Here is a 56654-nt window from a genome sequence, read left to right on the forward strand (position 1 = left end):
CCCGCGCGCCGGGCAGCACCCCCGAACAGGGGCATGGCGTCTCGGTCAAGCTGTCCGCTTTGTGCCCGCGCTACGAGGCGGTGCGCGAGGACGACGTGTTCGCCGACCTCTATCCGCGCATGAAGCGCCTCGCGCTGATCGGCGCGCGCCACAACCTCAATCTTGCGATCGACGCGGAGGAAGCGGATCGGCTCGCCCTGTCGCTGAAGCTGATCGACCGGCTGGCGCGCGAGGGCGAACTAGGCGACTGGACCGGCCTCGGCGTCGTCGTACAGGCCTATGGCAAGCGCGCGCGCGGGGTGATCGACGGGCTGGAGCGTCTGGCGCGCGATACCGGGCGACGGATCATGGTCCGGCTGGTCAAGGGCGCCTATTGGGACAGCGAGGTCAAGCGCGCGCAGATCGCCGGCCATCCGGGCTATCCGGTGTTCACGTCGAAGGCGGCGACCGACCTGTCCTATCTGGTCTGCGCGCATAAGTTGATCGCGGCCGCGCCGGCGCTCTATCCGCAATTCGCGACGCACAACGCGCACAGCCTGATGGCGGTGCGCCACATGGCGGTGCGTGCCGGCGTCACGATCGAGCACCAGCGCCTGCACGGCATGGGCGAGGGACTCTACCGCGCCGCGTCAGGAACCGGCGATAACAAGCTGATCTTGCGTGCTTATGCTCCGGTCGGCGGCCATGAGGAACTGCTGCCCTATCTGGTCCGCCGCCTGCTGGAGAACGGTGCGAACAGCAGCTTCGTCAACGCGCTTCTCGACGAGGAAGTCCCGGCCGCCCAACTGGTCGCCGACCCCGTCGCAGCGCTCGCGGCAACCCCGCGTCAACATCCGCGCCTGCCGTCCCCATCCGACATCTATCCCGGCCGCGCCAACCCCCTCGGTCGCGACTATTCCATCGCCTCGGTCCGGTCCCACGCGGCATCGTTCCGTGACACCTTCGCCAACATCCACGCCACCCCCCTGATCGGCGGCAAATCGACCCCCGGCGCTGGCGCCGCACCGATAGTAAGCCCGGTCGATCACAGCCGCACCATCGGCTCGGTAACCCCCGCTACGCCAACGGAAATCGACAATGCGGCAACCCTCGCCCGCGCTGCCCAACCCCGCTGGAACGCGCTCGGCGGGGTGGCGCGCGGCAAGGTGCTGCGCGCCATGGCCGACGCCCTCGATGCGCAGATGGATCGCTTCATCGCCATCCTGTCCGCCGAAGCGGGCAAGACGCTGAACGACGCCGTCGCCGAAGTCCGCGAGGCGATCGATTTCTGCCGCTATTACGCGCTCTTGGCCGAAACCCGCTTCGCCGGCCCGACCGTGCTGCCGGGCCCGGTGGGCGAGGTGAACCAGATCGAGCTCCACGGCCGCGGCGTCTTCGTCTGCATCTCCCCCTGGAATTTCCCGCTCGCGATCTTCACCGGACAGGTCGCCGCCGCGCTTGCCGCCGGCAACGCCGTCCTCGCCAAGCCCGCCGAGCAAACCCCTCTGATCGCGTACGAAGCCGTCCGCCTGTTCCACGCCGCCGGCCTCGATCCCGACCTGCTGGCGCTGCTGCCGGGCGAAGGAGCCGAGGTCGGCGCGGCGCTGGTCGCCCATCCGTCGATCGCCGGCGTCGCCTTCACCGGCGGCACCGACACCGCGTGGGCGATCAACCGCACGCTCGCCAACCGCAACGGCCCGATCCTGCCGTTCATCGCCGAAACCGGCGGTCTTAATGGCCTGTTCGTCGACACCAGCGCGCTGCGCGAACAGGTCGTCGACGACGTGCTCCTGTCGGCTTTCGGCTCGGCCGGACAGCGCTGCTCGGCATTGCGGCTGCTATACCTGCCGAAGGAGACCGCCGATGCAGTGATAGAGACGCTGGTCGGGGCGGCCGGCTGCATGGTGCTGGGCGACCCGTCCGATCCGGCGACCGATATCGGCCCGGTCATCGACGCCGATGCTCGCGATGCGCTGAACGCCCATATCGAACGCCTAGAGCGCGAAGCGAAGATCCTGTTCCGTGCCGATGCCCGCGGCTGGGACGCCCGCGGCACCTATTTCGCGCCGGTCATCGCCGAGGTGCCGAGCCCCGACTTCCTCGAACGCGAGGTGTTCGGTCCGGTTCTGCACATCTATCGCTACGACCCCGCGGATCTGCCCAATGTCGCAGGGAAGCTGGCGGCGCGAGGCTATGGCCTGACGCTCGGCATCCACAGCCGCATCGATCGGTTCGCTGAAGAGGTCGCGGCGCTGGTTCCGGCGGGCAATGTCTATGTCAACCGCTCGATCATCGGCGCCGTCGTCGGCGTCCAGCCCTTCGGTGGCGAGGGGCTGTCGGGTACCGGTCCGAAGGCGGGCGGCCCCGATGCGCTGCTGCGCTATGCCGCCGAACGATCGACGTCGATCAACATCATGGCGAAGGGCGGCGACCCGGCGCTACTCAACCTGTAACGGCGCGCACTTCGCCGCGATCCACGCCGCTGTCTCCATATCGAGCAGCGGCGTCAGCAGCTCGGCGACGCGGGCGTGATAGGCATCGACCCACGCCCGCTCGGTCTCGGTCAACAGCGCCGGCACGATCAGCGTCCGCTCGATCGGAACGAAGGTCAGCGTCTCGAACCCCAGCATCGGCAGGTCGCCGCCGGCGATGTCGCGTTCGACGACCAGCAGCAGATTCTCGATGCGGATGCCGTATTCGCCGGCCTTGTAATATCCCGGCTCGTTCGACAGCATCATGCCTGCACGCAGCGGCTCCATCGGCCCGCCGCCCGGATAATTGGGTGCACCGATCCGCTGCGGCCCTTCATGCACCGACAGATAGGCACCGATGCCATGCCCGGTGCCATGCGCGTAATCTAGCCCCGCCTCCCAGAGCGGCCGTCGCGCGAAGCCATCGATATGGCCGCCGAGCGTCCCGTCGGGAAAGATCGCGGTGTCGATCGCGATATGCCCTTTAAGCACGCGGGTGAAACGGTCGCGCATCTCTTCCGACACCGCCCCCACCGGCATGACACGGGTGATGTCGGTGGTGCCATCGGCGTACTGCCCGCCTGAATCGATCAGATAGAGCTGTCCGGGCAGGATCGCGGCGTCGCTTTCCACGGTCGCCTTGTAATGCGGGCTGGCGGCATGAGCGCCGGTCGCGCTGATCGTGTCGAACGACAGGTCCCGCAGCAGCCCGGTTTCGGCGCGGATCGCCGCCAGCCGGTCGGATGCAGACAATTCGGTCAGCGTGCCCGAGGGTGCGGTTTCCTCGAACCATTTCAGGAAGCGGACCATCGCCGCGCCGTCGCGCGCCTGTGCGGCGGCGTGGCCGGCGATCTCGACCGGGTTCTTGATCGCCTTGGCCAGCACGGTCGGGTCGCGTTCGGCGACGATCGTCGCGCCGCGCTGACGCAGCGTGTCGTGGATTGCTGCGACGGCACGGTCGGGATCGGCGGCGACGCGCTTACCCGCGAACTGGCCGAGCGTATCCTTGAACGCGTCCATCGGTCGCACGGTCACCGCGTTGCCGAGATGGCGGACGACGTCGTCGCCGACCTTGCCCGGTGCGGCGAACAGGTCGGCGGTGCCATCGGCATGAACGATCGCGTAGCTGAGCGCGACCGGCGTATGCGCGACATCGGTGCCGCGCACGTTGAAGGTCCACGCGATCGAATCGAGCGCCGACAGGATCACCGCGTCCGCCCGCCGCTCGGCCAGCCATTCGCCGATCGCCGCACGCTTTTCGGCGGACGTGCGGCCCGTCAGTGCGGCGTCCTGCACGCAGAAGGGCGCGGGCGAGGGGGCGGGCCGGTCAAGCCACAATGCATCGATCGGGTTGGCATCGACCGCGACCAGCTCGGCACCGGCATCGGCCAGTGCCGAACGGGTCGATACAACCCAGTCGACCGTCGCCAGCCACGGATCATAGCCGATCCGGTCGCCGGCCTGCACCGCCCCGCGCAGCCAGTTGGTCATCGACTTCGCGGGGACCTGTACGAACTGCCAGTCGGCGGCATCGACCTGTTCGCGGACCTGCAGCGTATAGCGGCCGTCAGTGAACATCGCTGCCGTGTCGCGCAGCACCACCGCGCTGCCCGCCGACCCCTTGAACCCGGTCAACCAAGCAAGGCGCTGGGCATAATCGCCGACATATTCGCTCATATGTTCGTCGGTCAGCGGCACGACGAACCCGGTGAGGTCCAGCGTGGCGAGATGGGCGCGCAGGGCGGAGAGGCGATCTTTATGGTCCGTCATGGTTGCGTCGTTACCAGCCACGACGGCGCGGCAAAAGGACAACTGAACTCGACTTCCGCTTCGGCTCGCCCCACATGGGCGTCCTATGACCAAGCCCATTCCGCCGATCGCCGAACAACGTCCCCACAGCTTCGAACGCCACGGAATCGTCGTCGACGATCCGTGGGCATGGTTGCGCGACCCGAACTATCCGAAGGTCGAGGATGAAGAGGTGCTCGCCTATCTGAAGGCAGAGAACGACTATTTCGACGCGGTGATGAAGCCGCATGCCCCACTGATCGATACGCTGTTCACCGAGATGCGGGCGCGAATTAAGGAAGACGACGCCACCGTGCCGCAGCGCGACGGCGACTGGTGGTATTGGTCGGATTTCGAAACCGGCGGGGAGTATCGCCGCTGGTGGCGCAAGCCCGTTGCGGGCGGTGCCGACGAACTGATCCTCAACGAACCGGCGCTGGCCAAGGGCAAGGAATATTTCCGGCTGGGCGCGCTGTCGGTCAGTCCCAACGGACGGCTGCTCGCCTACGCGATCGACGATGATGGCGGCGAGCGGTTCGAGGCGCGGGTCAAGGACCTGACGACCGGCGAGCTGCTGCCCGACACGATCCCCGGCACGCTGTCTGAACTGGTGTGGACGGCGGATTCGAGCGGGTTCCTCTACGGCCTCGCCAACGAGCAGTGGCGGACTGACAATGCCCGGCTACACCGCATCGGTACGCCCACCGAGCAGGATATCGAGCTCTATCACGAGGCCGATGAGGGCTGGCGCGTGTCGGTCGGCGAGACCCAGTCGCGGCGCTTCCTCGTCATCTCGGCGGGCGATCATGTCACGAGCGAGGTGCGTCTGGTCCCGGCGGACGATCCGACCGCCGAACCGATCCTTGTGCGGGCGCGGGAGGAGCATGTCGAATATGACGTGGAGGAGCATGACGGCACGCTGTTCATCCACACCAACGACACCCATCCGAACTTCCGCCTTGCGACCGCGCCACTGGAGCGGCCCGACGACTGGCAGGAATTGATTGCGGCCGACCCGCATTTCTACATGACCGGGGTCACGACCTTCGCGAAGCTGTTCGTGGTCGAGGGGCGGCTTGACGGGCTCGATCAGATCCGGCTGCACGATTATGCGGGCGGCGCGGCGCGGCCAATTGCGTTCCCCGAGGCAAGCTTCGTCGTCGGGCTGGGCGACAATCCCGAATATGACGTCGACACGCTGCGGCTCGGCTATGAATCGATGGTCACGCCGGGCACCGTCTACGACTATGACGTGGCGAGCGGCGAATTGACCGTGCGCAAGGTGCAGACGATCCCGTCAGGCTATGATCCCGCCAAATATGCGACCGAACGGCTGCACATCACCGCGCGCGACGGGACGGCGATCCCGTGTTCGGTTGTGTATCCGAAGGACTTTCCGCGCGACGGGACGGGCAAGCTCTATCTCTACAGCTACGGCGCCTATGGCTATGCGATCCCGCCGGGGTTCTCGACCAGCCGCATGTCGTTCCTCGACCGCGGCATGGCGTTCGCGATCGCGCATATCCGGGGCGGCGACGATCTGGGCCAGCAATGGTATCTGGATGGGAAGCTGGAGAAGCGGACCAATACTTTCAACGACTTCGTCGATGTGGCGAAGGGGCTGATCGAACTTGGCTTCACCGACAAGGGCAAGATCGCGATCGCCGGCGGATCGGCGGGCGGCGAGTTGATGGGGGCGGTGATGAACTCCGATCCCGAGCTATGGGGTGCGGTCGTCGCGAGCGTGCCGTTCGTCGACGTGCTCAACACGATGCTCGACGACAGCCTGCCGCTGACGCCCGGCGAATGGCCCGAATGGGGCAATCCGATCGAGGACAAGGCGGCGTTCGAGCTGATCGCCTCGTACAGCCCGTACGATAATGTCCGACCGCAGGCGTACCCGCCGGTGTTCATCTCGGGCGGGCTGAACGACCCGCGCGTGACCTATTGGGAGCCGGCGAAGTGGGCGGCGCGGCTGCGCGCGACCAAGACCGACGACAATGTGCTGCTGCTCAAGACCAATATGGGTGCGGGCCATGGCGGAAAGTCGGGGCGCTGGGAAAGCCTGCGCGAGGCGGCCGAGGAGATGGCGTTCGTCCTGTGGCAATTGGGGGTGGCCAGCTGAATTATCCTCCCCGCATCGGGGAGGGGGACCAGCGAAGCTGGTGGAGGGGGTGTCCACATACGGTCCGGTTGCTTTGCGCGGCGATCCCCCTCCACCACCGCTTCGCGGCGGCAGTCCCCCTCCCCGTGCCGGGGAGGATGTTATCGTTCCACCCGCGTCACATGGCCCATCTTTCGACCCGGGCGGGCTTCGTTCTTGCCGTAGAGGTGGAGGTGCGCGCAGGGTTCGGTCAGCAGCGCCTGCCATTGATCGACATCGTCGCCGATCAGGTTGGTCATCTCGACCCGCGCGGCGGTCAGGTCGGTACCGCCCAGCGGCAGGCCGAGCACGGCGCGGACATGGTTTTCGAACTGCGAGGTCTCCGCGCCCTCGATCGTCCAATGGCCCGAATTGTGGACGCGCGGGGCCATTTCGTTGAACACCGCGCCGTCGCGGCCGCAGAAGAATTCGAGCGTCAGCACGCCGACATGATCGAGCGCCTCGGCGACCTTGCGCGCCAGCGCCTCCGCCTCGGCGCGCCATGGCTCGATCGACGGGGCGGGGACGGTCGAGGTGTCGAGAATGCCGTCCTTGTGGACGTTCGCCGGCGACGGATAAAGCGCGACAGCGCCGTCAATACCGCGGGCGAGGACGACCGAGAATTCCTGGTCGAAATCGACGAACGCTTCGAGGATCGCCGGGCCGCCGCCGATCGCCAGCCATGCCGCGCTGGCATCGTCCGCCGACATCAGCCGCGCCTGCCCCTTGCCATCATAGCCGAAGCGGGTGGTCTTGAGCACCGCCGGACAGCCGACGGCGCGGATCGCGTCGTCGAGCGCGGCGCGATCGGGCACCTCAGCCCAGCGCGCCGGGCGTCCGCCCAGTGCCTCGACGAAGCGCTTCTCGCGGACCCGGTCCTGCGCGACGGCGAGCGAGCGAGCGGAGGGACGGACCTTGTCGCCCAGCGCCTCGATCGGGGCGGCAGCGATGTTTTCGAACTCATAGGTCACGACGTCGACCTCGCGCGCGAAGGCACGCAGCGCGTCGACATCGTCATAGGCGCCGCGGCTGTGCGCGAAGGCGATGTCGTTGGCCGGGCCGCTGTCGGGGGCGTAGACATGGATGCGGTAGCCGAGTTGCGCGGCGGCGACGCCGATCATCCGGCCGAGCTGGCCCGATCCGATGATGCCGATCGTCGATCCGGGGGGCAGCGGGCTCATTGCGGGTCGATCGCCACGCCGTCGGTCTGCGCGGTGCGCCATGCGTCGAGCCGCTCGGCCAGCGCGTCGTCGGCAGTGGCGAGGATCGACGCGGCGAGCAGGCCGGCGTTGATCGCCCCGGCTTTCCCGATCGCCAGCGTGCCGACCGGCACACCACCCGGCATCTGCACGATCGAGAGCAGGCTATCCATGCCCTTCAGCGCGTGCGATTCGACCGGCACGCCCAGCACCGGCAGGCGGGTCATCGACGCGACCATGCCGGGCAGATGGGCGGCACCGCCGGCACCGGCGATCACGACCTTCAGCCCACGTCCGACGGCATTGGTGGCATAGTCGACGAGGCGGGCGGGGGTGCGGTGCGCCGACACCACCTTCGTCTCGTGCGGTACGCCGAGTCGCGTCAGGGTTTCGGCGGCGTGGCGCATCGTCTCCCAATCGGAAGTGCTGCCCATGATGATGCCGACCAATGGTGCGTCGTTCATTGTCTGCCCGTACCGCTTTGGGGAGGGCGCTGCTTAGGGAAGGGGTGAAAACAGGGCAAGCGGAAGGATGCCGTACGGGCATATTCAGTGGGCAAAGTTCACGAAGTTCACACTAGTGGCGCGTTTGCGCGGTGGCGTTTTCGCGGCCAAAGTTCACAAAGTTCACACTAGTGGCGCTGTTTGCGTGCAGGACGGGGTGGCAGTGTCAAAGAGCGCGGGCCGGACGAGGGGCCGGCGGGGAGTTTGGCGGGGGTGGGGCGTGTAGGAAAGGGGTTTGTTCTCGGCCTCCTACGCCACACCTCACATGCTGACCCAGCCTCTTCCCGTTCGCTTGGAGCGTAGGTTCGAGCTTGTCGAGAACCGAAGTCGAGAAGTCGGTGCCCCAAACGGGGCGTTCTCGACGGACGCTTCTCGACTTCGCTCGAAGCTGCTCGAACCGAACAGATTTGCAAGTTTCCGAGAGCTTACCGCTCGCTGAGATAATAGCGGTCGGTCGGGGTCAGGTCGTCGGCCAGTTCGTAGACGATCGGTTGGCCGGTCGGGATTTCCAACCCGGTGATCTCGTCATCGGGAATGCCCGACAGATGCTTGACCAGCGCACGCAGCGAGTTGCCGTGGGCGGAGATAAGCACGCGCTTGCCGGCCTTCAGTTCGGGGGCGATGCGGCTTTCCCAATAGGGGAGGACACGGTCGATCGTGTCCTTCAGGCTCTCGGTCTGGGGAATGGCGATGCCGGCATAGCGGCGATCGGTCGACAGGTCCCACGGGCTGTCGGCTTCGGGCAGGGGCGGCGGTACGTCGAAGCTGCGGCGCCAGATCTTCACCTGTTCGTCGCCATGCTTGGCCGCCGTCTCCGCCTTGTCGAGGCCGGTCAGGCCGCCATAATGCCGCTCGTTCAGGCGCCAGTCCTTTTCGACCGGCAGCCACAACCGGCCCATCGCCTCCAGCGCGAGGTTCAGCGTCTTGATCGCGCGCGTCTGATAGCTGGTGAAGCAGAGGTCGAAATCATGCCCCTTTTCGGTGAGCAACTCGCCCGCGGCCTTGGCCTCGCTCTCGCCCTTTTCGGTCAGGTTGACGTCCCACCAGCCGGTAAAGCGGTTTTCGAGGTTCCAGGCGGACTGGCCGTGGCGGATCAGGACGAGCGTGGGCATGAAACCTCCGTTGCTGTTGGTGCGGTGCACCTAGCTCAAACCGGGCGGCAGAGGAACCGGTTGAACTCCGTCGCGACATAGTCGCCGAACGCCGGGCAGGGCACGAAGCCGTTGCGGGCATAGAGACGATGCGCGGCGTCGAACATCGTGCCGGTCCCGGTTTCGAGCACCAGCCGCGTCATGCCGGCGGCGCGAGCTGTGGCAATGATGTGGTCGAGAATCGCCTGCGCCACGCCGCGCCCGCGTACGGTCGCATCGGTGCGCATCGATTTGATCTCGCCATCGCCGTCCTTCAGCGTCCGCAGTGCGCCGCAGCCGAGCAGCGTGTCGCCATCCCATGCGGTGAAGAAGGCGATGTCGGGGGCGGCAAGACCGGACAGGTCGAGCGCGTAGACGCTGCCCGGCGGCGACGATGCGTGCATGTCGGCGAGGTGCGCCGTCAACAGTGCCGCCGTTGCCGGGTGGTCGAGCCCGCCTTCGCGAACGATCACCGGGTGAAGTCCGCCAATACCTCCAGCCAGCTATGCGCCAGCCGCTTCGATCGTTCGGGCGACCAGCCGAATTCGGGATCGGGATGGGGGTCGTGATCCTTGAACGGCATTTCCAGCGTCATGCTGAGCGCGCCGAAGCGGTTGGCGAGCTGATTGGTCGACATCGACAGGTTCGCCTGTCCCGCCGCCGACACAGGATAGCCGAGCTTGGTCTGGAATTCGGGCGTCGCCGCCGCCCATGCCGCGCCGAACGCGGTGAAGCGCGCGCCGTGTGCGTCGGTCCAGTTGGGGATGCCTTCGTAGCCGGCGATGAAGTTGGCGGGGATGGCTTCGTCGCCATGGACGTCGATGGCAATATTGACGCCAGTTTCGTCCATGCGGTCGCGCACGCACAGCACTTCGGGGCTGCGTTCCAACGACGGGGCGTGCCATTCGCGGTTGAGGTTCACGCCAGCGGCATTGGTGCGCAGATGGCCGCGACAGGAGCCGTCTGGGTTCATGTTGGGGACGCAGTGAAAGGTCATGCGTTGGCGCAGGTCGGCGGCGACCGCGTCGGACGGATCGGTCAGCCGTTCGAGCAGCCCCTCCATGAACCATTCGCACATCGATTCGCCGGGGTGCTGGCGGGCATAGGCCCAGATTTGCAGCGGGCCGTCGCCGAGCGTGAGGTAGTCGATCGCGCGTCCGTCGAGACTTTGGCCGAGTTCGTGGTGGACGACGCCGGGACGGGCGGCGATGCGTGCGACCAGATCGTCGTGGCGCTCCAGCGTGTACGGCGCGAAATAGGCGAACCACGCAAGTTCGGTGTCGATCGTCGTGGTGAAGGTGAGGACGCCGTCGTCATAGCCGGTGTCGACCTGTCGCCATGCGTGGCGATCGGTGCTCATGCGGGTGCGATAGCCCGGCCACCCGAACGCATAGGCCGACCCGCCGGCATTGACGATGCGGAAGGTGAGCGTGCGACCGCGCGCGCCGGCGACGCGGAAATGGAACCATTGGTAGAAGTCGGACAGATGGTCGGCGACGATCTCGAGGTCGATCACGTCGCCCTGCACGGCGACCACGCGGATATTGCCGCTGTCGAACGCGGCGTTGATGGTAATGCTCATCGCACCGTCGTAGTGATTCCCGACTCGCCTGGGAAGTTGCGGAACATTGCGTTGGCCAGCCGATCCGCCTGGAATACTGGCTGCGCGCCCGGCGTATTCTCCAGCGAATCGGTAAGGGCGCGTGCTTCCCAGATGGTCGTGCCGTCGCTTCGGCGGCGGATCTGGACCATCAATTCGGTGCCGATCACCTCGCGCTGGCCGCCGCCGATGCCGAAGCCGACCCCGCCGCCGAGACCCACGCCGCCACCGCGCCAGCCACCGCCGCCACCGCCCGCGCCGAGGCCGATCGAGACCGGCGGGCGCTTCTCGACGAAACCACGGGTGGCGCGCGTGAAGCCGACCGCGACGATCAGGTCGGAAGGTGCGGTGCCGGCGCGGGTGAAGCCGAGCTTTTCCATCTCGCGCCCTACGGCATTGGCGTAATTCTGGAATTCGGGGCTGACGACGCCGTTGGTCGACAGCGGTTCGAGCGAGAAGCTGCCGCGCGCGACCGGCTGGTTGAGGTGGAATCGGGTGACGTCGACCGGGCGGACGCGCGATCCGGTGGTGGTACAGCCCGACGCCAGTACCGCCGCCACGGCCATCAACCCGAATCCGAACGCCTTGTTCATGCGACTCACCTTGCTTACGACACGCCTGATTGCTGGATGGGTCAACGCGCATTGCAAGCGTTCGGGTTCATTGCGCGGGTGTTTCGATTGCGAACGCCGTTCCGCTCTTGACGAAAGGCACGGTCGGCGATAGCTGGACGCCTCTTTTCCGGCCGTGCGAGCGGCCTTTTTGCCGTTTGAGAGCCGTGACATGAAGATCGTCAATTCGCTGAAGTCGCTCAAGGATCGTCACCGGGACAACCGCGTGATCCGCCGTCGCGGCCGTATCTACGTCATCAATAAGACCAACCGCCGCTTCAAGGCCCGCCAGGGCTGATTCGCGGTAGGTGCGGCCCGCCCGGGTCGCGCTGCTGACTCGAGAAGGCATCCGGTCCCGTGGGGATCGGGTGCCTTTTCGTGTTTAAGCTTTACGTGAGCGACGTGCCGTCATCCCTGCGACGATGCGGCTCCTCGAAAGGGCATTAGATCGTTCCCGGCGACGCGGCGCTGCGCGGTACCTTCGGTTCCGAACAGGCGATCAACACACGCAACTCCCGGCCCGATCCGAACGGCCGGGTCGCGTGGCCGGTCGGGACCTTCGCCAGTTCGGCACGCAGCGGCGCAGGCAATGCGGCATAGGGCACGTTGGGCCGCGAGGTTAAGGTGCCGGAGAAGATTCGGTCCGCCTTGTAACGCGCGCCGATCCGCGCGGCGTCGGGGCAGGCGCGGATCGTGCGGGTATCGGCGGTGAAGGTGGCGACGGCGCGGGTGCGCTCGACCGGGGTCAGCGTGTCGGGCAGGCGGACTTCGAATTGCAGCAGGTCGACGCGGCGCTGGTCGAGTAGCATTGGCCGGGCCGCCTGTCCGGCGAAAGCCAGCGCGACCAGCGCCGCGATCATGCCGGGACCGCGGTGCCGGCCGAGCCGGCGGAGGCCGCCGCCGCCGCTGTCGCGTCATCGAGCAGAGTCCAGCCCGCGGGTCCGAGGATTTCGAGGGGACGGAACTTGGTCTTGTAGGTCATGCGCGGCGATCCCTGCACCCAATAGCCCAGATAGACATAGGGCAGGCCGGTCGCGCGCGCACGGCGGATATGGTCGAGGATGATGAACGTGCCGAGGCCCGCGCGCGCCTCGGGATCGGTTTCGAAGAAGCTGTAGACCATCGACAGCCCGTCGGCCTGTTCGTCGGTGATGCATGCGCCGACCAGCCGGCCGGGCACGCCATCGACGGCCGGTTCGCGATATTCGATGACCCAGGATGTCACCGGCGAATGTTCGACCATGTCGGCGAAGTCGGTTTCGTCCATCGCGGTCATGCCGCCGCCGGGATGCCGCGCGGTCAGATAGCGGCGCAGCAGGCGGAATTGTTCGTCGGTCGCCCATGGCTTGCAGGCGCGGATGTCGAGATCGGCGTGACGGCGCATCAGCTTGCGCTGGGTCGCGTTCATCGTGAAGTCGCTGGCGACGACCCGGACCGAGACGCAGGCGCTGCACCCGACGCAGCTGGGGCGATAGGCGACTGACTGGCTGCGGCGAAATCCGATTCGGCCGAGCGCATCGTTCAGTTCGTCGGCGTGCGGGCCGTTCAGTTCGGTGAAGACCTTCCGCTCCTGCCGGCCCGGCAGATAGGGGCAGGGCGCGGGTGAGGTGACGAAGAAGCGGGGAAAACGAAACGGCGCGGTCACCCAGGGTTCCTTCGATCAGTCATACCGGAGGGGAATAGCGCGCAAGATATGGCGATTATCCTAACCGACGGGAAGCGGCTTGTATTTGATTCGGCACCGCGCCGCTTCCCGTTCCGGAACGTGTCGAGCGTCCTTATGCCAGTTCGACCGTGCTCACTTCATAGCCGCCGGCGCGCAGCCCTTCGATCAGGCGGTCGAGATGGTCGCGGTCGCGGGTCTCGCACTCGATATCGGTGATGAGGCCCTTGGCCGGCAGCGTCGTGAAGACGCGCTGGTGATACACCTCGATGATGTTGACGGTGTGTTCGTGGAAGATCTTCGCGACGTGGAACAGCGCGCCGGGGCGGTCCTGCAGCCGGATGCGCAACCGGGCAAGGCGTCCCGACCGCGCAAGGTCGCGCAGCAGGACGTTGGCGAGCAGGCGGGTGTCGATATTGCCGCCGCACAGCACAATGCCGACGGTCCTGCCCTTGAAGCGCTGTCCATGACCCAGCAATGCGGCAAGGCCGGCGGCGCCGGCACCCTCGACCACGGTCTTTTCGATCTGGACCAGCAGGCTGACCGCCTCTTCGAGTTGGCGTTCGCTGACCAGCACGATGTCGTCGACCAGCGCCGATACGACCTGTGCAGTCAGGCCGCCGGGCTGCTTGACGGCGATCCCCTCCGCCAGCGTGTCGCCGGCACAGTCCATCGCCGTGCCGTGCAGGCGGTTGTACATCGACGGGAACAGTTCGGCCTGCACGCCGACGACCTCGATATCGCGGTCCGCGGCGCGGGCGACGGTCGCCATCCCGCTGATGAGGCCGCCGCCGCCGATCGGCACGACCAGCGTGTCGATCGCCGGCACGTCCTCCAGCATTTCGAGCGCGACGGTGCCTTGCCCGGCCATGATGCGCGGATCGTCGAACGGATGGACGAAGGTCAGCCCCTGTTCGGCCTCCAGCTTCAGGGCATGGGCATAGGCGGCGTCGAAGGTCTCACCCTCCAGCACCACGGTCGCGCCGTGGCTCTGCGTCTGCATCACCTTCACGGTCGGGGTCGGGCGCGGCATGACGATCGTCACCGGCACGCCGAGTCGGTTGCCGTGATAGGCGAGGCCCTGTGCATGGTTGCCGGCCGAGGCGGCGATCACGCCCTTGGCACGGGTGGCCTCGTCCAGTTGCAGCAGCGTGTTCAGCGCGCCACGTTCCTTGTAGGCGGCGGTGAACTGAAGATTTTCGAATTTGAGATAGACGGTCGCACCGGTCAGGTCGGACAGCGTCCGGCTGATGAGCGTCGGCGTGCGTACGATCGAGCCGCCGATCCGCATCGCCGCCTGACGCACATCGTCAACGGTGAGGGGCAGGGCGGGCGGAGCGATCGGGTTGGTAGCCATCGCGGGCGCGTAGCCCATTTGGTACCAAAGGGGAACCCGTCGACCCGGCGCGCGTCTGCTTGAGCGACATCGCTCCAGCCGGAAAGCCGAACCATGACCGAGACCGATCGCCGCACCTTCGTGGCGGGTGCCGCCCTTGCCGGGGTCGCCGCCAGCGCCGCGCCAGCCATGGCGCAGGGGACGAAACCGACCACCGCCGCTGCCGCCGCTTATCCCAAGCCGCCCTTTCCGGTGCAGCGCCAGCCCTGGCCGGGCTTGGCATCGAAAATGAATCCGCGTCCCGACCATGGCGAGCAAAGCTACAAGGGATCGGGGCGGCTGGCCGGCAAGAAGGCGCTGATTACCGGCGGCGACAGCGGCATCGGTCGCGCCGCCGCCATCGCCTATGCCCGCGAAGGCGCCGATGTCGCGATCAATTACCTGCCGGCCGAGGAAACCGATGCGCGCGAGGTCGTCGAACTGATCCGCGCGGCGGGGCGCAAGGCGGTGGCGATCCCCGGCGACCTGCGCAACGAAGGGTTCTGCCGGCAGCTGGTCCAGCAGGCGGCGGCGCAGCTGGGCGGGCTCGACATCCTCGTCAACAACGCCGCGCGGCAGCAGACCCGGCCCGATATCGCGTCGATTTCGTCGCAGGATTTCGACGATACGATGAAGACCAATGTCTATGCGCCGTTCTGGCTGACCAAGGCGGCGGTCGAGCGGATGGGAGCGGGCGGCGTCATCATCAACACTTCGTCCGAACAGGCCGGCGATCCTTCGCCGGACATCGTCGATTACGCGCTGACGCGGGCGGCGGTGCTGAACTTCACCAAGGCGATGGCCAAGCAGTTGGCGGCCAAGGGCATTCGGGTGAATGCGGTCGCGCCGGGGCCGTTCTGGACGCCGTTGCAGGTTAGCGGTGGGGCGACGCCCGAAAAGCAGCAGACGTTCGGTAAGAGCAGCCCGCTGGGACGGCCGGGACAGCCGGCGGAGATCGCCGGATTGTATGTTTCGGCGGCGGACCCTGCGAACAGCTTTTCGACGGGGCAGATTTTCGGTGCGACCGGTGGGGGCGGGCAGCCGGCGTAATCTGACTGCTCGTGACGCCCGCATAGGCGAGACCGCTGCGATCGCCGGGCCTTCAATCCCGACTCCGGCGTATCCCGGCGGAGGCCGAAGTCCAGTTGGCGAGGCCTTTGACGAACTAACAAGCGTCCCCCAACTGTGCCCCGGCTTTCGCCGGGGCACGAGCAAAGTGGTTTTGCAAGTATCTCGCGGAGCGAGGACGAAGGCGACAGGGCGAAGCGTACCCTTGGCCATATCACCTCTTTCGCATGGCCCGCTTAGGTCATAGACCGCTGCCCCATGGCAAAACTCGCATTCATCGGCACCGGGGTCATGGGCGCGCCCATGGCTGGGCACCTCGTCTCCGCCGGCCATCAGGTCACCGTCTACAACCGCACCCGCGCCAAGGCGGAGGCGTGGGCCGCGAAGCATGGCGGCGGTGTCGCCGACACCCCGGCGGCGGCGGCGCAAGGGGCGGATGCCGTGTTCGCCTGTGTCGGCAATGACGACGATCTGCGGCAGGTGACGCTGGGCGACGACGGGGCGTTTGGGGCGATGCAGGCGGGTGCGCTCTTTGCCGACCACACGACGGTGTCGGCGGCGATCGCGCGCGAACTGGCTCAGGCGGGGGCGGCCAAGGGGCTGCTGGTCCTCGACGCGCCGGTGTCGGGCGGACAGGCGGGCGCCGAGAATGGCAAGCTGTCGATCATGTGCGGGGGCACGTCGGAAGCCTTCGCGGCGGCCGAACCGCTGATGCAGGCCTATGCGCAGCGGATCGTTCATGTCGGCGATGCGGGCGCGGGGCAGACGACCAAGATGGTCAACCAGATCTGTATCGCGGGCGTGCTGGGTGGACTGTCCGAGGCGCTGCGCTTCGCGCAGGCGTCCGACCTCGACCTCGACAAGGTGCTGGAAGCGGTGTCGGGCGGCGCGGCGCAGAGCTGGCAGATGGTCAATCGCTGGCCGACCATGGCGCAGGACAGATTCGACTTCGGCTTCGCGATCGACTGGATGCGCAAGGATCTGGGCCTCGCGCTCGACGAATCGCGGCGCAACGGCGCGACGCTGCCGGTGACGGCGCTGGTCGATCAATTTTATGCCGAGGTGCAGGCCATGGGCGGCGGGCGGCAGGATACCAGCGCGCTGGTGCGGAGGATCGCCAGATGATCCGTCATGCCCTGACCGTCGCGGCGCTGCTGCTCGCCGGCACCGCGCAGGCCGACGGGCTGGTCGACAATATCAACGGCGTCGCGCTGGATTCGCAGGGGAAGGTGGTGCGCTTCGGCGGAATCCTGATCGACCGCGAGGGCAAGGTCGTCCGGCTGGTGCCCAAGGGCGAGAAGGCGCCAAAGAAGCTCGACTGGCGCAGCGACATGGGCGGGAAGACCGTGATGCCGGGCATGATCGACGCGCATGGCCATGTGATGTCGCTGGGCTATCGCGCGCTCGAACTCGACCTGTCGAACGCGAAGTCGCTGGCCGATGCGCAGGCGGCGATCCAGTCCTATGCGCGCAGTAACGGCAACCGGCAGTGGATATTGGGCGGCGGCTGGAACCAGGAGGCGTGGGGTCTGGGGCGGTTCCCGACCGCCGCTGAACTGGACGCGGCGGCAGGCGACAAACCGGTGCTGCTCGAACGCGCCGATGGCCATGCGGTGTGGGCGAACAGCGCAGCGATGACGGCGGCCGGAATCACCGCCAAGACCGTTTCCCCGGCAGGCGGGCGCATCGAATTGCTGCCGAACGGACAGCCATCGGGGGTGTTCGTCGACAACGCCGCCAGCCTGTTCGATGCCGCCAAGCCGAAGCCCAGCCCACGCGAACGCAACGCGGCGTTCCTGAAGGCGCAGGACATGTTGTTGTCGAACGGCATCACCGCGACGGCGGACATGGGCACGTCGGTCGACGATTGGTTGGTGTTCCGGCGGATGGGCGATATCGGTCAGCTGCGCGTGCGGATCATAAGCTATGGCGCGGGCCTCGACACGGCACTGACGGTCGCCGGGGCGGGGCCGACGCCGTGGCTCTATGGCGACCGGCTGCGCATGGGCGGGATCAAGCTGTACGCCGATGGCGCGCTGGGGTCGCGCGGGGCGTGGCTGAAGGCGCCCTATGCGGATGCGCCTAAGCAAAGCGGGCTGTCGTTCATCAACGATACGACGCTGCTGAACCTGCTCAGTCGGGGGACGATGGACGGGTTCCAGTTCGCGATCCATGCGATCGGCGACCGGGCGAACCGGCAGGTGCTCGATGCGATCGACGAACTGGCGTCGTCGTACAAGGACGATCGGCGCTGGCGGATCGAACATGCGCAGGTGATCGATCCGGCCGACCTGCCGCGGCTGGGCCGGAACGGCATCATCGCGTCGATGCAGCCGGTCCATGCCACCGGCGACCGGACGATGGCCGAGGCGCGGCTGGGGCCGGCGCGGCTGACCGGAGCCTATGCATGGGCGACGGTGCTACGGGACGGCGGGCGGCTGGCGTTCGGATCGGACTATCCGGTCGAACATCCCAACCCGTTCATCGGCTGGGCAGCGGCGTTCACCCGCGAGGATGCGAACGGTCAGCCGCCGGGCGGCTGGCGGCCCGAGGAGAAGGTCACGCGCGAGCAGGCGTGGAAGGCGTTCACGCAGGATGCGGCGTTCGCCGGCTTCGCCGAGCAGCGATTCGGGTCGTTGCTGCCGGGGCAGAAGGCGGATTTCCTGGTGGTCGATCGCGATCCGGTGGCGGCGAGCGCGGCGGATCTGCGCGCGACCAAGGTGATCGAGACATGGGTCGGGGGGTATAAGGCTTGGCCGCTGGACGAGAAGGCGAAGGCAGCGGCGGGGCGGTAAGTGCCGGTCGTGGTTGACGTTCCCAAATCCTCCCCGCTTCGCGGGGAGGGGGACCGCCGCGTAGCGGTGGTGAAGGAGGTGTGCCGCGCAACGCGACGGTTCCGTCTGCCGATACCCCCCCTCCACCATGCTGCGCATGGTCCCCCTCCCCGAGGAGCGGGGAGGATTTGGTAAGCGAAATGGTGTAGGTCGATCGTCGGACAGGAGGATCGATGCAGGTGTCGTGGCGGACCGGTTTGGGGGTCGCGTTGCTGATCGGGGTCGCAGGGGCGACTGCCGGTGGGGCGGCGCTATTGCTGCGCGCCGTGCCGGTAGTGCCGCCGGTTCCGAAGCAGGTCAATCCGGCAGCGGTCGCGCCGGTCGTGCCAGTGAAGCCGATGCCGACACCCGCACCTTCCGCTGCACCAATCGCAAAACCGGACGCGATGGTCGTTCGCCGCGTCTTGCCCATCGAGGGACCGTTCACTCATGGCCGCTGGGTCTGGGACGAAGCGGGTGCGCCGGCGACGGGGCCGCTGGTCGTCACCATCGACCTCGATGCGCAGGTACTGTCGGTGTTTCGCGACGGTTACGAGATCGGCGCGGCGGTGGTGCTGTACGGCGCGGACTGGAAGCCGACTCCGCTGGGCGCACTGACGATCACGCAGAAAGATGCCGACCATGTCAGCAACCTGTATGGCGCGCCGATGCCGTACATGCTGCGGCTGACCAATGACGGCATCTCGATCCATGGCAGCGACGTGCAGGAAGGGGCGGCGACGCATGGTTGCATCGGCGTGCCGACCGCCTTTGCCAGGAAGTTGTTTGCGGTGGCGCGGCTGGGCGACCGGGTCATCATTACCAACGGCAAACGCCTGGCGATGGGTGGGGCGAGCACCGGTTGAAGCGACGCCTATTCTACGATCCGTTCGGTTCGAGCCCGTCGCGAACCGTAGTCGAGACGTTTTGCCCTAAGCGAGGCGTTCTCGACAGCCGCTTCTCGACAAGCTCGAAGCTGCTCGAACCGAACGGAGGGAACAGGCGGGGTGGTCGCCTTACGCGACGGCGGCTTCGCCCATTTCGTCGGGTTCGCGAAGCACATAGCCGCGGCCCCAGACGGTCTCGATATAATTCTCGCCTTCGCACGCGAGGCTGAGCTTCTTGCGCAGCTTGCAGATGAAGACGTCGATGATCTTGAGTTCCGGTTCGTCCATCCCGCCATAGAGATGGTTGAGGAACATTTCCTTGGTCAGCGTCGTGCCCTTGCGCAATGAAAGCAACTCGAGCATCGCATATTCCTTGCCCGTCAGGTGGACGCGCGCGCCATCGACGTCGACCGTCTTGGCATCGAGGTTCACCGAGGGCTTGCCGGTGCGGATGACCGACTGCGAATGGCCCTTCGACCGGCGGACCACGGCATGGATGCGCGCGATCAGTTCCTCGCGGTGGAACGGCTTGGTCACGTAATCGTCAGCGCCGAAACCGAACGAGCGGACCTTCGAATCCATTTCGTCGATGCCCGACAGGATCAGCACCGGCGTCTGGACCCGCGCGACCCGCAGCTTCTTCAGCACGTCATAGCCGTGCATGTCGGGCAGGTTCAGGTCGAGCAGGATGATGTCGTAATCATACAGCTTGCCCAGATCGAGGCCTTCTTCGCCCAGATCGGTCGTGTAGATATTGAACCCTTCGGTCGTCAGCATCAGCTCGATCGCCTTGGCGGTCGTCGGCTCGTCTTCGATCAACAGCACGCGCATGGGCAGTCCCCGGTTTCGCGGCACGCGTTCCTATTTGCGCGCGACCAAAACATTAACGTAAACACCTCTGAACGCAAAAGGTTAATTTCTGACTAATGGAAAACGTTCCGTGAAATCCGTTGGTTAAAAAGATCAGTCTGATTTCGCTGGCTAATCGCGGGGACAGGCGCTGCGGAACCGCGCGGAAAGAAACTCGATCAGTACCGCGACGCGCGCCGGACGCAGCGTGCCGGGCGGGGTGAGCAGATGGAGCGCGACCGCACCGCTCGACCAGTCCGGCAGGACCGGCTCGAGCAGGCCGGCGGCGATGTCGGCATCGACCAGAAAGTCGGGCAAGCGCGCGACGCCGAGGCCGAGCCTCAGCGCGGGCAGCATCGCCTCGCCATTGTTCACCGCCAGCGGCCCGCCGGGGCGGACGGTCACTTCCTCTTCGCCGCGACGGAAATGCCAGAGCGGATTGGGCAGATTGGTGTAGCGGAAACAGGCATGGCGACCGAGGTCGGCGGGATGCGTCGGGCGGCCATGTTCCTGCCAATAGCCGGGCGCGGCGACGATGCGCACCGCGACCGGTCCCAGCCGCCGCGCGCGCAGCGAACTGTCGGGCAGCTCAGCGATGCGCAGCGCGATGTCGATGCCGTCGGCGACGATGTCGACCTTGGCATCGGACAGGGTCAGGTCGATCTCGACGCCGGGATGCGCCTTCAGAAATTCGGCGATGGCCGGCGCGACATGGGTCTGGCCGAACGACATCGGTGCGGCGACACGGACCAGTCCGGTCGGCGCGGCGGCGGCGTCGCGCGCCTGTTCCTCCGCCGCCTGCGCCTCGGCAAGGATACGGCCGGCGCGTTCGGCCAGCGACTGTCCAGCGTCGCTTAGCGTCAGGCGGCGCGAGGTGCGGTGAAACAGGGTGGTACCGAGCGACGTCTCCAGCCGAGCCACCGCTTTCGACACCGTCGCCTTCGACACGCCGATCGACTGGGCGGCGGCGCTGAACGAGCGATGCTCGACGACGCAGGCGAACATCGCCCAGGCTTCGAAATCGGGGAGCCGCATATGTCCTCCGCTGCGAAACGATCGGTTTCCCACGTTTCCATTTACGGCATGATCGCCGCGCTTATCTTGGGGGTCAAGCAAGGAGATCGACCATGATCGACAAACGGAATTTCGACAGCCTCGGCCACGCCGACCATGGGTGGCTGAACGCACGGCATCATTTCAGCTTCGCCAATTATTACGAACCCAAGCGGATGGGCTGGGGCGCGATCCGGGTGTGGAACGACGACGAGATCGCCGCGAACAGCGGCTTTCCGCCGCACCCGCACAAGGACATGGAGATCATCACCTATGTCCGATCGGGCGCGATCACCCACCAGGACTCGCTGGGCAACAAGGGCCGCACTGCGGCGGGCGACGTGCAGGTGATGAGCGCCGGCACCGGGGTTCGCCACGCCGAATATAATCTCGAGCCGGAAACCACACGCATCTTCCAGATCTGGATCGAACCGAAGCAGAAGGGCGGTGCGCCGGCATGGGGTGCCAAGCCGTTCCCGAAGGGTGAGCGGTCGGGCAAGTTCGTCGTGCTGGCCAGCGGGTTCGATGCCGACGACGATGCGCTGCGCATCCGTGCCGATGCCCGCGTGCTGGGCGCGACGCTGAAGGCGGGGGAAAGCGTGGAACATAGCGTAGGCGCAGGGCGTCACGCCTATCTGGTCGCGGCAACCGGCGCGATCACCATCGACGGGGTCGCCTTCGAGGCGCGCGACGGTGCCGCACTGTCCGGCGGGCAGACCGTCACCATCACCGCGACACAGGACGCCGAAATCGTCCTGGTCGACAGCGAATAACCAACGGGAGTATCGCCGCATGGCCAAGGTTCTGGTGCTTTATTATTCGTCCTACGGGCATATCGCCAAGATGGCGGACGCCGTTGCCGAGGGTGCCCGATCGGGCGGTGCCGAGGTCGATGTCCGCCGGGTGCGCGAAACCGCGCCCGACGAGGTCGCCAAGTCGGCGGGCTTCGTCGTCGCCGATCATCACGAACTGCTGACCGATCCCAACGAACTGACCAACTACGACGCGATCATCGTCGGTACCGGCACCCGCTATGGCCGGATGTCGAGCCAGATGGCCGCGTTCTGGGACACGACCGGTGGCGTGTGGGCCAAGGGCGGACTGGTCGGCAAGATCGGCGGCGCGTTCACGTCGACCGCGACCCAGCATGGCGGGCAGGAGACGACGCTGTTCTCGATCATCACCAACCTGCTGCACCATGGGCTGACGATCGTCGGGCTCGATTATGGCTATGAAGGCCATACCGGGTTGGACGAGGTGAATGGCAGCACCCCCTATGGTGCGTCGACGATCGCCGGTGGCGACGGCAGCCGCCAGCCGACCGAGATCGAACTGGGCGGCGCCCGGCATCAGGGCAAGCGGATCGCCGAACTCGCGGCCAAGGTGTTCGGATAAAAGGGACGGGGCGGCCGGATCGGTCGCCCCGCTTCATGCCGCGACGCGCGGCTCAGTGCGCTGTTCGAGATGCAGGTAGCGCGGATCGAACGCCGCCGCCTCCTGCAAGGCGTCGACGTCATGGATGGTCAGCCGGCGGCGGCCGACGCTGATGAGGCCCTCCGCCCGCATCCGCTGCAGCATGCGATTGACGTGGATCGGGGTGATGCCGAGCGTATCGGCAAGTTGCTCCTGCGTCAGCGGCAGCGCGAAGGTGCCGTCGTGCGCCAGCCCGACATGGCGCATCCGCATCCACATCTCGCAGAACAGATGCGCCATGCGGGTGTACGAATCGCGTTGCGCGACATTGACCAGCCATTCGCGCGAGATCGCTTCGTCGACCAGCGCCGACCACCAGAAGCCGCGCGCCAGCGCCGGATAGCGTTCGGTCAGGTCGAGGACCACCTGTTTCGGGATCGCCGCCACGCGCGCATCGCCGAGCGCGCGGATCGAATGGTCCATTTCCTCGAAGATGAAGATGTGCGGGTCGCACAGGTCGCCGGGGATCAGATAGGCGAGGATCTGGCGCTTGCCGTCGGGCAGGTCCTTGTAGCGGCAGGCCCAGCCATCCAGCAGCAGGAACACCTGTTCGGGACGGTCGCCGATCCGGATCAGGTCACGCCCGTTGCGCACCGTTTTCGTGTCGCGACAAAGCTGGTCGAGCGCCTTCGCATCTTCAGGCGTGAAGTCGGCGAAACTAGCCAGTTTGGCGGTCAAGGGATTGGTCACGGTGCACTCCCGTTCGCGCCGCCTTCAGAGTTTTGTCCGCAGCGTACCAATTAATGTAAGTAAGCCGGACGCGGATGGTTCCGTGACGCATGCGAAACGTGGCCTCTATGCGACGAACTGAGCAGGGCGTGCGGAACGGATGCGTCACTGACGTGCGCAAGCGGTTGGATTGTTAGCGCTATCGGCTATCATCGCCGAAACGATAACAGGAGAGGCATGTGCATAAATTCGGTTGGTGGCGGGCAATGGCGGCGGCAGCGACGCTGGCGGGCGGGGCTCATGCCCAGCAGGCAGCGGCGCCGGCGGGCAGCAACCCGATCATCCGCGACAAGTTCACCGCCGATCCCGCGCCGCTGGTCGTCGGCGACCGGCTGTATCTGTATGTCGGGCATGACCAGGCGCAGCGTGACGAGATGTTCAACATGCGCGAGTGGCTGGTCTATTCGACGACCGACATGCGCCATTGGACCGACCATGGCCCGATCATGAAGGTCGCCGACTTCAAATGGGCGAAGGCCGATGCCTGGGCCAGCCAGACGATCTTCAAGAACGGCAAATACTGGTTCTATGCCGCGGTCGAGCATGACAACACCCATCCGGGCAAGGCGATCGCGGTCGCAGTGTCGGACAAGCCGACCGGCCCGTTCGTCGATGCCAAGGGATCGGCGCTCATCACCAACCAGATGACGCCCAAGGGCACGCACAGCTGGGAGGATATTGATCCGACCGTCTTCACCGACAAGGAGGGGACCACGTGGATCGCATGGGGCAACCGGCAATGTTACATCGCGAAGCTCAAGCCCAACATGATCGAGATCGACGGGCCGATCACCGAAATCACCCCGCCGCATTTCGAGGAGGGGCCGTGGCTGCATGAGCGCAACGGCACCTATTACCTGACCTATGCCTCGCTCGACCGGTCGACGCATCGCGACGAGCGCGTGTCCTATGCGACGGCACCGTCGATCAAGGGGCCATGGACCTTTCGCGGCGAGCTGACCGGATCGGGGAAGTACAGCTTTACCATTCATCCAGGCATCGCCGAGTTCAAGGGCGACTGGTATCTGTTCCTGCACAATGCGACCCTGGCGATCGGCGACATGAACGGCGCGATCGGGCGCCGGGCGGTGACGGTCGAGCGGCTGTATTACAATTCCGACGGGACGATGAAGCCGGTGGTGCAGACCGATGCTGGCGTGACGGCGGCGAAGTAGGAAGAATGGGTTCACGCGGAGGCGCGGAGGCGCAGAGAGGCCCGGCCGCGGCGATTGGCTCGCGAACGGGAGACCGGTCCTGTCGCGGCTACGAAGTTGAGGCCCGCTGACGCGGGTGAGGTTGCCACGTGCGGGCCTCCTTCGCGCCTCCGCGTGAACCACTTTACTTCTTTTCTTGGTCGGTCAGTCGACCTTCGGCTCGGCCGGAAACCGCGCGCGAGCCGTCGCAAACATGGTTCTCGCGGGCACAGCACCGGCCTCGCTAGCCGCCGTGCCGACCCAGCGCCAGTGCCACGGTTCCCATTTCACCTGTTGCCGGTTGCCCGCCGGGAACGACATTTCGAAGCCGAAGCGGGCGGCGTTGGCGCGGAGCCAGCGGCCGGCGGGGGTGGCGCCGAAACACCCCTCCGCATCGCAAGCGGGCGCGGTGGTACTGCCAAAGTCGATGACGTAACCGGTCGAATGCTCGCTATAGCCCGGCGGGGCGGAGGCCCAGGCGCGCTCGGCGAAGCTGCCCGACCCATCCGGGCCGATCCCGCCGCAAAAGGTCAACTGCTGAAGCGCGACCGAGCGGTGGCACGATACCGCGCGGAGCGTGCCGGCGACCGCTAGGTCGGCATCGGCGGCGGCGAGCAGGCGGGACAGGTCGGGCAGCATCGCCGGATGGATCCTGCACGATCCGCCAAGTGCCGGCGGGGCTTCGACCAGCGCGCTTGCCGGCATGTCGGGATAGGGGAAGTGGTTGAACAGCCGGCCGTCGGCGGTGCGCTGTACCGTGCCGCGCCCGCACAATGCGACCGGGCCGGTGACGGGAGCGGGCTGGGGCGGCGTGGCGACCGGCGGCGGCGCGACGGGGGTCGCGACCGGGGTCGGTGCGGCGACCGGTGCAGGGGTCTGCTTGGCGGCCGGTGCGCAGGCGGCGAGCGGGGGCAGGATACAGGTCAGGACGGCGGATCGGCGCACGATGGTCTCCGGCTGGGGCGGTCGACGGCGCGAGCGCACTGGCACGGCGTCGCCAACGATGGCAAGGGAGGCAAATGCTCGACGACCTAGTCCTGTTCATCGACGGCGAAGCGATCGTCCTCGACAAGCCCGCCGGCCTGCCGGTCGATCCACCGCGCGACGGATCGCCCAGCATCGTCGCGCGTGCCGACGAACTCCGCTTCACCTTTCAACGCGAACCGACGCCGGTCCACCGGCTCGACCGCGATACCAGCGGTTGCCTGTTGCTCGCGCGCAATCCCAAGGCGCATGCCCGGTTCCAGCAGGCGTTCGAACAGGGGCGGGTGACGAAGCGCTATCTGGCGATCCTCGACGGCATTCCGAAGGGGGAGTCGGGCGAGATCGACTTGGCGCTGGCCAAGGTCAGCAGCGTCGAGGAAGGGTGGCGCATGGTCGGCGATGCGAAGGGCAAGCCGGCGCGGACCAACTGGCGGGTGGTGCGCACCGTCGGCGACCGGGCGCTGGTCGCGCTGTTCCCGGAAACGGGGCGGACGCACCAGATCCGCGTACATATGGCCGAGGGGCTGGGCTGTCCGGTGGCGGGCGATCCGGTGTACGGACGGGGCGGGCGCAGCGGCATGTTGCTGCATGCCGCCGGGCTGATGGTGCCGCGCGACAACAAGCCCGCGATCGACGTGACCGCGCCATGGCCGCGCAGCTTCGTCGCGGCGGGGTTCGACGAAATCTAAGGTGCCGCGCATTCCGATCACCCGGTCGATCTCGATCGATAGCGGCGAACTGGTCGAGAGCTTTACCCGCGCATCGGGGCCCGGCGGGCAGCATGTCAACACGACCGACAGCGCGGTGCTCCTGCGTTTCGATGTGGTCGCGTCGCCGGGGTTGCCCGAGGCGGTCAAGCACCGGCTGGCGGTGCTGGCCGGATCGCGACTGACCAAGGAAGGCGTGCTGACGCTGCGCGCCGATGCTTCGCGGTCGCAGGAGATGAACCGGCGCGAGGTGCGCGAGCGGCTGTTCGAACTGATCCGCGAGGCGACGATCGTGCCGAAGAAACGTCGCGCGACCAAGCCGACCAAGGCGTCGCAGGTGCGGCGGGTGGACGCGAAGAAGGGTCGGTCGCAGGTTAAGGCGGGGCGGGGAAGGGTCAGGATCGACTAAAATCCTCCCCGGAACGGGGAGGGGGACCGCCGCGAAGCGGTGGTGGAGGGGGCAGTCCGCATCAGGAGCGGTTGCGTTGCGTGGCAATCCCCCCTCCACCAGCTTCGCTGGTCCCCCTCCCCGCGAAGCGGGGAGGATTGGAACGTAGCTCCGTTCCGCCTACATCGCGGGCATGTACCAGTTCGATATTGCCACCGGCGCCAAGGGCGACCTGTACCGTGACCTGCTCGGCGCGCTCGACGCGCTGACGGGCGATGAAAGCGACGCGATCGCCAATATGGCCAATGCGTCGGCGCTGCTGATGCAATATCTGCCCGATCTCAATTGGGCTGGCTTTTATCGGCTGGTCGGGGACGAGCTGGTGCTCGGGCCGTTTCAGGGCAAGGCGGCATGCATCCGGATCGCGATGGGGCGCGGGGTGTGCGGGACGGCGGCGGCGTCGCGCGAAAGCCAGCTGGTCGCCGACGTTCATGCCTTTCCCGGCCATATCGCCTGCGACGCCGATAGCCGGAGCGAACTGGTCGTGCCGATCGTGGTCGGCGAGCGGCTGATCGGGGTGCTCGATCTCGACAGTCCGCTGCCAGGCCGGTTCGACGAAGACGATCAGGCGGGGTGCGAGGCGCTGGTCGCGCTGCTAGGGCCGCGCATCGGCTGACCCGGTGCGGGACGGCGCGCGCACAGGCGCCGGATTGGCCGGGAACCCGGCGGCGTGATAGGGTTTCGACCTGTTGTCTTGCCGTTCAGGGAGTTTGTCGGCCGATGCGAACGCCGTCCTTTGCCGCCGCCATCGCGTTACTCGCCACGACCGGGTTGGCGGGCGGCGTCGCGCAGGCGCAGCGTGTCGGCCAGGCGCCCGAGGCGCTGCCGCGCGGGCCGGCAATCCGGGCGGACGCGCCGCGCGTGAACCTGCCGGGGCCCCGCTGGGGTGGGAAGGTCCGCGGACGCTGGGTCGGCGGGCAATATGCGCCGGGCGGCTGGGCGGCGTATCGTCCGCCGGTGCGCGGCTGGGTGCTGCCGCGCTATTGGGTCGCGCCAAGCTTCTTCATCCAGGACTGGCCGGTCTATGGCCTGACCCGACCGCAGCCGGGCTATGGCTGGTATCGCTATTATGACGATGCGGTGCTCGCCGATCGCGACGGGCGGGTCTTTGACGTGCGCAGCGGGCTTGACTGGGATGCGCGCGACGACGGGCGATATGTCCGCGACGATCGCGCCTATGAACGCTATGCCGCCGAGCGCCGCGACGACGGGGTCGGCGGCGCGGTGATCGGCGGCGTCGCCGGGGCGGTGGCCGGCCACGTCATCGCCGGACGCGGCAACCGGCTGGGCGGGACGGTGCTGGGCGCGGGCGTCGGCGCGCTGGCCGGAACTGCGATCGACCGGGCCGAGGACCGACGCGCGCCGCCGCCGCCGCGTTATGGTGCGGACTATCCGATGCCGTACGAAGACGTGCCGATCGCGCCGGACGATGGCTATGATGAGGGTTACGACGACGCCCCGGTCGCTCCCGAAGTGGTGTTCGGACCGATGCGCGAACAGGTCCAGCCGATTGGACCGCCCCCTTCGCGCACCCGCTATGTCGAGCGGCATGTCGGTGCCGCGCCGGTCGCGCGCAGCTATACGACGACGACCACGACCACCGAGGGGCCCGAGGCGGGCTATATCGCCAATGGCTATTATTACCCGCCGCGCACGGTGACGACCGTGACGGTCGAGCATCCGCCGGTGGTGACGACCACGACCGAGGAGGTCGTGACCTATGCACCGCGGCGGACGCACCGTTCGAAGACGTTGCGGCGATAGGGTTCTCGACGGACGCTTCTCGACGGGCTCGAAGCTGCTCGAACCGAACGCGAGGCCTAGCGCGGCGGGCGGCCGGCGAAGGTCGGTACGCTCTCCGCTCCGCTGGCCGATAGTGATGAGACGGCGACGAAGTGATCGTCGACGATCACGCCTTCCAGCACCGCCTCCACGCCCATTACGTCGCGCTGGTCGGTCCAGTCCTGTGCATCGTTGCGCCGCCAGCGGATGCGATAGCCGGCCGCGCCCGCGACCGGCGACCAGCGCACCGTCGTATCGGTCGACAGCGCGCCGTCGATCGATGCGGTCGCCGGTGCAGCGGGCGCGGCGGCAAGGCGGGCGATGGTCGCGACGTTGAGGGCGGTCACCTTTGCCAGATAGGGAAAGTCCATCCGGTCGATCGTGTCGCCATAGATCCGGCCGCTTTCGGTTCGCAAATCCTGATGCTGCGCGTCGTAATTCTCGACGCCGACAGAGAAGCGGATCGCGGGATAGCCGAGCTTGAGAAAGGGTTCGTGATCGCCGCCGCGCCCGAACCGGTCGGGACGGCGATCGAGAAACGCGTCGAGACCGCCGGGCAGGGTCTTTGCCACCGCATCGACCGTCTTAGCGAGCGCGCGCGACGGGCCGTCATCCTCGCCGCCAGCGGCGCGGCGGGCGATCTGCTGTTCGATCGATTCGGAGGCGCGAATGCCTTCGGAAAAGACGCGCACCCGGTCGGCGACGCGGCGGCCGTCCTGACCGATCGTGTTGCCGACGATGTCGTTATTCAGCACGGCGGTGACGGTCCAGCCCTTCTCCTTCGCGGTCTCGGCGAGCAGTTGCGCGCCCCACAGCCCCTGCTCCTCGCCCGAGAGCGCGGCATAGACGATCGTCGCGTCGAACTTTTCCTTCGACAGGATGCGTGCCGCCTCCAGCACCAGCGCGACGCCCGAGGCGTCGTCATTGGCACCGGGCGCGTCGCTGGTCGCGTCCATGACGTCGCTGACCCGGCTGTCGATATGGCCCATGACGATCACGACTCGGCGCGGATCGCGACCCTGCTGAAAGCCGAAGACGTCGACCACGTTCACGCCCTGCGGCGCGCGGGGGCCGGTAAAGCCGCGCGCAATGTTGGCAACGGTGATGCAGTCGCCACAATCGCGTCCGATTCGGGTCAGTTCATCGGCGAACCAGCGCCGCGCCGCACCGATGCCGCGCGTCGGATGATCGGGGTCCGAAGCGGTATGGCGGGTGCCGAAGCTGACCAGTTTCGCGACGTCGGCCTTCAATCGATCGGGTTTGGGAACGTCGCGGGCTGGGGCAGCCGTGGCGAGGAACAGGGCGGGCAAGAGCAGAATCTGGCGCATTTGTGTGAGGATGCCGTCTTCCGCTCGGCGGCTCAACCGGTTTCCGGCGATACCCGTCGCCAGCGAAAACCCATCGTCCGAATGGGTGAAATTGCTTAAAACGAATGTTTAGTTTCGTTTTTTGCAATTGCTAACCATCCGGTTGCAGTGCACAACGACTGTGCCTTTCAGGCATCCTCTCCTAAAACTTTCATAGGGTCGGTTCGCCGGCCCTTTTTTTTGTGCCGCTTCCGCGCTAACGCGCCTTCACCAGCGCTGCGCTGAATTATAAGAGAGGACGCTGCCGGACATCCGGCGAACAGCAGCAGCCCGCGGGGGATCGAGCGCGAACCATGCGCGGCTCTCCCCCGCACGGTACTTCCCGAATGTGCAGTGGCGGATCGAAGCTGAACGGCCGCTGTCCGCCGAATCAGCTGAGCCGGTCGATTCCTTCGCGGTTCAGGCTGCCGGGAATAATCATCAGCGGCACGGGCAGGGCGCCGGCATCGGTTCCGGCGAAATGGGTGACCAGCGGTCCGGGCGATCCGGTGGCGGCGGCGCCCAGCACCAGCGCGGCGATATCAGGGTTGGCGGCGATCATCTCGCGCACGATTCGCGGGCCGTCGCCGGTGCGTACGGTCAGGTGCGGTTGCAGCCCCGATTCGGCGATCAACGTGCCTGCCGCCGCCTGCACCAAAGCCTCGGCCCGTTCGGTCGCTTCCTCCTCGATCGTCGCCTGCACCCCGCCCCATGGCGCGAACTCCTGCGGCTCGACCAGCGCCAGCACCTCGACGCCGCCATTGGTCTTGACCGCGCGGCGTGCGGCGAAGCGGAGCGCGACCGCGCTTTCGGGGCTTTCGTCGACGACGACCAAATATGTGCGCATGATGACCTCGGCTTGGGCGACCGTTCATGCGCCGGTTCGGGAGGGTCGTGCAAGCTGTACCGGGGCTTGACCCGGACGCGCCCGACAGCGAAGAGGCGCGACGAGCCTGAGAGGACCCTTCTGCCCCATGCCGATCGAGATCAAGATGCCCGCCCTGTCCCCCACCATGGAAGAGGGGACGCTGGCCAAATGGCTGGTGAAGGAAGGCGACACCGTCAAATCCGGCGACATCATGGCGGAGATCGAAACCGACAAGGCGACGATGGAATTCGAAGCCGTCGATGAAGGCACGATCGGCAAGGTGCTGGTCGCCGAGGGTACCGACAATGTGAAGGTCGGCGCGGTGATCGCGATCCTGCTCGAAGAGGACGAGGACGCATCGGCGATCGACGCGGCGCCGAAAAAGGCGGAAACGCCCGAGCCGGCCGACGACCAGTTCAAGGGCAAGCCCGATCCGACCGACCCGAACAAGACCGGCAGCGAAGCCGCGCCGGCCCCGGCCGGTACCTCGGACCATGGCCGTCCGGCTGGGGCCGGTGCTGCGCAGGGTGATGGTGGCCGCGTGAAGGCCAGCCCGCTCGCGCGCCGTATCGCCGCCGACAAGGGCCTCGAACTGTCGGGCATCGCCGGCAGCGGTCCAAACGGCCGCATCGTCAAGGCGGACGTCGAGAATGCCAAGCCCGGTGCCGCCAGCGCACCGAAGGCGGAAGCGGCTGCACCGGCCCCCAGCGCAGCACCCGCGCCGGCTCCGGCAGCGGAAGCGCCCAAGCCGGCCGCGGTCTGGTTCGACGATTCGATCCCGCATACCGTCGAAAAGCTGTCGAACATCCGCAAAACGATCGCGCGTCGCCTGACCGAATCGAAGCAGCAGGTGCCGCACATCTATCTGACGGTCGATATCCGCCTAGATGCGCTGCTGAAGCTGCGCGGCGACCTGAACAAGTCGCTTGACGCGCGCGGCGTGAAGCTGTCGGTCAACGACCTGCTCATCAAGGCGCTGGGCGTCGCGCTGGAAAGCAGCCCGAAGTGCAACGTCACCTTCCTCGGCAACGAGATGGTGCAGTATTCGCGCGCCGATGTGTCGGTGGCGGTGTCGACGCCGACCGGCCTCATCACCCCGATCATCCGCGACGCCGCCAACAAGGGCGTGGCGAAGATCAGCACCGAGATGAAGGACCTGGCCGGTCGTGCCAAGGAGAACAAGCTGAAGCCCGAGGAATATCAGGGTGGTACGGCATCGCTCAGCAACATGGGCATGTTCGGCATCAAGCAGTTCGAAGCGGTCATCAACCCGCCGCAGGGCATGATCCTGGCGGTCGGTGCCGGTGAAAAGCGTCCGTACATCGTCGACGATGCGCTGGGCGTGGCGACCGTGATGACCGCGACCGGCAGCTTCGACCACCGCGCGATCGACGGTGCGGACGGTGCGGAGATGCTGAAGCTGTTCAAGGCGCTGGTGGAGTCGCCGCTCGGCCTGATCGCGTAAATGCGCGCGCGGCTGCTGACTGAGATCGTGCATGTCGCCGCCGGGGTGGCGGCGGCATGGGCGATCGGGTCGCTGTCGGCATGGTCCTATCCGCTGGGGCGGCGCGATATCTGGACGGTGACATGGGTGTCGATGGCGATCGTCATCGGGCTGGGCATCCGGCAGGTGCAGCGCGCCATGGCCGAGGAACGGGCCAAGGGGGGTGTCGATGGTCGAGAATAATGCCGTGCCGCCGGTCGGACAGCCCGCGCTGCGCGTGACGGCGATGCCCGCCGACACCAATCCCTATGGCGACATCTTCGGCGGCTGGATCATGTCGCAGATGGACATGGCGGCGGGGCTGGTAGCGGCGCGCCATTCCAAGGGGCGCGCGGTGACCATCGCCGTCGACGCAATGCAATTCTATGCGCCGGTCGCGGTCGGTGACGAGGTGTCGGTCTATACCGATATGGTCAAGGTCGGGCGTACGTCGATGACGATCGAGGTCGAGGCATGGCGCCGCGACCGCTTCGGCGAAGCGGTCGACCGGGTGACGCAGGCGCGGTTCGTGTTCGTCGCGATCGACGAGAATCGCAAGCCGCGGGCGATTGCGGGGTGAGTGATCCTGGACCGTTTCCCTCTCCCCTGGCGGGGGAGGGAGGGGCCCGCCGCGAAGCGGTGGGAGGGAGAGGGGGCGTTGCCCTGATCCGAGCCCGTGCCATGCGCCGTCGTCCGACCGATGCCGAACGCGCGCTTTGGCGGATGCTGCGCGACCGTCGGATGGCGGCGTTCAAATTTTGGCGGCAGCAGCCGATCGGTCGTTATATCGTCGATTTCGTCTGCTTCGAGCAGCGGTTGGTCGTGGAAGCCGACGGATCGCAACATGTCGATTGCGGCTATGACCGCGACCACGACCACTGGCTGGCAGGACAAGGTTCCCGTGTCCTCCGCTTTTTCAATTCCGATATTCTCGACAATCCGGAGGGCGTCTGCACCGCGATCCGCGTCGCGCTGTACGGCATTGGAAACGGCATCGAGCCGTCCCCAATGCCACCCCTCTCCCCAACCCTCCCCCACAAGGGGGGAGGGAGCCCTAGGAGCATTTGAATGGCTGATACCTACGATCTCATCGTGCTCGGTTCGGGCCCCGGCGGCTATGTCGCGGCGATCCGCGCGAGCCAGCTGGGCCTGAAGGTCGCGATCGTCGAGCGCGAGCGGTTGGGCGGTATCTGCCTCAACTGGGGCTGTATCCCGACCAAGGCGCTGCTGCGGTCGGCCGAGATCTACCATTACATGATGCACGCCGCGCAGTACGGGCTAGCGGTCGAGAAGCCTTCGTTCGACCTCGCTAAGGTCGTCGATCGCAGCCGCAAGGTTGCCGGGCAGCTGAACGCCGGCGTCAAGGGCCTGATGAAGAAGAATAAGGTCGCCGTCCATGAGGGCGTCGGCACCATCACTGCCAAGGGCAAGCTGTCGGTCAGCCAAGGCGACAAGACCACCGAGCTGGAAGCCAGGCACATCATCATCGCGACGGGTGCGCGCGCCCGCGACCTGCCGTTCGCCAAGGCCGATGGTTCGAAGATCTGGACGTACCGTCATGCGATGGTGCCGCCCGAAATGCCGACCAAGCTGCTGGTCATCGGATCGGGCGCGATCGGCGTCGAGTTCGCCAGCTTCTACAACGACATGGGCGCACAGGTGACGATCGTCGAGATGCTCGACCGGATCATGCCGGTCGAGGACGCCGAAGTCAGCGAGTTCATGCACAAGGCGCTGACCAAGCAGGGCATGACGATCAAGACCAAGTCGGGTCTGGAAAAGTTGGAAGCCGGCCCGGCGGGCGTGAAGGCCGCGATCAAGGGGCCGGACGGCAGGGTCGAGCAGGCCGAGTTCAGCCATGCGATCGTCGCGATCGGCATCGTGCCCAATACCGAGAATATCGGGCTGGAAGCGCTGAAGATCGAGACCGAGCGCGGCCACATCAAGACCGACGGCTATGGCAAGACCAATGTCGATGGCATCTGGGCGATCGGCGACGTGACCGGCGCGCCGTGGCTGGCGCACAAGGCGAGCCATGAGGGCGTGATCGCCGCCGAGGCGATCGCCAAGGCGCTGGGCAACAAGGACGTGCATCCGCACGCGATGGACAAGAACAACATCCCGGGCTGCACCTATGCCCGGCCGCAGGTCGCCAGCGTCGGCTTTACCGAGGCGAAGGCCAAGGAAGTCGGGTACGAGGTCAAGGTGGGCAAGTTCCCGTTCATTGGCAACGGCAAGGCGATCGCGCTGGGCGAGGCCGAAGGGTTCGTGAAGACGGTGTTCGACGCCAAGACCGGCGAGCTGCTGGGCGCGCACATGGTTGGGGCGGAAGTGACCGAGATGATCCAGGGCTATGTCGTCGCCCGCCAGCTGGAGACGACCGAGCAGGAACTGACCGAGACGGTGTTCGCGCACCCGACCATTTCCGAATCGATGCACGAATCGGTGCTCGCTGCCTATGGTCGCGCGCTGCACATCTGATCGTCACAATAGCGTCACAAAGACGGCTTGACCCGCGCCATCGGCGAGCGCCATGGCGCGGGTCCATGAAGTATTTCCTGCCAGCGGCGGTCGCCGCGTCGTCCGTGGTCGTTATCCCTGCGTCGGCGCAGACCGTGCGGGAGTTGCAACGGCAGATTGACGAGCTGAAGGCGGTCATCGCCGAGATGAAGGCGGCGCAGTCGGCGGCTGCCAAACCGCCGGCGGTCGCCGAAGCATCAGCGGCCCCGGTTGCTGCCGCAACCGCTCGGCCGCCAATGGTCGCCGAAGCACCGGTACCGGCCATTCCGCCCGGCGCTGCAATTGCACCGGCTCAGACTCAGGTCGCCGCTGCACCGACCCAGTCCAAGCGGTGGTACGACCGCATCCGCATTCGCGGCTATACCCAGTTGCGGCTGAACGAGATCATCGCCGGTGACCGGACCGCCCCCGCCGGGCTCGCGCGGCTGCGGTCGGTGCATGACAGCGGCATCGGCGACAATACTGGCTTCACCTTTCGCCGGATCCGGCTGATCCTGCAGGGCGATCTGGGCGACCGGGTGTCCTTCTATCTCCAGCCCGACTTTGCCACCGCGGTGTCGAGCCAGTCGGTGGGCGAGCGGCGCGAAGGGTTCCTGCAACTGCGCGACGCCTATTTCGATGCGTTCCTCGATCGGGACAAGCGGTTCCGGCTGCGCTTCGGCCAGTCGAAGGTGCCGTTCGGATGGGAGAATATGCAGTCGTCATCGAACCGGCTGACGCTCGACCGCAGCGATGCGATCAACAGTGGCGTGCCGAGCGAGCGCGATATCGGGGTCGTCGCCTATTATACGCCTGCCGTGGTGGACGATATCTGGGAGCGGCTGACCGAGGACGGGCAGAAGCTGTTCGGCAATTACGGCGCGTTCGGGGTCGGACTGTATAACGGGCAGGGGACCAATCGCGAGGAAGCGAACGACGCGGTGATGGCGGTGGCGCTGGCGACGTGGCCGTTCGCGATCGGGGGCCGGCAGGTGCTGGAGGTCGGGGCCAGCGGCTATACCAACCGCGTTCAGCCCGAAATCCGCACCGGTGGGGTCAGCCCGGTCGTGTTCGCTGACGATCGGGTAGGGCTGCACGCGATCCTGTATCCGCAGCCGTTCGGCTTGCAGGCCGAATGGACGTGGGGACGCGGGCCGGAATATGACCCGGTGCTGCGCGGCATCACGACCAAGGCGCTGCATGGCGGCTATGTACAGGGAACGGCGCGGGTGCGGCAGTCGCCGGTGGGACCGTTCATGCCCTATGTCCGCTGGCAGACCTATCGCGGCGGATGGAAGGCGGCGGTCAATGCACCCCGTCTGGAGACCGACGAGATCGAGCTCGGCATCGAGTTCCAGCCGGTGCCGGCACTCGAATGGACGATCGCCTATGCGCGGATGGAGCGGGCCGAAGCCGATGAGCGGCGGGCAGGACGCGCCGAGGGCGATGTGTTCCGGACGCAGTTGCAGTTGAATTATTAGGGCTTTTTCGGCGGCGGTCGGCCAAAGTTCACTAAGTTCACACTCGCGGCGGTTTTGCGCGTGACAGGGGGGCGGTGTCAAAGAGCGTGGTCGGACGCAGGTTGCGGACAATGGCAGGGTAGGCCGTTGTAGGAAAGCTCTGTATGATGCCCGGTGCACGTGCAACTTGCCGCAGAAAGTTCCAATAAGCGAGTGAATGGCTCGAATGGCGATTGCACGAAATCGAAGTTTGGTCGTAGGATTTCGAACATGAAATCCTATCCTAAACTGCGCGTTGCGCGGCAGAGTGACGATTTGGAAGCATTGCTCACATTCTACCGAGATGGCCTCGGCCTTGATGTGCTTTATCAGTTCGAGGACCATAATGGGTTCGACGGGCTTATGCTCGGAAGTCCGGCCGCCCCCTATCATTTTGAATTTACTCGCGCCCGTAACCACGTCGCCGGCCGTGCGCCGACGCAAGATAATCTCTTGATCTTCTACTTGCCCGCGGTTGAGGATTGGCAGGAAGCGGTGACTCGAATGGAGGATGCAGGTTTCAAGGCAGTTCCGGCATTCAACACATATTGGGATGAACGCGGACGAACGTTCGAAGACCCTGATGGATATCGCATTGTGTTCCAGAACGCTGGCTGGAATCTTTGAACTGCTGACGGGATGAAGCGATGGTTCAAAATCGCTTGCGGCAGCCGTACCGGTAGCCCAGCAGCGAAACGACGTTCCCGAGATCGCCCAACGAAGTTGACCAGCTTCTACGGTGGTCGGGAGACGCCTTCACCCCGCCGCCTTCGCCAGTCCCCGCGAAATTTGCAGTGCCGCGTTCAGGCGGGCTTGCGGGTCGCCGAAGCTGCGGCTGATGACCAGTTTCATGTCGGGGCGCAGCTTCGCGGTGCCGGCCAGCTTGTCGACATAGGCTAGCAGCCCTTCGACGCTGGGGAACTTGTCTTCGTGGAAGCTGACGATTGCGCCTTTTGCGCCGACGTCGATCTTGGCGACGCACGCTTTCTTGGCGTTCAGTTTCGCCTCGATCAGTTGCAGCAGGTTGGCAGTGGCGACCGGCAGCTTGCCGAAGCGGTCGATCAATTCGGTGGCGAAGGCGTCGATGCCGGCGCGGTCCTCGACATCGTTGAGGCGGCGGTACAGGCCCATGCGGAGGTCGAGGTCGGGAACGTAATCCTCCGGGATCAGGATCGGCGCGTCGACGGTGATGGCGGGGGAGAAGTCCTTGGGTTTGTCGTCGCGCAGGCCGCCGGCCTTGGCGTCGAGGATCGCTTCCTCGAGCATCGACTGGTAGAGCTCGAAGCCTACTTCCTTGATATGGCCCGATTGTTCGTCGCCGAGCAGGTTGCCGGCACCGCGCTGGTCGAGGTCGTGGCTGGCGAGCTGGAACCCGGCGCCCAAGGATTCGAGGTCGGACAGGACCTTCAGCCGCTTTTCGGCCGCCTCGCTGACCAGCCGTTCGGGGGGCGTGGTCATGTACGCATAGGCGCGGGTCTTCGACCGGCCGACGCGGCCGCGGAGCTGGTAGAGTTGGGCTAAGCCGAACTTGTCGGCGCGGTTGATGATGAGGGTGTTGGCGGAGGGAATGTCGAGGCCGCTCTCGACGATGGTGGTCGAGACGAGCAGGTCGTAGCGCTTGTCGTAGAAGGCCGACATGCGTTCCTCGACCTCGCTTGGTGCCATCTGCCCGTGGGCGACGACGTAGCGGATTTCGGGAACCTCCTCGGTCAGGAATTTTTCGATGTCGGGCAGGTCGGCGATGCGCGGGGTGACGAAATAAGCCTGCCCGCCGCGATAATGTTCACGCAGCAACGCCTCGCGCAGCACGACCGGGTCCCACGGCATGATGTAGGTGCGGACCGCGAGGCGATCGACCGGCGGGGTCTGGATCACCGACAATTCGCGCAGGCCCGACATCGCCATTTGCAGGGTGCGGGGAATCGGGGTGGCGGTGAGCGTCAGGACGTGGACGTCGGCCTTCATCGCCTTCAGCCGTTCCTTGTGCGTCACACCGAAGCGCTGTTCCTCGTCGACGATGACGAGGCCGAGGCGTTTGAAATCGACCTGTTTCGACAGGACGGCGTGGGTGCCGACGACCACGTCGATGGTGCCGTCGGCCAGGCCGTCGCGGACCTTCTTCGCTTCGGTCGCGGTGACGAGGCGGGAGAGGCGGCCGACCTCGATCGGGAAGCCTTCGAAGCGGGCCTTGAAGTTGTTGTAATGCTGGCGGGCGAGCAGGGTCGTCGGGCAGACGATCGCAACCTGCATCCCCGCCATGGCGGCGACGAAGGCGGCGCGCAGCGCGACCTCGGTCTTGCCGAAGCCGACATCACCGACGACCAGCCGGTCCATCGGCCGGCCGGCACCGAGATCGTCGAGCACGTCGGCGATCGCGCGTTCCTGATCGTCGGTTTCCTGATACGGAAAGCGATCGACAAAGGCGGGGTAGCCGCCGCTATCGGGTTCGGCGACGTCGGCGGGGCGCATCGCGCGCTTGGCGGCGGTGGCGATCAGGTCGCCCGCGATCTCGCGGATGCGATCCTTCATCCGCGCCTTGCGACGTTGCCATGCTTCACCGCCCAGGCGGTCGAGCGAGGCACCTTCCTCGCCCGCGCCATAGCGGCTGAGGACTTCGAGGTTTTCGACCGGGACGTAGAGCTTGTCGCCGCCGGCATATTCGAGCTGGACGCAGTCGTGCGGGGCCTTTGCCACCGGCACCTGGGTCAGCCCGACATAGCGGCCGATGCCATGATCGGCATGGACGACGAGGTCGCCGGGGGAGAGAGTGGCCAGTTCCTGCAGGAAAGCGTCGGTATTCTTGCGGCGCTTGGCACGGCGGACGAGGCGGTCGCCGAGCATGTCCTGTTCGGTGAGGACCGCGACGTCGGCGCTGGTGAAGCCGTGGTCGAGCGGCAGGACGACGAACGACACGGTCGATTTGGCACCGCCCAGTGCCTGTTGCCAGGTTTCGACGGTCGAGACGCCGGTCAGGTCGTGGTCGGCGAGCAGGCCCATCAGCCGTTCGCGCGCGCCCTCCGAATAGCTGGCAAGGATCGGCTTGCGGCCTTGTTTGCGCAAACCCGCGATATGATCGACGACGGCTTCGTAGATATTCGCTTGCTGGGTGCGTTCGGGGGTGAAGTCGCGCGGGCCGTCGACCTCGAAATCGACCGAGGTTGCGCTGTCGGGCGCGTGGAAGGGCGTGACCTGATGGGCGGCGGTGTCCGACAGGCGATCGGCCCATTCGTCCGCCGACAGATAGAGCGCGTTCGGCAGCAGCGGGCGGTAGCTGCCCGGATCGTTGGTCTGCGCGCGGACGCGGTTGGTGTGATAGTCGGCGATCGATTCGAAGCGCTGTTCGGCGGCGGCGGGGACGCCCGCGTCGCGGACGATGACCGCTTCGGGCGAGAGGTGGTCGAACAGGGTTTCGAGGCGTTCTTCGAAAAAGGGCAGCCAATGTTCCATTCCCGACAGGCGGCGGCCGTCGCTGATCGCCTGATAGATCGGGTCGCCGGTCGCGGTCGCCCCGAATTTCTCGCGGTAGCGGGTGCGGAACCGCTTGATCGAGTCTTCGCCGAGGAGGGCTTCGGAGGCGGGGAGCAGGGTGAAGCCGTCGACCCGGCCGGTGGTGCGCTGATCCTCCGGCGAAAAGGTGCGGACGGTTTCGATCTCGTCGCCGAAAAAGTCGAGGCGCAGGCCCGCTTCGGAACCCGATGGCCACAGGTCGACAAGGCCGCCGCGCACCGCGAACTCTCCTGCGTCATGGACGGTGTCGACGCGGTTGTAACCGTTCGCTTGCAGAAGCGCGGACAGGCGGGGGAGCGAGATGCGCTCGCCGGGTGCGAGCCGAGCGACCAGCTGGCGGATGCGGAACGGGGTCAGCGTCCGCTGGGTCGCGGCGTTGACGGTGGTGACGATCAGGCGTGGGCCTTTCGCCTTCGACTGGAGCGTGTGGAGCGCGGACAGGCGCTCGGCCATCGAGCGCAGCGTCGGGCTGGCGCGGTCATAGGGCAGGCAGTCCCAGGCGGGGAACTGGAGGACGGAAAGGTCGGGGGCGAAGAAAGGAGCGGTGGTGGCGATGGCGCGCATCGCCGCCTCGTCGGGGGCGATGTAGACGAGGTCGCTTTTCGCGCCGCGGGTGAGGTCGGCGAGGAGGACGGGGAGGAAGCCTGCCGGTACGCCCGCGAGGGTGAGCGAGCGGGGGGCGGACAGGATTTTGGAGAGGTCGGGCATTTTCTACCTAATAGCCCTCTCCCCCAATGGGGGAGGGGGTTGGGAGAGGGGGAGTGCGGGACGGATGTTGTGGCATTCCCCTCTCCCCGGCCCTCTCCCCTGAAGGGGAGAAGGAGTTATTTTGCGACCGGCACGAAATCCATTTTCCGCATCGCGTGCAGCACCGGGTGGTCGAACTGCGCCGGCGCGGGCTGGACGCCCATCGCCCATGCCATGATGTCGACGTCCTGTTCCTCGAGAAACGTCTCGAACCAGTCCATGTCGGCGTTGCTCCACGTCGCCGAATGCGCGTCGAAATAGCCGCCGATCATCAGGTCGGCTTCGCGGGTGCCGCGATGCCAGCTGCGGAATTTCAGGCGCTTGAGGCGGGTTTCGCGGTCCATGGGACTCCAATGGCGATAGACCGACGGACGCTGGCAGCGGCCGCCGGTTCGGATATAGGACCAGATAGTCATGCGTCCCGATCTGCTCAACCCGCTGTTTGCCGAAGTGACCGCGCTGAAAGGCGTCGGGCCGGCGCTGGCCAAGCCGCTGGAGCGGTTGAAACTGGGGCGGGTGGTCGATGTCGCGTTCCACCTGCCGACTGGGTGGGTCGACCGGCTGCGGCGCGACGAATTGATGGCGCAGGATGCGGGGCGGGTCATCGCGATCCCGCTGACCGCGACCGATTACCGTGTGAGTGCCGGGCGCGGGCCGACGCGGGTGCGCGCGGCGGACAAATACGGCAATATCGTCAACCTGACCTATTTCGGCGGATCGTCGGGCTGGGTGAAGAAGCTGTTTCCGCTGGGCGAGACGCGATTGGTGTCGGGCAAGCTGGAGACGTACGGGCAGGAATTGCAGATGGTCCATCCCGACCATGTGCTGCCCGAAGCCGAGGCCGACAGCCTGCCCGAGCGGGAGGCGATCTATCCGCTGTCCGAGGGGCTGACCTCACGCCGGGTCGGGCAGTTGGCGGCGCAGGCGATCGAGCGCGCGCCCGACCTGCCCGAATGGATCGAGCCGAGTTTGCTGGCCAAGCATCAATGGCCGGCGTGGAAGGAGGCGCTGGCGCGCATCCATGCCGATCCGGCCGATGCGAAGGCGCGGGCGCGGCTGGCCTATGACGAGGTGTTCGCCAACCAGTTGGCGCTGCTATTGGTGCGGGGCGAGGCGCGGGCGCGCAAGGGGCGGGCGCTGACCGGCGACGGGCGGCTGCGGGCGAAGCTTGACCTGCCGTACAAGCCGACCGGGGCGCAGTCGCGGACGATCGGCGAGATCGAGGGTGACATGGCGCAAACCCAGCCAATGCTGCGGCTGCTGCAAGGCGATGTCGGTTCGGGCAAGACGCTGGTGGCGCTGATGGCGCTGCTGATCGCGGTCGAGGGTGGGGCGCAGGGGGCGTTGCTCGCCCCGACCGAAATCCTCGCGCGACAGCATTATGCGACGTTGCAGCGACAGCTGGCCGGGACCGGCGTCACCGTCGCGGCGCTGACCGGGCGCGACAAGGGGCGGGTGCGTGAGGGCGTGCTGATGGGGCTGGCCGACGGGTCGATCGATATCCTGGTCGGGACGCACGCGATCTTTCAGGACGCGGTCGGTTACCGCGACCTTGGGCTGGTGGTGGTCGACGAACAGCATCGCTTCGGCGTCGCGCAGCGGATGATGTTGCAGGCGAAGGCGGTGCGGCCGCCGCATCTGCTGGTGATGACCGCGACGCCGATCCCGCGCACACTGACGCTGGCGCAATATGGCGAGATGGACGTCAGCCGGCTGGACGAGATGCCGCCGGGGCGTGAGCCGATCGAGACGGTGGTGATGTCGGAGGACAAGCTGGACGCGGTGGTCGACGGCCTCGCGCGGCATCTGTCGGTGGGGAAACAGGCGTACTGGGTGTGCCCGCTGGTCGAGGAGAGCGAGAAGTCCGACCTTGCCGCCGCCGAGGCGCGGGCGGAGGCGCTCCGGCAGCGGTTAGGGGACAAGGTCGCGCTGGTCCATGGGCGGATGAAGCCGCTGGAAAAGGACGCGGTGATGGCCGAGTTCTCGGTCGCGCGCGCGGGCGTGCTGGTGGCGACGACGGTGATCGAGGTGGGCGTCGACGTACCCAATGCGACGCTGATCGTGATCGAGGCGGCGGACCGCTTCGGCCTCGCGCAGTTGCACCAGTTGCGGGGGCGTGTCGGGCGTGGCGGCGGCAAGTCGGTGTGTTTGCTGCTGCGCGGGAACAGCCTGTCGGAGACGTCGCGGGCGCGGTTGGCGCTGATGCGGGAGAGCAATGACGGGTTCCGGATCGCCGAGGAGGATTTGCGACTGCGTGGTGGCGGCGAGCTGCTGGGCACGCGGCAGTCGGGCGAGGCGATGTTCCGGCTGGCGACGCCGGAGATGCTGGGCGAGTTGCTGCCGGTCGCCAATGCCGATGCGCGGTTGCTGGTGGACCGCGACGGCGGGCTGACGGGGCCAAGGGGGCAGGCGGCACGGGTGGCACTGTATCTGTTCGAGCGGGATGCGGGGGTGGGAAGGTTGCGGTCGGGGTAATCTCCTGCCCCCCATCGTCACTCCCGCGAAGGCGGGAGTCTATTAACGCTGCCGTCGCAGACTTGCGAAACGTCGGCGTGTATGGATTCCCGCCTTCGGGAATGACGAACTTGGGTTGGGCGACGTTCTCCGCATCGGCCTGTCCTGCTGGCACAGGCCGGAATGACGGAAGGTTGCTCCAGTCGGATCAAGCGGATAGCTCCCACGGCATGAACGCCCTCGCTCCGCTCATCGTCGCCCTGTTGGGCGGTATCGGCCTTGCCGCCCAGCCACCGACCAATGCCGCGTTGGGGCGGAGTATCGGGTCGGTATTGCTGGCGGCACTGGTATCGTTCGCGGTGGGTACCCTCATTCTGATTGGAGCGTGGCTGATCGCGGATCGGACTCCGCTGGCTAATCTGCGCGAGGCGCGAGCGTGGATGTTCGTGGGTGGGGCTTACGGCGCATTCTTCGTGGCGGCGGCGGCGTTTGCCGCGCCCCGGTTGGGGCTGGCGTCGATGTTGACGATCATGATCGCGACGCAGCTGGTCACTGCGTTGGTGATCGACCGCTTCGGGTTGATCGGGTTGCCGCGTACGCCGATCAGCGGGTTGCGGCTGGCGGGGGTCGGATTGGTGCTGGTGGGGGCGATGCTCGTTCGGCGGGGGTGACGCTTGCCCCTTCCATTCTCTGCCCTTCCCCTTTGCTTCGAGCCTGTCGAGAACCGAAGTCGAGAAGGGGGCGCCCTACCCGACCAAGTTCTCGACGGACGCTTCTCGACAAGCTCGAAGCTGCTCGAACCGAACGGATAACTTATGATGCTGGCGTCAACAACCCGTGGTTCTTCTTCCCCGCCGACACCCGCACCGGCGCGTCCACCGCGATCACCTGCGCTTCGTCGACGACCTTCTCGCCATCGACGCGGGCGCCGCCACCCTTGATGAGGCGGCGCGCTTCCCCCTTCGATGCGGCGAGGCCGAGGCCGACCAGTGCGTCGACGACGTTGATCGCGCCGCTGACACCGAAGGTCGGGAGCGTGTCGCCGGCCGATCCCTCTTCGAAGGTGCGGCGGGCGGTTTCGGCGGCCTGTGCCGCGGCATCGGCACCGCGGCACATGGCGGTCGCTTCGTTGGCGAGGATCTTCTTGGCTTCGTTGATCTCGGCACCCTGCAACGCCTCCAGCCGGGCGATCTCGTCGAGCGGCAGGTCGGTGAACAGGCGCAGGAAGCGGCCGACGTCGCGGTCGTCAGTGTTGCGCCAGAATTGCCAGTAATCGAAATGCGGCAACTGGTCCTCATGCAGCCAGACCGCACCTGACATGGTCTTGCCCATCTTGCCGCCATCGGCGGTGGTGATGAGTGGGGTGGTCACGCCATATACCTCGGTCCCGTCCATACGGCGGGCGAGTTCGATGCCGTTGACGATATTGCCCCACTGGTCGCTGCCGCCCATCTGCAGGCGACACCCATGACGCTGCGACAATTCGCGGAAGTCGTAGGCCTGCAGGATCATGTAGTTGAATTCGAGGAACGACAGCGACTGTTCGCGGTCGAGGCGCAGCTTCACCGAATCGAACGACAGCATCCGGTTGACCGAGAAATGCTGCCCGACCTCGCGCAGGAACGGGATATATTCGAGCGCGTCGAGCCAGTCGGCATTGTCGACCATCACCGCGTCCGACGCCCCGTCGCCGAAGGTCAGGAAGCGTTCGAAGATGCGCTTGATCGATGCGACGTTGGCCGAAATGCCGTCTTCGGCGAGCAGCTTGCGCGCTTCGTCCTTGAAGCTCGGATCGCCGATCTTGCCGGTGCCGCCGCCCATCAGCACGATCGGCTTGTGCCCGGTCTGCTGCATCCGGCGCAGCAGCATGATCTGGACCAGGCTGCCGACGTGAAGCGACGGCGCGGTCGGATCGAAGCCGATATAGCCCGGCACGACCTGCTTGTTCGCCAGCGCATCGAGCCCGGCGGCATCGGTCAGCTGATGGATATACCCCCGTTCGGACAGGGTGCGCAGCAGGTCGGAGCTATAGTTCGTCATGCGGCCGTTTAGCGTCGCCACCGCACCAAAGTCCATGAATCTCGACTTCGCGCTTGCCGTTGCCCTGCTATGAAGCGTGTATGGGGCGGGATGAACGCCATAGCGGAGAAGTCCATGCTCGCGATCGGCCTGATGTCTGGAACCTCGCTCGACGGTATCGACGCCGCGTTGATCGAGACCGATGGCGAAGGCGCGGTGCGGCCGATGGCGTTCGTCGGCACGCCGTACAGCGACGCGGATCGCGCGGCGTTGTCGGCTGCGACCGAGCTCGCCCTCCTGTTCAACGATCCGGGCGAGCATCCGCTGATCGAGCGGGCCGAGACGTTGCTGACGCGGACCCACGCCGCCGCGGTCGCGGCGCTGCTGGAACAAGCGGGGGTCGAGGCGCGGAGCGTCGGTGTCGTCGGTTTTCATGGCCAGACCGTCGCGCATCGCCCCGACAAGGGTTGGACGTGGCAGCTGGGCGATGGCGCGGCACTGGCCGCGGCCACGGGGATCGATGTCGTCGCCGACCTGCGCATCGACGATGTCCGTGCGGGCGGGCAGGGAGCGCCGCTGCTGCCCGTCTATCATGCCGCGCGGGCGGCGGGGATCGAACGGCCGGTCGCGGTGCTGAACCTGGGCGGGGTCGGCAACATCACCTATGTCGGCGAAGGCGACGAACTGATCGCGTTCGATACCGGCCCAGCCAACGGGCTGGTCGACAGCTGGGTCGAGGCGGAAAGCGGCGCGCGCTATGATGAAGGCGGCGCGCTGGCGGCATCGGGGCAGGTCGACGAGGCGGTGCTGACCGCGATGCTCGACCATCCGTTCTTCGAGCTTCCACACCCCAAGTCGCTCGACCGGCACGACTTCACCATCCAGCCGGCGCGAGGGTTGTCGGCGGCGGATGGCGCTGCGACGCTGACCGCGTTCACCGCCGCCTGTGTCGCGGAGGCGATCGATCGGTTGCCGGCGCGTCCGACCCGCCTGATCGTCGGGGGCGGGGGGCGGCATAATCCGGTGATGCTGCGGATGATCGCCGAGCGGACCGGCGTCGCGGTCGAGCCGAGCGATGCCTATGGCTGGAACGGGGATGCGCTGGAGGCGGAGGGGTTCGCCTATCTGGCGGTGCGGTCGATCAAGGGATTGCCGATCACCTTTCCGGGGACGACCGGGGTGGCGGCGCCGCTGACCGGCGGCACCCTGTACAGAGCGACGCGGGCGGGGCTGGCGTTGCGGGTCGTGACCGCTTAACCGGGCGCGATGCTGACCGGCCTGATTTTCGCGACCGAAGAAGCCGAACACCAGCCGGGCGTGCTGGCGGCGACCCTGCCCTTTGGCGGCATGACGCTGATCGAATATCAGGCGCGGCTGTTGATCGCGGCGGGATCGGCGCAGTTGCTGGTCGCGGTCGGGCGGGTGACGCCGGCGCTGGCGGCGGCGGTCAACCGGATCGGGCGGCGCGGCGCGACCGTCGATATCGTACGGTCAGCCGAGGAAGCGAAGGCGAAGGCGCATCCGCTGGCAACGATCGTCGCGTTGGCCGACGGGCTGGTGACTACCGATGCGGTGGTTGCCAACATGGCACTGGAACCGGTCGACACGCTGCTGGTCACCCCGACCGGCGATGCGACGTCGGTCGAGCGGGTCGATTCGGGACATTGCTGGGCCGGGGTCGCGACGCTGTCGGTCGACCGGCTGGAGGATGCCGCGCGCCTGCCGCGCGAATATGATTTCCAATCGACGCTGCTGCGCGTCGCGACGCAGGCGCGCGCCAAGCACGTCCTGCTGCCAGCCAAGGCGGCGCGGGCGGGGCACGGCGTCGAGCGCGATGCCGGCACGCTCGAGGTGCGCAGCAAGGACGTGCTGGCATCGCTGGCCGAACAGCGCACCGGATGGATCGACCGGTTCGTGTTCACGCCCGTCACGCGACTGGTGCTGCCGTTGCTGGTACGGCGCAAGGTGCCCGATATCGCGGTCGGAATTGCCGGCGGTGTGCTCGGACTTTTCGGATTGGCTGCTATCCCATTTTGGGACGCCGGCGGCGCGACCGTGCTGCTGTTCGTGGCGATGGTGCTGCTGTCGGCGGGCTCGCTGCTCGGCTGGCTGCGGGGCGAGGACGGCCATGCCGCGCTGCAGGAACGCGGCCTCGAAGTACTGGGAGTGGCCGGAATCCTGGGGATCGGGCTGGTCCAGTCGCTGATCGTGTCGGCGGGAACGGCGGCGGTGCTGGCGCTGACCGGGGTCGTCGTGACGATCCTGACGCGGCGGATACCGGCGCCCCGGCCGCCCTGGGCAGCGACGCCGGCGACCGCTTTGGTCCTCCTTGCACCATTCGCACTGGCTGGAACCGTGACGCCGGGGCTGGCATTGGTCGCGGTTCATGCGGGGGTAACCCTCGCCCATGCAATCGAACATTTGCGGCGTCGGGCTTAGCATCGCCTTAACCGCTATTGGTTAATGCGAGTACCATGTCCGACGATCTGCTCGAGTCCCGCGATGCCGATGCGTCCGCCGCTTATCTGCTCGACCATGTCGCCGCAGCCGAGCGCGCGGGCCACCGTCGGTTGCGTGCATCCGCCGATCATTTCCATCTGCCTGCCGATGCGCGGATCGACGATCGTACCGCCGCCCGGCTGGACGCGACGATGCGCGCGACCGTCGCCAGTGTCGAAACCGAAATTCGCGACCATGCCGCGCGCCTGTTGACCTCGCGCGGGCAAACCGCGGTGGCGCAGGGGCTGCGCGCGGTCGGATCGACGTTCGAGCGGGTGCAGCGCGCCGGGCTGTTCCGCGATCCGGTGCTGTTCGGGGAGCTGTTTGCCCGGGTGCGGCTGGACACGATCGGCCGCGCGCTGCCGACGATGGTGATCGAGGCCGGCGACCGGCCGACGATGGTGGCGCGGCTGGCACAGGCGAGCGACCGGCTGGTCGCCGCCGCCGCCGTCGCGATGCTGGCGGCACAGGCGCGGCGTGGGTCGGTGATCGACGGCGGGCCGGCGGCGGTCGATCTGGTCCGGCCGCTCCATGCGCGGATCGCGTGGTGGGTGGCGGCGGCGCTGCGCGATGCGGCGGAGGTCGGCGACTCGATCGCCGCGCTCGACGCCGCCTTGGCCGAATCGGTGCGGCGTGCGATCGATGCACAGGGCGATTTGGTGCCGATGGAAATCGCGGCGATGCGGCTGGCTCAGGCGATCGATGCACAGGGCGACGAAGTGCCCGCGCTGTTGACCGAGGCGATCGGCGACGGGCGGCTGGTGCTGTTCGTGGCGCTGGTCGCGCGGGCGAGCGGGCTGGCGTTCGACCGGGTCCGCGATCTGGTGATCGATGCCGATGGTGCGCGGCTGTGGGTGGTGCTGCGCGCGCTGGCGGTCGACCGGGCGACGATCGCCCGCATCGGCTTCGCCCTGGCCGAGGCCGAGCCGGTGCGCGACATCGAACGCTTCGCCGACCAGCTCGACAGCATCATGGGCGTCGCGCCCGAAGCGGCGCGGGTCGCGCTGGCGCCGATGGCGCTGGATGCCGAATATCATGCGGCGATGCTGGCGCTGGGGACGGCCGAGTGATCGACATGCGGTTCGGCGCGGCGCCCGCCATCGGGCGACTGTCGGCGGACGGGCTGTTGCTCGATGCCGAACCGCGTCTGGCCGAACTGAACCGCCGTGCCGGGGGCGGGCCGGGCAAACCGGTCGCGGTGCCGCAGATCGCGGCGCTGGTGCGGTTGGTTCGGCGGCTCGGCATCCCGCTGACGCGAGCGATCGTGGCGGCGGATGGCGAGGACGACATCACGCTGACCGTGCGTGCCGAACCAGACGAACTGGGTATCCGGCTGGAGGTGAATGGCTGGTTGGCCGGTGCGCCGTGGGAGGCCGAGCGGGCGCCGCGCCGGGCGATCGATTTCCTGCGCGCCGATGCCGACTGGGTATGGACGACCGATGCGGCGCTGCACCTGACCCATGTGTCCGACCATGCCGGACAAAGTTTCGGCTTCGATCCGCAAACGGTGCTGGGCCAGCCGATCACCCGCCTATTTTCGCTGAGCGACGATGGCGAGGGCGGCTTTCCGATCCTTGGCGCGCTCGCATCGCAGAACCGGTTCGAGGGGCAGGAGGCGATGATCCGCGGCACGGCGCACCGGGTCCGGCTGTCGGCGGTGCCGCGGCTGGATGCGAATGGCCGCTTTGCCGGGTTCGACGGCGCGGCGCATGCGATCACGCCGCTGCCTTCGCCGCCCTATGCCGCCGAACCCGGCGGGACGACCGATCCGAGCACCGAGCTGCCCGACGGGTTCAGCCGCCGGATCGGGCGGGCGCTTCGCCATCCGCTCGGCCGGATCATCGCCAATGCCGACAGCATGTCGGCACAGGCCGACGGGCCGCTGCGCGACGATTATGTCGCCTATGCCGCCGATATCGCCAGCGCGGGCCGGCATCTGATGGGGTTGGTCGACGATCTGGAGGATCTGTCGGCGATCGAGCGTGCCGATTTCGAGGTCGCTCTCGAGGATCTCGACCTGGCCGATGTCGCGCGGCGGGCGGCGGGATTGCTGGGGGTGCGGGCGGTGCAGGGCAATGTCCGCATCGACCGGCCGTCGTTCGACGACTCTCTGCCGGCCAGGGGCGAGTTCCGCCGGGTGCTGCAGATTATGGTTAATTTGATCGGCAACGCGGTGCGCTATTCGCCGTCGGGCGGCACGGTGTGGATCCGGCTGGAGCGCGATGGCGAGAATGCCTGCGTGATCGTCGCCGATCAGGGCAAGGGCATCGCCGCGGGCGATCAGGAACGCATCTTCACCAAATTCGGCCGGGTCGACCCGACCGAAGCGGGGGGCAGTGGCCTGGGCCTGTATATCGCGCGGCGGCTGGCGCGGGCGATGGGTGGCGAGATCCTGGTCGACAGCGCGCCGGGGCAGGGGGCGCGGTTCGTGCTGGTGCTGCCGGGGCGGTCCTGAACCGACCCCGTTTTCGCGGTCGCATCAGCCGCGTTCGATGCTATCACGCCCGCCATGGGACGCAGGTCGGATCACAGCCGCGCGGAAATCGAACACATGCTGCTGGTCGAGGGCCATCGCCATCTGGCCGAGGTCGGCTTCGCCCGATTCTCGGCGCGCGAGGTCGCCAAGCGGATCGGCTATTCGATCGGCACGCTCTACAATGTCTTTAGCAGCTATGACCGGTTCGTCGCCGCGCTGAACACGCGGACCTTCGGTATTTGGGCAAAGGAGCTGGAGACGGTGTTGGCGGCGTGCAGCGGCGATCGTATCCGCTGTCTGGTCGAGAGCTATTTCGCCTTTGCCCGCACCAACCGCAATCTGTGGCTGGCGATCTACGACCATCATCTGCCGGGCGATTTTATACTGCCCGAGGAGGATCACCGGCAGCGTGGGGAACTGACCCGGATCGTGGTCGACGAGATTGCGGCGGTGCTGCCGCCCGACAAGGCGCCCGACGTGCCGCACCTTGCCCGGTCGCTGGTGGCGACAGTGCACGGCCATTGCATGTTCGACCTGACCGGCAGCTTCGCGCTGATGGGCGAGGCCGAGCCGGTCGAGATGGCGCTGGCCCGCGTGCGTGAGACGCTGGCGGTCGCGTCAGGCGAAGGCCGCCTCGGTTAGCGAACGGAAGCGGGCGAAGGCCGAGCGGGCGGCGTCGATCATCCGCGCTTCGTCGGCACCGGTCATCGCTGCCTCGTCGATCGCAGCAGTGAAGCGTCGCCAATGCGCGGCGCGGCCATCGGGATGACCGGCCAGATGCCGGGCGCCATGATCGGCGTCGAAACCGATGCGCTGTGCCGCCTTGATAAGGAACGCCGCGCCCAGCGAGGACCCTTCGGCGACGTAGAGCCAGCCGAGCGCGGTGGGGATGTCATCGGTCGCGACCGGGGCTGGGTCGGAAACCGCCGGCGGTGGCAGCGCGACGGCGGCCAGGTCGGCGGCGATCGCGGTCGACCGATCGCGCTCGGCCAGATCGGGGACCAGCGCCTGCAACGCCGTGTCAGCATAGAGCGGCGTGATCGCCGTATGAAACGCCTGCTGCACCCGCAGGAAGCGGACATACCGATCGGGTGCGACGAACGGGTCGAGCGCCATGATCCGCGCGTCGAGCCGGTCGTGCAGGTCGGTGGTCGCGGCCTTCAGGCGCTGCGATCGGGTCGGGGGCAGGGGGGTGGACACGTGCCCCGTCTAGCGGCTTCGGCGCGGCGGGGATAGCGGCCCGCCGGGTACCGAGCGGGCCGCATAGGCTTCAGAACAGTCCGTCGTCGTCTTCGTCTTCTTCGACGACCGCGCTCGCCACTACGAAGCGGGGCGGCACGTTGGCGGCGTGAATGTCGCGTTCCTGCGCCATCGTGTAGAGCGTGCCGATCTGCGGCAGCAGGGTGGCAAGCGCGGTCATCGCCTCGTCCGACAGGTCCTGCGGCAGGGTGGTGACCGCCAGCACGATCGCCGACTGGCGCATGGTCGCGCCCAGTTCGAGCTCGGCGCCGATCTCGTCGCCGGTGATCGTCAGCAGTTCGATCAGCTGGCGGGCATCGTCGCCGCCTTCGCGGACGGCCATGTCGGTGCGCTGGCAGCCTTCGCGGATGACGCCGAGCGCTTGGGCGAGTTTCGCGCCCATGTCGCCGCCGGGGGTGTCGCCGCGCTTGGCGGCGAGCGACGCGTTAACCTCGGCCAGTTCGCGGATCGGCGCGCCGATCCCGCGCATCGCGTTGCCGAGCGAATGGGCGTAGATATCGACCTCGCCCGCGACCACCGACACCGCCTTGCCCAGATCGCCGTGGCGGCGGCACAGCAGGCGGGTGTTGGTGGCGATGTCCTGTACGTTGAACTGCACGCGCTGGAGATGTTCGAGACGGCCGGTCAGTTCACTGACGGTATCGGCAATCAGGCCTAGCATCGCCGCCGAGCGGTGATCGGCCTCCTGCAACTGTCCGGTGATGACCGCGATCTCGCCGACGGCCTCGTCGATCTGGGCAAGGAACGGGCGGCCGTTGCGGCCGGCATCGTCCTCGACCAGTGTCAGCAGCGCGTTGGTGTCGGGCTGCAACGCCTTCAGCGATGCGACCAGCCGGGCGGCGTCGCGATCGAAATCGACCGAGCTCGCCTCCAGCTGTGCCGCCAGCAGATGATGGACGACGCCGGTCACCTCGGCCCGCGTCGGTTCGTCGATGGTCAGCCCTTCGAGGAGTTGCAGCGCGGAGACCACATGCTCGACCCGCTGGCGGGTGCTGTCGCCGACCTGCAACGCGCCGAGCATCGTCGCGACGCGGCCCTGCACGGTACGGGCGATTTCGGACACCTCGCGGGCCATCGCCGCGACGTCGCCCAGATGGACATGCAGCGCGTCGGCATCGCGAGTCAGCCGCTGCGGCACGGCGGGCAAAATCTTCTTCGCCTCGGCTGCGAGCAGTCGCCCGGCCTGTTGCACGCTGCCGACACTGGTCGACAATTCCTTCAGCTTGGCAAGAAATCCCTCGAGATGTTCCTCGCCGGCCGCCAGCCGCTGTCCCATGTCGTTGACGAAACCGACAAAGGCGGCCTCGCCCGAGGCGGCGATCTTGATGTTCATGCCGTAGATGTGGAGCACGCGCAGCGCCTGTCGCATGTCCATGACATGGTCGCGGAGCACGCGCGAGGCGGTGCCGATCCGGGCCATGTCCGCCTCGCGTTCGGCCTGTACCACCGGCAGCGCGTCGAGCTGTGCGGCGACCTCTTTCAGGCTGGTGACGGCGATGCCGGCGACGCTTTCGTCGAGCGAACTGGTCACCCCCTCGATCGAGGTGATGATGCGCTCGATCGTGTCGATCGCGGTGGCGAGTGTGGTGCCGGCCCGCACGAAGCGCGCGTCCATGCTGGCCGCCATCAGCGCCAGCGTGCGCTTGAGATTGGTGGCGTCGATCGCCTGGCCCTGTGCCGAATCGATCCGGAATTGCTGCATGCGAAGGGTCCTAGGCGAGAAGGGATGGGGCGGGGACGGCGGCGGTCATCGCGCCGTCGCCAGCAGCAGTTCGCGAGCGATGTTCTGCAGCGGCACGACCTTGTCCGCGGCGCCGCGGGCGATCGCTTCCTTGGGCATGCCGAACACGATCGAACTCGCTTCGTCCTGGGCGAAGGTGCGGGCGCCGGCCTGCTTCATTTCCAGCAGCCCGCGCGCGCCGTCGTCGCCCATGCCGGTCATGATGATACCGACCGCGTTCGACCCGGCATTGCGCGCGGCCGAACGGAACAGCACGTCGACCGAGGGGCGATGGCGCGACACTAGCGGCCCTTCGCGCACCGCCACGACATAGCGCGCACCCTGTCGTTCGAGCAGCGTGTGGCGCAATCCGCCGGGGGCGATCAGCACATGGCCGCGCATCACCGTGTCGCCGTCCTCCGCCTCCTTCACATCGACTTGGCACAGGCCGTTCAGCCGCTTGGCAAAGGCGCGGGTGAAGCTTTCGGGCATGTGCTGGACGATGACGATGCCCGGCGAGTTGGCGGGCAGTGCTTCCAGCACTTCGCGGAGCGCCTCGGTCCCGCCGGTCGATGCGCCGATGCACACGACCATCTCGGTCGTGCGGCTCATCGCGCGGCCGGTGGGCGGCGGCAGGACCGCGTCGGCGGTCAGCTTCTGCGCGGGCGAGCTGATCCGACTCGTGGTGGTGCGCGCGCGGAGCCGGGCGCGGGCGGCGCCCTTTACCGTATCGCGGATGCGCATCTTGGACTCATTCAGGTGATCGGCGACGCCCATGCGCGGTTTCAGGATCACGTCGACCGCGCCCGCCTCCAGCGCCTGGAGCAGCGTTTCCGACCCTTCCTCGACCAGCGACGAACACATCACCACCGGAATCGGCTTCTGGCTCATCAGTTTGCGCAGGAAGGTGACGCCGTCCATGCGGGGCATTTCGACGTCGAGGGTGATGACGTCGGGAATTTCTTCCTGGATGTAGCGCGCCGCGGCGAAGGGATCGGCGGCAGCGGCGATCACCTCGATTTCGGGGTCTTCGTTCAGTATCGCGGTCATCGCCTGGCGCACGCTGGCGCTGTCGTCGATCACGAGGACGCGGATCTTGCCCATGCTTAGTCCTTCATGAAAACGGTGTAGGAAACGGTCGAGACCGGCAGGTTCATGCCGGCGATCGATTCCGAATGGCCAAGGAAGAGGTAGCCGCCGGGGCGCAGGCAGTCGCACAGCCGGCGCACCACCTTTTCCTGCGTTTCCTTGTCGAAATATATCAGCACGTTGCGGCAGAAGATGATGTCCATCGGATCACCGACCGGATAGCTGGTGTCCATCAGGTTCAGCCGCGCGAACCCGATCGCCGAGCGCAGTGCCGGCACGATACGGACGTCGCGTGACTTGCGGTCGAGCGGCGTGGCGACATAGCGCTGCCGGAGCACCGCCGGCACCGGTTCGACCAGTTCGGCCGGGTAGATGCCGCGCCGGGCGGTCTCCAGCACCGCAGTGTCGATATCGGTGGCGAGAATGCCATAATCGGGACCGCCGCCTTGCGCGAACTGGTCGAGGACCATCGCCATCGTATAGGGTTCGGCACCGGTCGAGCAGGCCGCGCTCCAAGCGCGGATGCGGCGCTGCCCGGTCGCGGCGATCGTCGGCAGGGCGGTCTGGGCCAGATAGTCGAAATGGCCGGGTTCGCGGAAGAAATCGGTCTTGTTGGTGGTCACCGCGTTGATGAGGTGGACCAGTTCGCCCTCTGCCGCGCGCCCGTCGAACAGGTGATCGCAATATTGGTCGAGCGTCGCCATGCCGGTGTCGCGCAACCGCCGCTGCAACCGGCCCTCAAGCATCGTCGCCTTGGTCCGCGGCATCTTGATGCCGGTCTGGTCGTAGATCAGCGCGGCAAGCTTCGCGAACTTGTGCGGGCTCAGCCGATCGGTGGTCGGTGACGCGGGGGCAAGGGCAGCGGACACGGCGCGGACTTTCGGATAGGGATGGCCGGATCGCCGCGGCGGCGGCGATCCGACGGATCAGGCGGCGTGCGCCAGCACGGCGATTTCGGCCGCCTCGTCGGTGGCGAAGACATGCGCCACGTCGATGATGACGACGAAGCCATCGGCCTCGCGCACCACACCCTCGATATAGTCGGAGCGCCAGCGCATCCCGACATCGGGGGCCGATTCCAGCCGGTCGCGCTCATAGGTCGCGACCGCGATCACCCGGTCGACCACCAGCCCCAGGGCGAGCGTGCGGTCGGGCAGGGCAACGTCAACGATCAGCACGCGCGTCGCCAGCGTCGGGTCGACCGGCGACAGGCCCAGGCGGGTCCGCAGATCAACCATCGGCACCCCCTGACCCCGCACGTCGGTCAGGCCGAGCATCCATGCCGGTCCGCCGGGCACGCGGAAGGCGGGCGTGTAGTCGAGGATTTCGCGGACCATGGTCACCGGGACCGCGAACACCTCGTTCCCCAGGCCGAAGGTGACGACCTGTACCGGTGCCGCGCCGGTCATGCTGCGCGTCCGAAGGCGGCGTCGTCGCCGTCCGGCCCGCCCTGCATCAGGTCGAGCGCGAAGCCACGGGCACGGGCCTGCTGGTCGGCGACCGAATTCGGCTTGGCCTTGGGCGCCGGTGCGGCCTTCGCCTTCGGCTTGCGCGCGGCGGGACGCTTGGCCGTAGCGACCGACCCGGTATCGACTCGGAAGAAGGCGATGCTCGACTGCAACTCCTCCGCCTGTCCGGCCAGTTCCTCGGAAGTCGAGGTGATCTGTTCGGAGGCCGAGGCGTTCTGCTGCGTCACCTGATCGAGCTGTTGCAGCGCTTGGTTGATCTGCGACGCGCCGATATCCTGTTCGCGGCACGCGGCGCTGATTTCCGACACCAGTTCGGCGGTACGACGGATGTCGGGCACCAGCTTGGTCAGCATCTCGCCGGCCTGCGCCGCTGCCTGCACCGTGTCGCCCGACACTGCGCTGATCTCCGCCGCCGCCGTCTGGCTGCGTTCGGCCAGCTTGCGGACTTCGGACGCCACGACCGCAAAGCCGCGACCATGTTCGCCGGCACGTGCCGCCTCGACCGCCGCGTTCAGCGCCAGCAGGTCGGTCTGGCGCGCGATTTCCTGCACGATGCCGATCTTTTCGGCGATGGTGCGCATCGCGCCGACCGCACGTTCGACCGCCACGCCGCTTGCCTCGGCGTCTTTCGACGACTGGCGGGCGATCTTTTCGGTCTGGGCGGCATTGTCGGCATTCTGTTTGATGTTGGCGGCCATCTGCTCCATCGAAGCGGAGGCTTCCTCGGCGGCGGCGGCCTGTTCGGTCGCGCCTTGGCTCACCTGTTCCGACGAGGCCGAGAGTTGCTGGCTGCCCGCCGCGACATTGTCGGCGGCACCGCTCGCATCGCCGACGACACCGCGCAAGCGCTCGACCATCGAGACCAGCGAATGGCCCAGCTTGTCCTTGTCCGACAGCGGGGTGTGATCGACGGTCAGGTCGCCCTGCGCGATGGTGTCGGCGAGCGCCGCCGACTTGCGCAGCGCGACCGTCATCCGGTTAACGGTTTCGACCAGGTCCTTGATCTCGTCGTTCGAGGTGACGGTCACTTCGTTGTCGAGATCGCCGATGGCAACGGCGTCTAGCGCGACGCTGACGCGCTTCAGACCACGCGATACGATCATGCTGATCCACAACGCACCACCCAGCGCCACGAGCACCGCCGCAACGGCGACGATCATCAGGATCGTCCGGGCGTTCTGATAGCTGGCGTCGGTTTCCGCCTTTGCCGCTGCCATGCTGGCGGCGTTGCGACCGACGATGCTGTCGAGGCTCTTCGACATGTCGCTCAT

The 56654-nt window shown here is 67.0% G+C and carries 53 protein-coding genes (2 of these 53 running past the window's edge); 28 read left to right on the plus strand and 25 right to left on the minus strand.

What is annotated here, in order from left to right; translation table 11 throughout:
- Positions 1 to 2432, plus strand: the 3' portion of a protein-coding gene (putA, locus tag ACTHQV_RS02365) for a bifunctional proline dehydrogenase/L-glutamate gamma-semialdehyde dehydrogenase PutA (protein ID WP_440488175.1). 664 nt of this gene lie to the left of the window's left edge; 2432 of the gene's 3096 nt are visible here — the last part of the coding sequence; its start codon lies beyond the left edge, outside the window; the stop codon is at positions 2430 to 2432.
- On the opposite strand, the gene ACTHQV_RS02370 is transcribed toward putA, so the two are convergent.
- Positions 2418 to 4220, minus strand: a complete 1803-nt coding sequence (locus ACTHQV_RS02370; RefSeq protein ID WP_440488176.1) for an aminopeptidase P family protein — start codon at positions 4218 to 4220, stop codon at positions 2418 to 2420. The genes putA and ACTHQV_RS02370 overlap by 15 nt on opposite strands.
- Positions 4221 to 4305: 85 nt before the next feature.
- Between ACTHQV_RS02370 and ACTHQV_RS02375 the strand changes: the two genes are divergently transcribed.
- Entirely contained in the window at positions 4306 to 6363 is a 2058-nt protein-coding gene (locus tag ACTHQV_RS02375; protein WP_440488177.1) for a S9 family peptidase, read from the plus strand.
- Between the two features lie 140 nt (positions 6364 to 6503).
- Here ACTHQV_RS02375 and ACTHQV_RS02380 read toward each other — a convergent pair whose 3' ends face one another.
- The 6 genes from ACTHQV_RS02380 to ACTHQV_RS02405 form a co-directional block, all read right to left on the minus strand.
- Positions 6504 to 7562 (minus strand): 5-(carboxyamino)imidazole ribonucleotide synthase, encoded by a 1059-nt coding sequence (locus ACTHQV_RS02380; protein WP_440488178.1) that lies wholly within the window; start codon positions 7560 to 7562, stop codon positions 6504 to 6506.
- Positions 7559 to 8044 (minus strand): 5-(carboxyamino)imidazole ribonucleotide mutase, encoded by a 486-nt coding sequence (purE, locus tag ACTHQV_RS02385; RefSeq protein WP_440488179.1) that lies wholly within the window; start codon positions 8042 to 8044, stop codon positions 7559 to 7561. Before purE ends, ACTHQV_RS02380 begins: the two co-directional genes overlap by 4 nt.
- 464 nt (positions 8045 to 8508) lie before the next feature.
- Positions 8509 to 9195 carry a 2,3-diphosphoglycerate-dependent phosphoglycerate mutase gene (gene gpmA, locus ACTHQV_RS02390; RefSeq protein ID WP_440488180.1) on the minus strand — a complete coding sequence of 229 codons (687 nt, stop codon included), beginning with the start codon at positions 9193 to 9195 and terminating at the stop codon, positions 8509 to 8511.
- Positions 9196 to 9230: 35 nt separating this feature from the next.
- Positions 9231 to 9686 (minus strand): GNAT family N-acetyltransferase, encoded by a 456-nt coding sequence (locus ACTHQV_RS02395; RefSeq protein WP_440488181.1) that lies wholly within the window; start codon positions 9684 to 9686, stop codon positions 9231 to 9233.
- The gene (locus ACTHQV_RS02400; RefSeq protein ID WP_440488182.1) at positions 9683 to 10795 is read right to left on the minus strand and encodes a M14 family metallopeptidase; all 1113 of its coding nucleotides are present in this window, start codon (positions 10793 to 10795) and stop codon (positions 9683 to 9685) included. The genes ACTHQV_RS02395 and ACTHQV_RS02400 overlap by 4 nt, the downstream gene beginning before the upstream one ends.
- Complete coding sequence (locus tag ACTHQV_RS02405) at positions 10792 to 11406, minus strand: DUF4136 domain-containing protein (protein ID WP_440488183.1); 615 nt, start codon at positions 11404 to 11406, stop codon at positions 10792 to 10794. The genes ACTHQV_RS02400 and ACTHQV_RS02405 overlap by 4 nt, the downstream gene beginning before the upstream one ends.
- A 190-nt stretch (positions 11407 to 11596) precedes the next feature.
- Here ACTHQV_RS02405 and ykgO point away from each other — a divergent pair, with 190 nt between their 5' ends.
- Positions 11597 to 11722 carry a type B 50S ribosomal protein L36 gene (ykgO, locus tag ACTHQV_RS02410; RefSeq protein WP_055755695.1) on the plus strand — a complete coding sequence of 42 codons (126 nt, stop codon included), beginning with the start codon at positions 11597 to 11599 and terminating at the stop codon, positions 11720 to 11722.
- A gap of 145 nt (positions 11723 to 11867) precedes the next feature.
- Here the strand turns inward: ykgO and ACTHQV_RS02415 are convergent, their stop codons facing one another.
- From ACTHQV_RS02415 to ACTHQV_RS02425, 3 genes are all read right to left on the minus strand, one after another.
- On the minus strand, positions 11868 to 12284 hold the full coding sequence (locus ACTHQV_RS02415; RefSeq protein ID WP_440488184.1) for a hypothetical protein: 417 nt from the start codon (positions 12282 to 12284) through the stop codon (positions 11868 to 11870).
- Complete coding sequence (locus ACTHQV_RS02420; RefSeq protein ID WP_440488185.1) at positions 12281 to 13069, minus strand: arginyltransferase; 789 nt, start codon at positions 13067 to 13069, stop codon at positions 12281 to 12283. The genes ACTHQV_RS02415 and ACTHQV_RS02420 overlap by 4 nt, the downstream gene beginning before the upstream one ends.
- 133 nt (positions 13070 to 13202) lie before the next feature.
- Positions 13203 to 14444 (minus strand): threonine ammonia-lyase, encoded by a 1242-nt coding sequence (locus tag ACTHQV_RS02425; protein WP_440488186.1) that lies wholly within the window; start codon positions 14442 to 14444, stop codon positions 13203 to 13205.
- Positions 14445 to 14537: 93 nt separating this feature from the next.
- Between ACTHQV_RS02425 and ACTHQV_RS02430 the strand changes: the two genes are divergently transcribed.
- The 4 genes from ACTHQV_RS02430 (at position 14538) to ACTHQV_RS02445 (ending at position 19209) form a co-directional block, all read left to right on the plus strand.
- Positions 14538 to 15512: an SDR family oxidoreductase gene (locus tag ACTHQV_RS02430; RefSeq protein ID WP_440488187.1), complete on the plus strand. Its 975-nt coding sequence runs from the start codon at positions 14538 to 14540 to the stop codon at positions 15510 to 15512.
- A 276-nt stretch (positions 15513 to 15788) separates the two neighbouring features.
- Positions 15789 to 16655, plus strand: a complete 867-nt coding sequence (locus ACTHQV_RS02435; RefSeq protein ID WP_440488188.1) for an NAD(P)-dependent oxidoreductase — start codon at positions 15789 to 15791, stop codon at positions 16653 to 16655.
- Complete coding sequence (locus ACTHQV_RS02440) at positions 16652 to 18325, plus strand: amidohydrolase family protein (protein WP_440488189.1); 1674 nt, start codon at positions 16652 to 16654, stop codon at positions 18323 to 18325. Before ACTHQV_RS02435 ends, ACTHQV_RS02440 begins: the two co-directional genes overlap by 4 nt.
- 212 nt (positions 18326 to 18537) lie before the next feature.
- A complete protein-coding gene (locus ACTHQV_RS02445; RefSeq protein ID WP_440488190.1) occupies positions 18538 to 19209 on the plus strand; it encodes a L,D-transpeptidase family protein in 672 nt (223 codons plus the stop codon).
- 150 nt (positions 19210 to 19359) lie between these two features.
- Here ACTHQV_RS02445 and ctrA read toward each other — a convergent pair whose 3' ends face one another.
- The gene (gene ctrA, locus ACTHQV_RS02450; protein ID WP_440488191.1) at positions 19360 to 20061 is read right to left on the minus strand and encodes a response regulator transcription factor CtrA; all 702 of its coding nucleotides are present in this window, start codon (positions 20059 to 20061) and stop codon (positions 19360 to 19362) included.
- A gap of 150 nt (positions 20062 to 20211) precedes the next feature.
- Complete coding sequence (locus tag ACTHQV_RS02455; protein ID WP_440488192.1) at positions 20212 to 21114, minus strand: LysR family transcriptional regulator; 903 nt, start codon at positions 21112 to 21114, stop codon at positions 20212 to 20214.
- A gap of 92 nt (positions 21115 to 21206) precedes the next feature.
- Here ACTHQV_RS02455 and ACTHQV_RS02460 point away from each other — a divergent pair, with 92 nt between their 5' ends.
- Positions 21207 to 21905, plus strand: coding sequence for a pirin family protein (locus ACTHQV_RS02460; protein ID WP_440488193.1), 699 nt, complete (start codon positions 21207 to 21209; stop codon positions 21903 to 21905).
- Positions 21906 to 21924: 19 nt separating this feature from the next.
- Positions 21925 to 22527: an NAD(P)H:quinone oxidoreductase gene (wrbA, locus tag ACTHQV_RS02465; protein WP_440488194.1), complete on the plus strand. Its 603-nt coding sequence runs from the start codon at positions 21925 to 21927 to the stop codon at positions 22525 to 22527.
- Positions 22528 to 22560: 33 nt separating this feature from the next.
- Here the strand turns inward: wrbA and ACTHQV_RS02470 are convergent, their stop codons facing one another.
- A complete protein-coding gene (locus tag ACTHQV_RS02470; protein WP_440488195.1) occupies positions 22561 to 23295 on the minus strand; it encodes a Crp/Fnr family transcriptional regulator in 735 nt (244 codons plus the stop codon).
- A 218-nt stretch (positions 23296 to 23513) separates the two neighbouring features.
- Here ACTHQV_RS02470 and ACTHQV_RS02475 point away from each other — a divergent pair, with 218 nt between their 5' ends.
- Positions 23514 to 24509 carry a glycoside hydrolase family 43 protein gene (locus ACTHQV_RS02475; RefSeq protein WP_440488196.1) on the plus strand — a complete coding sequence of 332 codons (996 nt, stop codon included), beginning with the start codon at positions 23514 to 23516 and terminating at the stop codon, positions 24507 to 24509.
- A 183-nt stretch (positions 24510 to 24692) separates the two neighbouring features.
- Here the strand turns inward: ACTHQV_RS02475 and ACTHQV_RS02480 are convergent, their stop codons facing one another.
- Positions 24693 to 25472: a M15 family metallopeptidase gene (locus ACTHQV_RS02480; RefSeq protein ID WP_440488197.1), complete on the minus strand. Its 780-nt coding sequence runs from the start codon at positions 25470 to 25472 to the stop codon at positions 24693 to 24695.
- A 74-nt stretch (positions 25473 to 25546) separates the two neighbouring features.
- Here ACTHQV_RS02480 and ACTHQV_RS02485 point away from each other — a divergent pair, with 74 nt between their 5' ends.
- The 4 genes from ACTHQV_RS02485 to ACTHQV_RS02500 all read left to right on the plus strand — a co-directional run bounded on the left by ACTHQV_RS02485 (position 25547) and on the right by ACTHQV_RS02500 (position 28430).
- A complete protein-coding gene (locus ACTHQV_RS02485; RefSeq protein ID WP_440488198.1) occupies positions 25547 to 26200 on the plus strand; it encodes an RluA family pseudouridine synthase in 654 nt (217 codons plus the stop codon).
- 1 nt (position 26201) lies between these two features.
- Positions 26202 to 26627, plus strand: a complete 426-nt coding sequence (gene arfB / locus ACTHQV_RS02490) for an alternative ribosome rescue aminoacyl-tRNA hydrolase ArfB (RefSeq protein WP_440488199.1) — start codon at positions 26202 to 26204, stop codon at positions 26625 to 26627.
- 172 nt (positions 26628 to 26799) lie between these two features.
- Positions 26800 to 27282: a GAF domain-containing protein gene (locus ACTHQV_RS02495; RefSeq protein ID WP_440488200.1), complete on the plus strand. Its 483-nt coding sequence runs from the start codon at positions 26800 to 26802 to the stop codon at positions 27280 to 27282.
- A gap of 104 nt (positions 27283 to 27386) precedes the next feature.
- On the plus strand, positions 27387 to 28430 hold the full coding sequence (locus tag ACTHQV_RS02500; RefSeq protein WP_440488201.1) for an RcnB family protein: 1044 nt from the start codon (positions 27387 to 27389) through the stop codon (positions 28428 to 28430).
- A 56-nt stretch (positions 28431 to 28486) separates the two neighbouring features.
- Here ACTHQV_RS02500 and ACTHQV_RS02505 read toward each other — a convergent pair whose 3' ends face one another.
- Positions 28487 to 29776 (minus strand): M20/M25/M40 family metallo-hydrolase, encoded by a 1290-nt coding sequence (locus ACTHQV_RS02505; RefSeq protein WP_440488202.1) that lies wholly within the window; start codon positions 29774 to 29776, stop codon positions 28487 to 28489.
- 409 nt (positions 29777 to 30185) lie between these two features.
- Entirely contained in the window at positions 30186 to 30641 is a 456-nt protein-coding gene (locus ACTHQV_RS02510; protein WP_440488203.1) for a universal stress protein, read from the minus strand.
- 127 nt (positions 30642 to 30768) lie between these two features.
- On the opposite strand from ACTHQV_RS02510, the gene ACTHQV_RS02515 reads away from it, so the two are divergent.
- The 7 genes from ACTHQV_RS02515 (at position 30769) to ACTHQV_RS02545 (ending at position 36770) form a co-directional block, all read left to right on the plus strand.
- Complete coding sequence (locus ACTHQV_RS02515; RefSeq protein WP_440488204.1) at positions 30769 to 32127, plus strand: pyruvate dehydrogenase complex dihydrolipoamide acetyltransferase; 1359 nt, start codon at positions 30769 to 30771, stop codon at positions 32125 to 32127.
- Entirely contained in the window at positions 32128 to 32349 is a 222-nt protein-coding gene (locus ACTHQV_RS02520; protein WP_440488205.1) for a hypothetical protein, read from the plus strand.
- On the plus strand, positions 32336 to 32725 hold the full coding sequence (locus ACTHQV_RS02525; RefSeq protein WP_440488206.1) for an acyl-CoA thioesterase: 390 nt from the start codon (positions 32336 to 32338) through the stop codon (positions 32723 to 32725). The genes ACTHQV_RS02520 and ACTHQV_RS02525 overlap by 14 nt, the downstream gene beginning before the upstream one ends.
- Before the next feature lie 101 nt (positions 32726 to 32826).
- Positions 32827 to 33213, plus strand: a complete 387-nt coding sequence (locus ACTHQV_RS02530) for an endonuclease domain-containing protein (RefSeq protein WP_440488207.1) — start codon at positions 32827 to 32829, stop codon at positions 33211 to 33213.
- Entirely contained in the window at positions 33214 to 34626 is a 1413-nt protein-coding gene (lpdA, locus tag ACTHQV_RS02535) for a dihydrolipoyl dehydrogenase (RefSeq protein WP_440488208.1), read from the plus strand.
- A gap of 65 nt (positions 34627 to 34691) precedes the next feature.
- Positions 34692 to 36125, plus strand: coding sequence for a porin (locus tag ACTHQV_RS02540; protein ID WP_440488209.1), 1434 nt, complete (start codon positions 34692 to 34694; stop codon positions 36123 to 36125).
- A 249-nt stretch (positions 36126 to 36374) separates the two neighbouring features.
- Positions 36375 to 36770, plus strand: coding sequence for a VOC family protein (locus tag ACTHQV_RS02545; RefSeq protein WP_440488210.1), 396 nt, complete (start codon positions 36375 to 36377; stop codon positions 36768 to 36770).
- A gap of 129 nt (positions 36771 to 36899) precedes the next feature.
- Here the strand turns inward: ACTHQV_RS02545 and mfd are convergent, their stop codons facing one another.
- Entirely contained in the window at positions 36900 to 40358 is a 3459-nt protein-coding gene (mfd, locus tag ACTHQV_RS02550) for a transcription-repair coupling factor (RefSeq protein WP_440488211.1), read from the minus strand.
- Positions 40359 to 40474: 116 nt separating this feature from the next.
- Positions 40475 to 40741, minus strand: a complete 267-nt coding sequence (locus ACTHQV_RS02555) for a succinate dehydrogenase assembly factor 2 (RefSeq protein ID WP_440488212.1) — start codon at positions 40739 to 40741, stop codon at positions 40475 to 40477.
- Between the two features lie 70 nt (positions 40742 to 40811).
- Between ACTHQV_RS02555 and recG the strand changes: the two genes are divergently transcribed.
- A complete protein-coding gene (gene recG / locus ACTHQV_RS02560; protein ID WP_440488213.1) occupies positions 40812 to 42872 on the plus strand; it encodes an ATP-dependent DNA helicase RecG in 2061 nt (686 codons plus the stop codon).
- 209 nt (positions 42873 to 43081) lie between these two features.
- A complete protein-coding gene (locus tag ACTHQV_RS02565) occupies positions 43082 to 43522 on the plus strand; it encodes a DMT family transporter (protein WP_440488214.1) in 441 nt (146 codons plus the stop codon).
- 142 nt (positions 43523 to 43664) lie between these two features.
- Here the strand turns inward: ACTHQV_RS02565 and tyrS are convergent, their stop codons facing one another.
- The gene (tyrS, locus tag ACTHQV_RS02570; RefSeq protein ID WP_440488306.1) at positions 43665 to 44891 is read right to left on the minus strand and encodes a tyrosine--tRNA ligase; all 1227 of its coding nucleotides are present in this window, start codon (positions 44889 to 44891) and stop codon (positions 43665 to 43667) included.
- 114 nt (positions 44892 to 45005) lie between these two features.
- On the opposite strand from tyrS, the gene ACTHQV_RS02575 reads away from it, so the two are divergent.
- The 5 genes from ACTHQV_RS02575 to ACTHQV_RS02595 are packed head-to-tail and all read left to right on the plus strand — an operon-like array spanning position 45006 to position 50487.
- On the plus strand, positions 45006 to 46127 hold the full coding sequence (locus tag ACTHQV_RS02575) for an anhydro-N-acetylmuramic acid kinase (RefSeq protein WP_440488215.1): 1122 nt from the start codon (positions 45006 to 45008) through the stop codon (positions 46125 to 46127).
- Positions 46128 to 46136: 9 nt separating this feature from the next.
- Entirely contained in the window at positions 46137 to 47309 is a 1173-nt protein-coding gene (locus ACTHQV_RS02580) for a hypothetical protein (protein ID WP_440488216.1), read from the plus strand.
- 35 nt (positions 47310 to 47344) lie between these two features.
- On the plus strand, positions 47345 to 48439 hold the full coding sequence (locus tag ACTHQV_RS02585) for a DUF2336 domain-containing protein (RefSeq protein WP_440488217.1): 1095 nt from the start codon (positions 47345 to 47347) through the stop codon (positions 48437 to 48439).
- 5 nt (positions 48440 to 48444) lie between these two features.
- Complete coding sequence (locus ACTHQV_RS02590) at positions 48445 to 49824, plus strand: ATP-binding protein (RefSeq protein WP_440488307.1); 1380 nt, start codon at positions 48445 to 48447, stop codon at positions 49822 to 49824.
- Between the two features lie 54 nt (positions 49825 to 49878).
- Positions 49879 to 50487: a TetR/AcrR family transcriptional regulator gene (locus ACTHQV_RS02595; RefSeq protein ID WP_440488218.1), complete on the plus strand. Its 609-nt coding sequence runs from the start codon at positions 49879 to 49881 to the stop codon at positions 50485 to 50487.
- Here ACTHQV_RS02595 and ACTHQV_RS02600 read toward each other — a convergent pair.
- The 6 genes from ACTHQV_RS02600 to ACTHQV_RS02625 form a co-directional block, all read right to left on the minus strand.
- Positions 50464 to 51045 (minus strand): biliverdin-producing heme oxygenase, encoded by a 582-nt coding sequence (locus ACTHQV_RS02600; protein ID WP_440488219.1) that lies wholly within the window; start codon positions 51043 to 51045, stop codon positions 50464 to 50466. The two genes, ACTHQV_RS02595 and ACTHQV_RS02600, sit on opposite strands and share 24 nt — an antisense overlap.
- A gap of 70 nt (positions 51046 to 51115) precedes the next feature.
- Entirely contained in the window at positions 51116 to 52807 is a 1692-nt protein-coding gene (locus tag ACTHQV_RS02605) for a hypothetical protein (RefSeq protein ID WP_440488220.1), read from the minus strand.
- A gap of 45 nt (positions 52808 to 52852) precedes the next feature.
- A complete protein-coding gene (locus ACTHQV_RS02610) occupies positions 52853 to 53929 on the minus strand; it encodes a protein-glutamate methylesterase/protein-glutamine glutaminase (RefSeq protein ID WP_440488221.1) in 1077 nt (358 codons plus the stop codon).
- Between the two features lie 2 nt (positions 53930 to 53931).
- A complete protein-coding gene (locus ACTHQV_RS02615) occupies positions 53932 to 54783 on the minus strand; it encodes a CheR family methyltransferase (protein ID WP_440488222.1) in 852 nt (283 codons plus the stop codon).
- Between the two features lie 57 nt (positions 54784 to 54840).
- Entirely contained in the window at positions 54841 to 55323 is a 483-nt protein-coding gene (locus ACTHQV_RS02620) for a chemotaxis protein CheW (protein ID WP_440488223.1), read from the minus strand.
- A protein-coding gene (locus tag ACTHQV_RS02625) for a methyl-accepting chemotaxis protein (protein ID WP_440488224.1) crosses the window boundary here: on the minus strand, positions 55320 to 56654 show its 3' portion. It continues 453 nt past the right edge of the window; the window shows 1335 of its 1788 coding nt (coding positions 454-1788); the start codon falls outside the window, past its right edge — the gene reads right to left on this strand; it ends in the stop codon at positions 55320 to 55322. Before ACTHQV_RS02625 ends, ACTHQV_RS02620 begins: the two co-directional genes overlap by 4 nt.

This window comes from Sphingomonas sp. SAFR-052, assembly GCF_051965015.1.
Classification (GTDB): Bacteria; Pseudomonadota; Alphaproteobacteria; order Sphingomonadales; family Sphingomonadaceae; genus Sphingomonas.

Coding starts and splice junctions, on each gene's coding strand:
- ACTHQV_RS02370 (WP_440488176.1), bottom strand. CDS start 4,220: ATGACGGACCATAAAGATCGCCTCTCCGCCCTGCGCGCCCATCTCGCC.
- ACTHQV_RS02375 (WP_440488177.1), top strand. CDS start 4,306: ATGACCAAGCCCATTCCGCCGATCGCCGAACAACGTCCCCACAGCTTC.
- ACTHQV_RS02380 (WP_440488178.1), bottom strand. CDS start 7,562: ATGAGCCCGCTGCCCCCCGGATCGACGATCGGCATCATCGGATCGGGC.
- purE (WP_440488179.1), bottom strand. CDS start 8,044: ATGAACGACGCACCATTGGTCGGCATCATCATGGGCAGCACTTCCGAT.
- gpmA (WP_440488180.1), bottom strand. CDS start 9,195: ATGCCCACGCTCGTCCTGATCCGCCACGGCCAGTCCGCCTGGAACCTC.
- ACTHQV_RS02400 (WP_440488182.1), bottom strand. CDS start 10,795: ATGAGCATTACCATCAACGCCGCGTTCGACAGCGGCAATATCCGCGTG.
- ACTHQV_RS02405 (WP_440488183.1), bottom strand. CDS start 11,406: ATGAACAAGGCGTTCGGATTCGGGTTGATGGCCGTGGCGGCGGTACTG.
- ykgO (WP_055755695.1), top strand. CDS start 11,597: ATGAAGATCGTCAATTCGCTGAAGTCGCTCAAGGATCGTCACCGGGAC.
- ACTHQV_RS02415 (WP_440488184.1), bottom strand. CDS start 12,284: ATGATCGCGGCGCTGGTCGCGCTGGCTTTCGCCGGACAGGCGGCCCGG.
- ACTHQV_RS02425 (WP_440488186.1), bottom strand. CDS start 14,444: ATGGCTACCAACCCGATCGCTCCGCCCGCCCTGCCCCTCACCGTTGAC.
- ACTHQV_RS02430 (WP_440488187.1), top strand. CDS start 14,538: ATGACCGAGACCGATCGCCGCACCTTCGTGGCGGGTGCCGCCCTTGCC.
- ACTHQV_RS02435 (WP_440488188.1), top strand. CDS start 15,789: ATGGCAAAACTCGCATTCATCGGCACCGGGGTCATGGGCGCGCCCATG.
- ACTHQV_RS02440 (WP_440488189.1), top strand. CDS start 16,652: ATGATCCGTCATGCCCTGACCGTCGCGGCGCTGCTGCTCGCCGGCACC.
- ACTHQV_RS02445 (WP_440488190.1), top strand. CDS start 18,538: ATGCAGGTGTCGTGGCGGACCGGTTTGGGGGTCGCGTTGCTGATCGGG.
- ctrA (WP_440488191.1), bottom strand. CDS start 20,061: ATGCGCGTGCTGTTGATCGAAGACGAGCCGACGACCGCCAAGGCGATC.
- ACTHQV_RS02455 (WP_440488192.1), bottom strand. CDS start 21,114: ATGCGGCTCCCCGATTTCGAAGCCTGGGCGATGTTCGCCTGCGTCGTC.
- ACTHQV_RS02460 (WP_440488193.1), top strand. CDS start 21,207: ATGATCGACAAACGGAATTTCGACAGCCTCGGCCACGCCGACCATGGG.
- wrbA (WP_440488194.1), top strand. CDS start 21,925: ATGGCCAAGGTTCTGGTGCTTTATTATTCGTCCTACGGGCATATCGCC.
- ACTHQV_RS02485 (WP_440488198.1), top strand. CDS start 25,547: ATGCTCGACGACCTAGTCCTGTTCATCGACGGCGAAGCGATCGTCCTC.
- ACTHQV_RS02495 (WP_440488200.1), top strand. CDS start 26,800: ATGTACCAGTTCGATATTGCCACCGGCGCCAAGGGCGACCTGTACCGT.
- ACTHQV_RS02500 (WP_440488201.1), top strand. CDS start 27,387: ATGCGAACGCCGTCCTTTGCCGCCGCCATCGCGTTACTCGCCACGACC.
- ACTHQV_RS02505 (WP_440488202.1), bottom strand. CDS start 29,776: ATGCGCCAGATTCTGCTCTTGCCCGCCCTGTTCCTCGCCACGGCTGCC.
- ACTHQV_RS02510 (WP_440488203.1), bottom strand. CDS start 30,641: ATGCGCACATATTTGGTCGTCGTCGACGAAAGCCCCGAAAGCGCGGTC.
- ACTHQV_RS02515 (WP_440488204.1), top strand. CDS start 30,769: ATGCCGATCGAGATCAAGATGCCCGCCCTGTCCCCCACCATGGAAGAG.
- ACTHQV_RS02520 (WP_440488205.1), top strand. CDS start 32,128: ATGCGCGCGCGGCTGCTGACTGAGATCGTGCATGTCGCCGCCGGGGTG.
- ACTHQV_RS02525 (WP_440488206.1), top strand. CDS start 32,336: ATGGTCGAGAATAATGCCGTGCCGCCGGTCGGACAGCCCGCGCTGCGC.
- ACTHQV_RS02530 (WP_440488207.1), top strand. CDS start 32,827: ATGCGCCGTCGTCCGACCGATGCCGAACGCGCGCTTTGGCGGATGCTG.
- lpdA (WP_440488208.1), top strand. CDS start 33,214: ATGGCTGATACCTACGATCTCATCGTGCTCGGTTCGGGCCCCGGCGGC.
- ACTHQV_RS02540 (WP_440488209.1), top strand. CDS start 34,692: ATGAAGTATTTCCTGCCAGCGGCGGTCGCCGCGTCGTCCGTGGTCGTT.
- ACTHQV_RS02545 (WP_440488210.1), top strand. CDS start 36,375: ATGAAATCCTATCCTAAACTGCGCGTTGCGCGGCAGAGTGACGATTTG.
- mfd (WP_440488211.1), bottom strand. CDS start 40,358: ATGCCCGACCTCTCCAAAATCCTGTCCGCCCCCCGCTCGCTCACCCTC.
- ACTHQV_RS02555 (WP_440488212.1), bottom strand. CDS start 40,741: ATGGACCGCGAAACCCGCCTCAAGCGCCTGAAATTCCGCAGCTGGCAT.
- recG (WP_440488213.1), top strand. CDS start 40,812: ATGCGTCCCGATCTGCTCAACCCGCTGTTTGCCGAAGTGACCGCGCTG.
- ACTHQV_RS02565 (WP_440488214.1), top strand. CDS start 43,082: ATGAACGCCCTCGCTCCGCTCATCGTCGCCCTGTTGGGCGGTATCGGC.
- tyrS (WP_440488306.1), bottom strand. CDS start 44,891: ATGACGAACTATAGCTCCGACCTGCTGCGCACCCTGTCCGAACGGGGG.
- ACTHQV_RS02575 (WP_440488215.1), top strand. CDS start 45,006: ATGCTCGCGATCGGCCTGATGTCTGGAACCTCGCTCGACGGTATCGAC.
- ACTHQV_RS02580 (WP_440488216.1), top strand. CDS start 46,137: ATGCTGACCGGCCTGATTTTCGCGACCGAAGAAGCCGAACACCAGCCG.
- ACTHQV_RS02585 (WP_440488217.1), top strand. CDS start 47,345: ATGTCCGACGATCTGCTCGAGTCCCGCGATGCCGATGCGTCCGCCGCT.
- ACTHQV_RS02590 (WP_440488307.1), top strand. CDS start 48,445: ATGCGGTTCGGCGCGGCGCCCGCCATCGGGCGACTGTCGGCGGACGGG.
- ACTHQV_RS02595 (WP_440488218.1), top strand. CDS start 49,879: ATGGGACGCAGGTCGGATCACAGCCGCGCGGAAATCGAACACATGCTG.
- ACTHQV_RS02605 (WP_440488220.1), bottom strand. CDS start 52,807: ATGCAGCAATTCCGGATCGATTCGGCACAGGGCCAGGCGATCGACGCC.
- ACTHQV_RS02610 (WP_440488221.1), bottom strand. CDS start 53,929: ATGGGCAAGATCCGCGTCCTCGTGATCGACGACAGCGCCAGCGTGCGC.
- ACTHQV_RS02620 (WP_440488223.1), bottom strand. CDS start 55,323: ATGACCGGCGCGGCACCGGTACAGGTCGTCACCTTCGGCCTGGGGAAC.